The sequence below is a fragment of the Methanoregula sp. genome (genome assembly GCF_028712425.1).
In the GTDB taxonomy this organism is placed as follows: domain Archaea; phylum Halobacteriota; class Methanomicrobia; order Methanomicrobiales; family Methanospirillaceae; genus Methanoregula.
This window is the reverse complement of sequence record NZ_JAQTQD010000005.1, coordinates 1-56,054: the sequence shown is the minus strand read 5'-3', so window position 1 is coordinate 56,054 and position 56,054 is coordinate 1. Positions and strand designations below refer to the sequence as shown.

Below are 56,054 nucleotides of genomic sequence, written 5' to 3'. Positions count from 1 at the left end.
GTTCTGATGAATTCGAGACCTTCATGAGAAGGTCGAGAAAGAGAAGAGCTGCAGGCTCTTCGAACTAGTCGAAAGTCGAAGAACGCTGAAGCGTTCTTCTCCACCTCGGGGTCTGATGACCCCTCGGAACTCGAAACATCCTGAAGGATGTTTCTCGACCTCAAGGCCCTGATGGGCCTCTCGGTTTTCGAAGATTTGCTCTGCAAATCTTCTCGTCTTCCTGGTTCTGATGAATTCGAGACCTTCATGAGAAGGTCGAGAAAGAGAAGAGCTGCAGGCTCTTCGAACTAGTCGAAAGTCGAAGAACGCTGAAGCGTTCTTCTCCACCTCGGGGTCTGATGACCCCTCGGTATCACAAACTCTTTTTCCCCCGCGCTCCGACATTGGTATCACAGGAGAGGCGGTTGTTCTGCTATGAAGAAGGAGATCGTTGTCGGGGTGACGGGGGCGAGCGGGGCTGTCTATGCCCGGCGCCTGCTTGAGGTGCTCTGCAGGGAGGCGCAGGTACATGTCATTGTCTCGGATGTTGCAGCGAAGATTGCGGCCCATGAAGGCGTGTCACTTGAGGGATTCCCTGCAACCTACCATGCAAATGGCAAGCTCTTCGCTTCCATCGCAAGCGGCTCGCATAAGTACGACGGGATGGTGATAATCCCCTGCAGCTCCAAGACGCTCTCTGCCGTAGCCAACGGGTACACGGACAACCTGATCACCCGCACTGCCGATGTCTGCCTCAAGGAAGGACGGAAGTGCATCCTCGTCACCCGCGAGATGCCGCTCTCGAAGATCCATCTGAAGAATATGCTGGCTGCCGAGGAAGCAGGCGCTACCATCATGCCGGCAAGCCCGGGATTTTACCAGCGGCCAAAGACCATCGATGATCTTGTGGACATGGTTGTTGCCCGGGTGCTCGACCACCTTGATATCGAGCATACGCTGGGCGGGCGCTGGGAGGGATACGATGCGTAGTTTCATTGAGAAGATGCGGAAGGCCGGGCTCGTTACAGATGTAAAGGAAGCCGTCTCGCCGGATATGGAAGCACCGAAGATGGCAGCGAAAACGGACAAGCTCCTCTTCTTCCACAATCTCGGCGGTCACAAGGCGGTGATGAACCTGACGGCAAACCGTGCCTCGCTCGCTCTTGCGCTCGGGATCGACGAGAGAGCGATGGTGAAGACCCTTGCGGATGCGCAGTTCAACGGGAAGGTTGTTGAAGATGGGACGCTTACGATGCCGAAGCCGGACCTCACGAAGCTCCCCATCATGCACCACTTCCCGAAAGACGCCGGGAAGTACCTCACCTCCGCCATCGTCTTCTCGCGCTGGGAGGGTGTCGAAAACGGGTCGATCCACCGGATGCAGGTGCTCGATGACCACCGCGTTGTTGCGCGGCTCGTCGAGGGCCGGCATACGCACGTGATGGTGAAGAAAGCCATTGCAAAGGGTGAAAAACTGCCCGTCGCGATCACGATCGGGACGCACCCGGCAGTCACGTTTGCTTCCTGCACGAGGGTGCCGACCGGAAAGGAACTCCCGTATGCCGCGGAGCTGATGGGCGGCACGCTGAAGGTGAAGAAATGCAGCAATGGCGTGCTCGTCCCCGACGCGGAGATCGTGCTCGAAGGATTCATCACGGCCGAGCTCACCGATGAAGGACCGTTCGTCGATATCACCGGGACATACGACCCGATCCGCCGCCAGCACATCATCGAGATCACCGGCATGCACACAAAACCCGACTTCATCTACCACGGCATCCTGCCCGGGGGCGATGAGCATAAGATGCTGATGGGAGCGCCGTACGAGCCGAAGATCTACAAGGCAGTCGCGGGTGTCACTGAAGTGAAGGATGTTCTCCTCACAAAAGGAGGCTGCGGGTACCTCCACGCGGTGATCCAGATCCGGAAGAGCACGCAGGGAGACGGGAAGAATGCAATCATGGCGGCGTTTGCTGCCCACACCTCCCTCAAGCATGTCGTGGTCGTTGACGAGGACATTGATCCCGCAAATCCGCATGAGGTCGAGTACGCCATTGCGACCCGGGTAAGCGGGGACCGGGACATCATGATAATCCAGGGGGTCCGCGGATCGTCACTTGATCCCTGTCAGCTTGAAGACGGGACGAACGTGAAGGTTGGCGTGGACGCGACCATGGTGCTGGGGCGCGAGGACGAGTTCCGCCGCGCAACGTGGTGAGTCCATGCAGCTCGACCGTGACGACGAACGGATCCTTGCCGGTGAGCAGGGCGAAACGAAACAGAAGATGCTCGAGCTCATTGTTGCGCTTGGCAAGGTTTTCGGAGCTGAGCGGCTCGTCCCGATCAGGAGTGCGCAGGTGAGCGGGGCCTCCTACAAGACCATCGGCGAGTACGGCCTCCAGTGGCTGGCCTCGCTTGATGCAAAGGCGGTTGTCCCGGCCGTGCTGAACCCGATTGGCATGCCCCGGGGACGCTGGGAGGAGATGGGTGTGGACCCGGTTTTTGCACAAAAGCAGCAGGCGGTTGTTGCAGCCTACGAGCGGCTCGGCATCGCCCTTGAGTGCACCTGCACGCCCTACTATCTCCGCGAGACCTCGTTTGGGGACCACCTTGCCTGGTCGGAGTCCTCCGCGGTCAGCTATGCAAACTCCGTGATCGGTGCCCGGACCAACCGCGAGGGCGGTCCTGGCGCCCTTGCCGCAGCCATCGTGGGAAAGACCCCGTGCTACGGGCTCCATCTTGAAGAAAAGCGGAAGCCGCAGATCATTGTCCGGGTCGAGGCCGATACCCGCAACTGGGACATAGCCCATTACGGGGCCCTCGGGTATCATGCGGGAAAACTCGTAGGCAACCGGATCCCGTTCTTCTCGGGGCTTGAGTCCGCGACTCCCGAACGGCTCAAGGGGCTCGGGGCGGCAACGGCGGCGACCGGTGCCGTTGCCCTGTACCATGTCGAGGGCGTGACTCCTGAGGCAGCAAAGGGACTTTTCGACCTTTCCGGTCTGGAGGTTATCAACGTCGAGACAGGAGAGGTCGAGCGGTTGTTCAAAGAGATCCCGGTGGACGCGGTTGCCGTGGGCTGCCCGCACTGTTCGCCGCTGGAGCTTGAGGAGATTGCCGGCCTCCTGAGGGGAAAGGTCGTCACCATGCCGTTCTATGTCTTTGCGTCGCAGGGCGTGATTGACCGGAATCAGAAGACCGTGGACCAGATCGAGAAGAGCGGTGCGCGGGTCTTTGCCGACACCTGCATGGTGGTCTCGCCTGTCATGGAACAGTACGAGGCGATCATGGTGAACTCAGGGAAAGCGCTTGCATACGTGCCGGACATGTGCGCCGCGGTTGCCCGGATCGGCACGATCGCCGAGTGCGTTAACGTGGCAACAGAGTGATCCCCCCTTTGGGGAGATCACGGCCACAGATGCTTTTGAATAGTCTCTTACCGTATGGCCAGCAGGATCTTCCGGATCTCTTCCACGGCTTCGGGCGAAGGATTCTTTCCCGGCCGCACTCCGTCACCATAGGAGAGGATCTTCCTGACCGATTCCATGCTCAGGTTCATGAACGGGATTTTGTCCCATACCTTCTGGTCGATCTTGTTCCACGTGCACTGGAGCAGATGAGAGAGGAGCATAATGTCTGCTTCCGAGAGCGACTTCCAATCCGCACCGATCCCCTGCTGCATCAGTTTCATCGAACTCTCGACCGTCTTTCCGCGGTGGACATGGTACAGGCGCCTTCCCAGTTCTGCCTGGGTAACCTCCGGCATACTCTTACCTCCAGCCCCGTTCCGGGGATGATGAGTGAATCCCGCTATGCGCTCATAAATGTTGCGGAGGAGATGCCGGGACAGCAACGTCCGCACTACCAGGTTTGGCCGGGTGGTTCCCGGCAAGGGAAAATGCTATAATCCCGGACAGGATAATTTCCCTGTAAGTGAATTATGCCCTCTACCAGTGAAGAAGAGCTGGGCAGGAGACGGTTCCAGCTCCAGAAAGAACAGGCGATCGAGGCCGCGATCGAGAAGATACGCCGCGCCCCGGATGCCGAATGGGCCTCTTTTTCCGGCACGGACTATACCCGGCTCCGGGAGATCCTTGCCGAGATCTGGATCGGCGTTGACCGCGAGAAGTGGCAGCAATACGCGTTCTCCACCCTCACAAAGGCGGATATCCGCGAACTCCTGACGCTTGGTGGGACTGCACCGGGCCGCGCCATCCCCCGCGCAACCATTGAGGCGATGGATTCGGTCATCTCCCACGCGAAACCTGCAGGAAAGAATGCGTGATACGTCGTGGAAGTCCCGGGATGCCCCCCGGACTTCCCATGAAAACACACAATAACCTTAATATATCCGGGCCCTGTAGGTTCTATCATTGGGAGGTATCGACATGGTTGGTTGGGAAGTCCCTATCGGTGCTGCCATCGCATTCTCCTTTGGTGCGATTGGTACAGGTTGGGCGCAGTCACGCATCGGGGCAGCCGGCGCCGGTGCGATTGCCGAGAAGCCGGAGACCGCCGGAACTATCATCATCTTAGAGGCAATCCCCGAGACGCTGGTCATTCTCGGGTTCGTTGTCGCTTCCATGATCATCCTGATGGTGAAGTGACCTGCACAGACGAATCGACTCCGGTGCGGGATGCCCCGTGAGCAGTGCGTTCCCAAAAAAATTCTTCTCACCCCTTTCCCGGGCCGGGAACCCCGGGAAAGACAGAACTGGCACCTCACCCTGCCGGAGCAGGCATGAGAGGATGGTGATGCCGTGGCCTATGATAATCTTTTGAAATCCGTGGAGGAAAGTGCAGAAGCAAGAGAGCGGGAGCTCCTGCAAAAGGCAGAACAGCAGGCGGAAGCGATCCGCGCTGAGGCAAGGAAACGGGCCGACGAGATCCAGCAGGCCACGATCCGCGATGCAGAACGGTCTGTGGCCATCGAGCGCAACAAGCAGCTCTACCTGGCAAAGGGAGAGATCAAGGAAAAATCCCTCCGGGGCCGGGAGAAGATCTTCCTCTCCGCTTTTAGAGAGGCAGAAAGACGGTTGTCCGGGCTCCGGCAGGACAAACAGTACCCTGCCATCTTCGAACGACTCGCACGGGAGACGGTGAGCGCAATAGGACAAAATCCGTTTGTCCTCCATGTTGACAAGCGTGACCTGGAGCTCTGCCGGGCAACCCTTGCCGCCATGGGTGTCCGCTGCGAGGTCATCCCCGACATCGAGTGCGCCGGCGGCCTTGTTGCAGCATCACCGGACAGCCTTGTCACCATCGCAAACACGGTCGAATCGCGCCTCGAGCGCATCCGTGAGCACAAGCGGCTTTCGATCTACACCATCCTCTCCGGAGGCTGAGATGGACTGGGGGTACATTAATGCCCGGATCCGGGGGATGAAGAGCAGGCTCCTCGACCACCGGACGCTTGACAACCTTATCCTGCAGCCGGACATGGACTCGCTGATAGCCGAGCTCGAGAAGACCGCGTACCGCGAGGACCTCATCGAGGCAAAAGGAAAGTACACGGGAGTCACTGCTGTTGAATATGCCCTCCGGAACAACTTTGTCCGGACGTTCCGGAAGGTCCTGGACTTCTCGAAGGAGAAAGAGGCGCGGCTCTATATCAGCATCTTCCTTCACCGCTGGGATGTGCAGAACATCAAGACGATCCTCCGCGGAAAGAACATCCACGTGACAAACGAGGAGATTGTGGACTGTCTTGTTCCCGTTGGCGAACTGGACGAGGCAACCCTGACCGAGCTGGTCCGGCAACCGGACGTAAAAGCGGTGATTGATCTCCTTGCAACATGGGACATCCGCTGGGCCCGGCCGCTCACAACGGCATTTCCGGAGTTTGCAAAGAGCGGGGATCTCGGGATGCTGGAGTGTGCTCTTGACCGGTTCTACTACAACGACGCGCTCCAGGCAGTCTCTGCAAAAGGGGCAGACAACGCGAAGATCCGCCAGGTGCTCTCGCTTGAGGTTGATGTGGTGAATATCAAGACAATCCTCCGGATGGTGAGGGACCGGATCGCACCCGAAGATGCACAGAAATTCCTGCTCGAAGGAGGACAGGCATTGGATGAGAAGATGATCGCCCGGGTCCTTGTCCTCCCCACGATCGCGGAGGCTGCGGCTATGCTCTCCACAACCTGGTACCCCACGTTACATCCCACGCGCTACCGGTTCCTGGCAACGATCCCGGAGGATGTGCTCCGGGCCCAGAAGATCTCCGTTATCGAGAAGCAGCTGGAGCGGCACCTGGTCCGGGAGGGTGTCGACTCATTCCTTGGCGACCCGCTGAGCGTGGCGTCTCTCATCGGGTATTTCTGGGCCAAGTACAACGAGATAACGAATATCCGGATCATCTCGCGCTGCAAGACGGCCGACTTCCCGGTTGAGAACTTACGGGAGGAGCTGGTCTATGTTTAAGCTGGTCATCGTGACGGACAGCGACCGGGCATCGGGGTTCCGGCTCGCGGGAGCGGAGGTATACGAGGCGGATGACATGGAGGAGGCCCGGGCCGCAATCCCTCCCCTCCTCCACAAGGACGACATCGGGATCGTTGCAGTAAATGAGGAGTACATGCTCGGGCTGGACGAGAAGCTGATGGACCGGATCGAGAAGATGCACCGCCCGCTCATCATCCCGATCCCGTCGAAGAAGAAGGAAGTTGACCGGCGGACGTATATCGAGCGGCTCCTAAGAAAAGCAATCGGGTACAACATCGTGCTGAAAAGGTGATGATATGAAATCGGGGACAATTTCACGGATCTCGGGCCCGGTGATCGTGGCAAAGGGCATGAAGGGGTCCAAGATGTACGACGTGGTGAAGGTCGGGGCCGAGGCCCTCCGCGGCGAGATCATCCGGCTCGAAGGGGACGAAGCAGTCATCCAGGTATACGAGGACACGACCGGCCTCACGCTGGGCGAGGCCGTAGAGAACACAGAAACCCCGCTCTCGGTGGAGCTGGGCCCGGGCCTTCTCTCCTCCATCTACGACGGCGTCCAGCGCCCGCTGCCGGTCTTGAAAGAGATGAGCGGCGACTTCATCGGCCGCGGCATCACGGCACCGGGCCTTGACCGGAAGAAGAAGTGGGAGTTCTCCCCCTCCGTGAAAAAAGGCGACAAGCTCGGGCCCGGGGACATAATCGGCACGGTAAAAGAGTTCCAGTTCGAGCACCACATCCTCGTTCCCCCGAAAGTCGCAGGCACCGTCACGGAGATCCGGTCCGGATCGTTCACGGTCGAAGAAATTGTCTGCGTCCTCGACAATGCAACAAAGCTCAGCATGATGCACACCTGGCCGGTCCGGATCCCCCGGCCCCACACAAAGAAGCTCGACCCCCTCCTGCCCCTCATCACCGGGCAGAGGGTCTTCGATTGCATGTTCCCCGTCACAAAGGGCGGGACAGCCATGATCCCGGGCGGTTTTGGCACGGGCAAGACAGTCTCGGAACAGACGCTTGCGAAATGGTCGGACACACAGGTCGTTGTCTACATTGGCTGCGGTGAGCGGGGCAACGAGATGACAGATGTGCTCGAGGAGTTCCCCGAACTCGTTGACCCCCGTACCAAGCTCCCGCTCATCGAGAGGACGATCCTGATCGCCAACACCTCCAACATGCCGGTGGCCGCCCGCGAGGCCTCGATCTACACGGGCATCACCATTGCGGAATACTTCCGGGACATGGGGTATGACGTGGCGCTGCTGGCCGATTCGACCTCGCGCTGGGGCGAGGCGCTCCGCGAGGTCTCGGGCCGGCTCGAAGAGATGCCGGGCGAGGAGGGCTATCCTGCTTACCTCGCCACCCGGCTCTCGGCTTTCTACGAGCGGGCGGGCCGGGTCATCTGCCTCGGGAGCAGGGAAGGGACAGAGCGGACCGGTTCGGTCACGGTCGTTGGAGCAGTCTCACCGCCCGGCGGAGACTTCTCGGAGCCGATCACGCAGAACACGCTCCGTGTTGTCGGCACGTTCTGGGCACTTGACACGAATCTTGCCTACCGCCGGCACTTCCCGTCGGTGAACTGGATCAAGAGCTACAGCCTCTACCTTGACTGCATCGCGGAATGGTACGACAAGAGCATTGCCCATGACTGGCGGGAGATCCGGGAGAAGGCAATGTACCTGCTCCAGAAAGAGGTCGAGTTGCAGGAGATCGTCCAGCTCGTTGGCCCGGATGCCCTGCCCGACAGCGAGAAGGCGATTCTTGAAGTAACGCGGATGATCCGCGAAGACTTTCTCCAGCAGAGCGCGTACAGCGACACCGACTCGTTCTGTCCCGTGGAGAAACAGTACATGATGCTGAAGGTGATCATGACCTATTACGAGCAGGTGAACCTGGCAATGAACCGGGGCGTGAGCCTGCGGCAGGTGCAGGCGCTCCCGCTCCGGGCAACCATCGGGAGGATGAAGGAGGCGGCCGATGCGGAAGCGGTCCGGAAGATGATCGATGAAGTGACTGCTGCGGTAACGCGGCTGGAGGTGGAGCGATGAAGGACTCTTCTCTCCTTACCAAGGAATACCGGACCATCGAGTACGTCTCGGGTCCGCTCATCTTCGTCTCCGGTGTCCTTGGTGCATCGTACGGGGAGATCGTGAAGATCACCTTAAAGGACGGCGAAGTCCGGACCGGCCAGGTCCTCGATATCTCCGAGGAGCATGCGGTTGTCCAGGTCTACGAGGGCACGCGAGGCATCGATCTCGTCGGGACAACGGCCCGGTTCATTGGCGAGCCGGCACGGATCACGGTCTCAAAGGACATGCTGGGCCGGATCTTCACGGGCGTGGGAACGCCCCGCGACGGCGGTCCGGAGATCATACCGGAGGCGGTGCTCGACATTGCCGGTGAGCCAATCAACCCGTCGGCCCGCGACAAGCCCGCGGATTTCATCCAGACCGGGATGTCGGCGATCGACGGCCTCAACACCCTTGTCCGCGGACAGAAGCTGCCGATCTTCTCCGGCTCCGGCCTTCCCGCGAGCAAGCTAGCCGCCCAGATCGCCCGGCAGGCAAAGGTCCGGGGCGAGGGCGAGGAGTTCGCGGTGGTCTTCGTTGCCATGGGGATCACGCACAAAGAAGCCTCGTTCTTCATGCAGGACTTCGAGCGGACCGGGGCGCTCGACCGCGTTGTCTTCTTCATGAACCTTGCCGACGACCCCACAGTCGAGCGGCTCGCGGCGCCGCGGTGCGGCCTCACGGTTGCAGAGCATCTTGCATTTGCCCACGACCTTCACGTGCTCGTGATCTTGACGGATATGATCAACTACTGCGAGGCGCTCCGCGAGATCTCGACGGCAAGGGAGGAAGTTCCAGGCCGGCGCGGGTACCCGGGATACATGTACACCGATCTTGCCTCCATCTACGAGCGGGCCGGGCGGCTGAAAGGGAAGAAGGGCTCGATCACGCAGATCCCGATCCTGACCATGCCGGACGACGACATCACCCACCCGGTGCCCGACCTCACGGGATACATCACGGAGGGGCAGATCGTGCTCTCGCGTGACATCTTCCGGCGCGGGGGAGACCCACCGGTCGATGCCCTGCCCTGCCTCTCGCGGCTCATGAACCTCGGGATCGGCCCTGGCAAGACCCGCGAGGATCACCGTGGCGTTGCCGACCAGCTCTATGCCTCCTACGCGTACGGCCGCGACCTGCGCCGGCTTGTGGCGATCGTGGGCGAGGAAGCGCTCACGGACCTGGACCGGAAATACCTGAAGTTCGCGGATGCCTTCGAGCGGCAGTTCATTACGCAGGGTGACGAGGACCGGGCCATCGAGACCACGTTCGGGATTGCATGGGATCTCTTCTCAACCCTGCCGGTGGATGAACTGAAACGGATCAAGCGCGAGCACATCGCGAAATACCACCCGGCCGCACAGGAAACGGCTGCGCAGCAGGAGAAGAGCGAAGGGAGCTGAGCGGGGATGGAGCAGGTCAAGCCCACGCGGATGGAGCTGATGAAGAAGAAGGCGCAGATCAAGCTTGCCGAGCAGGGCCGCGACCTGTTGCGGGAGAAGATGGACGCGCTCATCCAGGAGTTCTTCAAGATCCTCTCCAGCGTATCGGACTCCCGCGACGAGCTTGACCAGATCTCCCGGGCTGCCGATCTTGCGCTGATGATCGCGGCCGCAACCGATGACCCGGTGACCCTGCGATCCGCATCGTTTGCCACCCGGCGTTCCATCACGGTCGGCATCAGCGGCAAGAACATCATGGGCGTCCCTGTCCCGGTCATCGAGAAGAAACGCGTATCCAAGAGTATGCTGGAGCGGGGCTACGGGATCATCGCGACCAGTGCACGGATCGATGAGACGGCCGAGCGGTACGAAGTGGAGCTCGACCTTCTCATCAAGCTGGCCGAGACCGAGACCGCGATGCGCCGGCTCGGGGCGGAGATCCAGATGAACCGCCGGCGCGTCAACGCGCTCGAACAGATCCTGATCCCGGAGCTGAGGAGCCAGGCCAAGTATATCAAGAACGCAATTGAGGAGCGGGAGCGGGAGGATTTGTTCCGGCTCAAGAAGGTGAAGAGCCTCTTAGAGAAGAAGAAAAAGAAGGTGAGGGAGAAGAAACAACAGGAGGCAGTATCACCGGGATAATCCAACAATGAGCGGATCATCCCTTCCCGGCCATACCAGGAATGTTCAGGTCGTGCCCTCAACCAAACCTATCCATCCACCGTCGTAGGATGCCCCTCCGGGAAAGGGGGTGTAGGACTAAGTACCCCAAAAAGCAGGACTAATTCAGGAAAAAGCAGGACTAAGTCCCTCATTTTTCCCATTTTTCCGTCGTAAAAAATGAGACGCAAATAGCGCTAATACAGACGCGAAAGGCGGGTCCGGACGGGCTGCAGGTAGTCCGGCAGGGAAAAGCAGGAGTTCCGGATCGAGTCCCGGAACCGGGATTTCCACTCACTCCCCCTTCTTCTCCCCCTCCCCCGCCGGCCGGGAAAACGGCTGGTACGGCACCCCCCCTCCTTCGTAGAACTTGCTGAAGAATTCCACGAGATGGAGACGCATCGAGTGGATGGACGGCGAGAACATCGCAAGCACGACGTTGAGGGCATGCAGCAGGAGGGCAACGATGATGCCGATGATCGCGATCTCGAACGCCCCGCCAAGCCGGTTGGCAACCATCGCAAGGATCACCGATGCCATACCGATCGCCATGAGACGGGCGTATGAGAGGATGTTTCCCACCGTGCTCATCACCTCGATGGTGCCGAATATCCCCGCCCCCAGCAGGATGAGCGGCAGGGCAACGATGACAAGGGCGATGCCCGGGTACATCGCAACCTCCGGCAGGAAACCCGCGAGGGTAGTGACCAGGACGATCAGCGCCACGATCATCAGAAACATGCCGCACTTCTCGTACAGGTGCTTTTTCTTCTTCGTGATGACCGCGTTCCGGATGCCGATGACAAGGCCGAGGAGGACATGGATGACGCCAAGCAGGATCGCGAGCACGAGCATCGGGATCATCGCGTCCACCCGGTTCCAGGTGATGTCAAGGAAGTGGACCGGGTGGAACCAGCCCATGTGCTCACCAAAATCCCCGAAGAACTCGCCGAAGAGGTAACCAAAGAAGATCGCCGGGATGGATGAGATGATCAGGATGTCGGCAAGGCTCCGGGCAAATGCCATGGCCTGGAACTTGTGCCGGATCACGAACGCGAAGGCGAGGATGACAAGCCCGTACCCGATATCCGCGACCATGATCCCAAAGAAGAGCGGGAAGAAGATCGCAAGGATGGGGGAGGGGTCGAGCTCGCGGTACCGCGGCGGCGTGACAAGCTGCATGATGAATTCGAAGGGCTTTACCCAGAAGGGATTGTCATAAAAGACCGGGGCACTCTCCATGTCCTTCTCGCTTGTCGGAAGATCGCAGAGGACGACCCGGCCGCTGAACCGGGTTTTCAGCTCCGCTTGAGTCTTCTTCAGGTGTTTTTTGGGGATCCAGCCCATGATCACAAACGTATACTCGGACTGTCCGAAGTTCCGGTACGCCCCGAGTTCGCAGTGGATGTTCTCAAGATACGTTCTCAGGACAACAAGCTCCTGGTACCATCTTGCCGAGAAGGCACGGAGTTTCTGGTCGATCCGGGCAATTTCGTCCAGGACCCGGAGCCGGCTGTCCTCAAGAAGGGCATACATCTCGTAGAATGGCCGGCCGGCATATTCCCTGGGCAGGCGGACCTCGTTCACGTTCACGGAGTAGATGAAGGAATGGATCTCTTCGGAAAATCTCTTGGGAAAGACCATGATGGCCGCAAGGGTCTCTGCATCGACCGTTGTTGAGGTCATCTCGAAGCGGTCACCGGTGATCGCGAGGAGTTCCTTCTTGATCAGGTCAAGGATTTCCTTATGCTCCTGCTGGATAAGGAGGATCGTTACTTCGAAGCCTTCGAGCACCGGGAGTTCCTTCTCGACCGGCTGGATGATGTCGAGGACTTTCTCGTACCGGTTCAGGTTCGTGACCGAGAGCACAAGTTCGCTCTTCTTTGCCGAAAGCTCCCGTGTTGTCGTCTCAAGGGTGCTGATGATCCCGTGGCTCCGGGCAAGGATCTCTTTGTGGGTCATTGACGAAAGGGAAGCTCTCAGCGCTTCCTGGGCGGTCTCGTCATCTGCAGCAACCGGGAGGGTCGAGAGGATCGCGCTGATGGTAGCAAGGACCGAGGATATTTCTGTCGTTTCCCCCTGCCGCACGCTGTCAAGGCGGATCTCCTCTTTTGGAACAAGTTCGGTGACTTTCTCAAGGTGGACCGTTCCTGCCTGGTACAGGAAATCCACTACCTGTCCCAGGTCCTCCCGGGGACCGACCACCTGGATCCGTTTCATCGCCTGGAGCATACGGTCCAACCGTCCTTTTGCCCCTCAGTGTTCCCCGGTCACGTACCTGACAATCGCATCGGCAGCAGCGGGGACGTTTTTCTCCGCCCGGGCGATTGCCGCGGCGGTATCCAGCTCTGCTGCCCTCTTCAGCTCCGTGATCTCCGTCTCGGTCCTCCCCCGCTCCGTCCAGTAGACCTTTTCCGCGGAAGTCTTTGCCATGCTCTCAGCCGTGCAGACAAGATCATCGGCCTCGCTCTGTGCGGCAGCGATCATCGCATCGGCTTTTTCTCTCGCCCCCTCGATCCGGGAACCAAGTTCCTGTTCCTTGTCCCGGATCTGCTGCAGGAGCGTCCGTTCGGTATCCGTATCCTCTCCCCCCCTCATAGTCCGTGCTTCCGTTTCAGGACCGAGGTCACCCCGCACGAGGGTTTTTCTGCAGGACGCTTCTCGCTCTCGTCCTGCTCCCCGGCCCGTAAAAGTCCCTTCGCCTTCAGTGCTGCATCCTCGATCCGCTTGCGGCAGCGCCCGACTGCCGCGTCCTGCAGTGCACCGATTGTTTTCATGAGGTCCTGTGCCACACCAGCACCTCCTTCGAAGCTGATCAATTGCCTATACCGTGCCATGGGGATATAAACCTTGTTGCACCACCCCTGCAGATCCCCGCGTTTCTGTAACGAAGGGGAATCCATTAACCTTCCGGGCCCGGATGTATAATCAGCAGTAGCGGACTGTTCCTGCCGTCCGGTTCTGGAGAGAGAATATGGACATGCTGGCAAACCTCGGGCTCCTCGTTATCTTCGCGCTGGTGCTCATCCTCCCGTTTCGCGTGAGTTGTGTTGAGCGGAACCTCGAACTCTTCCTCTTTGCCTGTGGTGTCGCTGCCCTGACGCTTTCCGGGTTCATCGCCATTCCCGGGGAGCATACCGGCTGGAGCATCGCGATTGTTGAGGAAGCGCTCTTCTCCTCGCTGAATATCGTAAACATCGGGGGAATACCCATCGGCATCGTCCAGATCGTCCTCATCGTCGGCCTCCTGATCTACCTCTTCCACCGCAGGATGCAGGAAGCGATTGTCGGAATGGTCGACTGTGTCCCGCTGAAATGGATTGTCTTTCTCCTTATCGTTGTGCTCGGCCTGGTCTCAAGCATCATCTCTGCGATCCTTGCGGCAATCATCCTTGTCGAGATTGTCAACGCCCTGCCACTTGTGCGGAAGGCCAAGGTTGAGGTGACCGTTGTCTCCTGCTTCTCCATCGGCCTTGGCGCCGGCCTTACCCCGCTTGGAGAACCGCTGTCCACGATTGTTGTCTCCAAGCTCTCGGGGCCCCCGTATTATGCCGGGTTCCTGTTTCTCTTCGACCGGCTGGCAATCTTCATCATCCCGGCCGTCATTGCACTGGGGATTGTCGGGGTTGTTCTCTTCTCCCGGAGCCATAACGCGGGTGAGAAACTCGAGTGTATCGTCAGGCGCGAATCGCTCTTTGAGATCTTCCTCCGGGCCGGCAAGGTCTGGCTCTTTATCATGGCGCTGGTCTTCCTGGGAGAGGGATTCAAGCCGCTGATCCTCCAGTATATCATCAACATCCCGTCTGCCGGCCTGTACTGGATCAATATCGTCTCCGCTGTCCTTGACAACGCTACCCTTGCCGCAGCAGAGATCAGCCCAGCGCTCTCCTCCCAGCAGATCACGAGCGCCCTGATGGGCCTGCTGATCGCGGGGGGAATGCTCATTCCCGGCAATATCCCCAACATCATATCGGCCTGCAAGCTGGGGATCACCAGCAGCGAATGGGCGAGGGTTGGCGTCCCTCTCGGCCTTGTGCTGATGGCAGTCTTCTTTGTCATTCTCTTTGTCCCTGCCTGGCTGGGCGTTGTGTGATCCGATCGGATGAAAAAGGCATCCTGCGGAAATCTTCCTGCGGGATTCTTTCATCCTTTTGGCACGCGGCCTGCCGGAAAGCGTAACAACCAATAGCACGGACTGCGCAGATCAATGATACCTATGAGCGATGTGGGCAGGGCCGAGGCGGTGGCGGAGAAAGTTGAACGGGAGATCGCGAGGCTGTCCGATCCTTCCCTGGATGTCCGTCATGCTGCTGTTACGGCCCTGCAAGAGATCGGGGAGCCTGCGGTTGTCCCGCTGCTCAAAGAACTCGGCGAGGCAGGAGACAATGACCGGCGCTGGTACGCAGCGGTTGCCCTTTCCCGGATCGGCGCTCCAGCTATCGCGCCGCTCATTGAAGCCATGAAGGCCAACCCGGCGCAGGCATTCCGGCGCTATGCTGCGGCGACACTGGGGGGGATGGGGGAGCCTGCCGTTATCCCGCTCATCGATGCCATGGCCTCCGATGAGGCGGAGCTCCGCGGATTCCTCTCGCAGGCACTCTGCCGGATTGGCGGGCCGGCCATCGAACCCCTGCGGCAGCGGCTGCATGATGCTGACGAGATCGTCCGGTCCTGCGCCACGCTCACGCTCTGGAAACTGGGCGAGGCTGGTGTGCCAGCCATTGTTGAAGACGCCAGAAAAGAAGACTAAAAGAAGACGAAATGGATAGTGCCCCGGAACACCCGGGGCATGGCCATGGATCTATTCTGCCGGGGTTTCGTTGGCATCTGACGGCGGCACACCCTGTCTCTTTTTCCCTGAGTCCAGCCGTTCGGACAGCTGCCCCATGAGCGAGAGCACCGCGGGCATGATGAAGATTGCGCCCGTAAGGGAGAACCCGACTGCGATCAGGGTCGAGATGCCGAAGTTGCTGATGATGGGGAAGGTGGCAAGGCAGAGTGCCGAGAACCCGAAGAAGGTTGCAAGGCCCGAGACCGTAATGGCGCTGCCGATCTTCTGGACGCTCTCCTGGATTGCGGCAATCGGGTTGTGCAGCCGCTCCTCCTCTTCGGCATAGCGCTCCATCACCAGGATGGTGTACTCGGCGGCGACACCGATGGTCATGGACCCGAGCGTTGCCGTCAGCGGAGTGTAGGTAAGGCCGATGAGGTACATCATCACTGCGTTCCAGCCGACAACGAAGATGATCGGGATGATCGGGGAGACCGCGTGGAGGTGGCGGTATACCAGGATCAGGAACGCAAAGACGAAGATGAAACCGAGCAGGGTCATCCGGTCCTTAGACTCCGACATTGATCCGAGCAGGCTGGTGTAGAGTTCGAAACTCCCGGCCGGTTCGACTGTGATCCCGACGGGTGGTTCGAGGAACTTGATCTCCTTTTCCATCTGCTCTTTGAGATCGTTCATCTGGATCATTTCCATGTCGGTGGTGCTGAACCGGATGATCCCGTTCATGGGGCTGCTGAGGTATGCCTCTTTCGTGCTCTCCGGGATCTTCGCAAGGACGGTGTCGAGTTCTGCCTGGGTTTTGGGCATCGCGCCGCCATTGTACTGGAGGATATAGGTGACAATGCTGGTCGCGCCTGTCAGCACGTTGTGATGGGCCAGTTCATAGTCCTGGAACTCCTTGATCCATCTCACCGTATCGAGATCAGTCACCCGCGATCCCTGGACCATTAAGTCTGCGGTGCTGGTTGCCCCGATGATGCGGGTGACCTTGTCGATGTTGATCTTGGCCGGCATGTCCGAGGGGACAAACGAGTTCTCATCGGAACTGACCGGAATGGTCGGGTCGATCTGGAAGCCGATGAGTGCTATGAGGCCTGCAAGGAGCAGGACCGGGACCGGGTTCTTTGCAATCTTCACTGAGGTACTGGTCAGGAAATCCGCGTACGAGAAGCCGTTCTTCTTTTTGTTCTGCTCCTTTCCGATGACCGTGTCACAGGCTTCAGTCCCGACCGCGTAGCACTGCCCGGTCTGCGGCTTGGGCTTGTAGTTTAAGAGAAGCCCGAGCGTGGGCATGCCGATGCAGGAGAACCAGTAACAGGTGTTGATACCGATGATGGCAACCAGCCCGAACGAGCGGATCATTGGGACGGTTGAGATGAACATGGCCAAGAACCCCATGGAGGTGGCCAGCATCGCGTACAACACGGCAGGGCCGGTACGGGTTACGGTCATGAAGACCGCCTTGTCAAGCGATCCCTTCCTCGCCTCTTCATCGAACCGGGCATGGAACTGGATGGCGTAATCGATCCCAAGACCGATCAGGACCGGGAATGCCCCGATCACGGCCATGTTCAGGTTGATTCCGGCAAGTCCCATGAGCCCCAGCGATGTGATAAGGCCGAGTCCTACGAGAAGCACCGGCATGAAGCGGTGGCGGACGTAGGCAAAGAGGATGCCCATGGTGATGACCATGAGGATCATCGCCCCGCCAATGAGGATACCCATGTTGCTCGATAAGCCCTCACCCATCTGCTGGGAAAATGCCGGGGAGCCGGACATCTCCACGGTCACACCGGGCGGAATGGGGGATGTGTCGATGACGGACTCGATATTGTTCAGTACCGACTTCTGCACATTCTCGGACAGGCCGGGCGTGAGCTTGATCTGGATGAGTGTTAAGACATTGGAGGGATAAAGCGTGGAGCGCAGGTCTTCGGGAAGGGCGTTGATTAAAAGCAGGGTTTCCTCCTTGGAGGAGGGGAGCATGCCACCATTGTACGCCTTCAGGTAATCGGTGATGCTATTGACACTCTCAATATTCTGCTGCTGTTTTATGTCCTTTTCCAGGTCATCGATATACGTCAAAATATCCGGGCTGAGTGGATCGCCCGCCTCGATGATGAGGATGATCGAATCCGATTTGTACTCCTGATTGTATTTTGCCTGGAGGGCGCCTTCGGGAGTGCCCTTGTCCACGTAGGTATCCCACCCGGTCTGCATGGTGAGCAGGGTCATGCCATAAAGACCCATACAGAAGACTGCAACAAGCAGGCAGGCCACGAGTTTTGGCCTCCTGATAATTGCATGTGCGATGCTCTCAAATATTTCTTTGATCATACCCGGCCCTCACTAGTGTTGCAGGAGTGTGTCTGTTGGGGGTGGAGCAGCTGCTCCTGTGTAAACGTCATGTGCCCTCACTGCGGTTTTGTCTTCCGCAGGTATGCCATATACCCGATGCCGGCTGCAAGAACCACAAGGATGAGCCCCGCAACCAGGATTGTGGTCGGAATTCCAGCGATGGTACCGGCCTTTGCCGGGAGCACCTGGACGGTCACTGGCACGGTGTCGGATTCCAGGCTGTTGCCAAGAGCATCACGGAACCGGAGTTTGCTGTCAAAGTTGTATGTTCCCGGCTGCATCTCCCTGCTGACGGCAATATCGTAGAGGGCAGTCGCGGTTTCCCCGGGGGGGATGTCGCCAAGGTACGCGACCGTACCTTCAGCTGTGACCCCCCCGTGCGGGGTTATCCGTGACTGGGTCTCATGCACCGTGGTGTTGCCGTTGTTCCGGTAGGTGATCGCTATGGCATCATGTGAACCGGCTGAAACAGAAGGAACGGGGGATGTTACGGAGAAACTGATCTTGGAGCTGACCGGGATTCCCACGGACTCGCTCCGGGAGGTGACGATCTCGCCCTCCCGGTTGGTATAGGTGACCGAGACATCGACCGGGTAAATCTGGTCAGCAGCGTCCTTGGAAGCAGAAATCTTGAACCGGGAGGAGATGATACCACCACTCGGGAAGTCCCCGACAAACGCGGTGCTGTCGGTCGGGATGATTGCACTCGACCCGCTCTGCGTGAGCTTCACGCTCGCTTTTGTGCCGCTCTCGGGGCCGTCGTTCCTGATCTTCAGGACAACATACCCGGAGGTGCCGGCACTGAGCGTGTCAGGGATAGCTTCGACCACAGTGATCTTCACCTCAGGTTTGATTCTGATAGTGACAGGGATGGTCGTACTGGTCTTCGTGTAGGAGTACTCGTAGACATCAGCGACCTCCTGCTTCCTGATATCGGGGGCCTGGTAACTTATGGTCACCGGCAGCTGGTACTCGCCGATGGTTGCGTTCGTGGAGATCTTGGCGGAAAAGCTGACCGTACTGCCTGCCCCTCCCGCGGGAATGTCACCGACAAACTGCGGGTCGCTCTTGATGATGATGGCATCGGTCCCGGAGGAGAGCCCGACCGTTGAAAATTTCGCTGTTGTCGGGAGGTCCTCGTAGTCGATCGTGCCCTGGTTGAGCTGTTTTAAGGTACTGACACCGGTGTTCCTGATGAGGATGGTGATGGTGGCATCCTCTCCCGGGAAGAACTCATTAGTGCCTGTCACGCTGGCAGAGAGATCCGGGCTGCCTGAAACGTACTTTGTTGCTGCGGAGGCCGGGACAATGACCGCGGCTGTGCAGACAAGGAGGGCGATTGCGACAAGGGCAGCATTGCCACAAGTCCTGGAAAAACGGGAATAGGCCATGTTCTTCCCCGTTACTGGAGTTTCTTCCTGCGGTAGTAATAGAACCCGGCAGCTGCGATGACGATGAGGACCAGCAGGGCCAGGAGTACCGGGTTGCCGGTGAGGGATGATACGAGGCTCTTTGCGGGCACCACTTCAACATTGAGTTTGATGGGGTCCGAGACAACCTGGTTGTCAAGGGCATCGCGGTAGCGGACCTCAGCATCGATACCGTACGACTTCACGGTTGCAGCACCATCTGCGGTAACAAGGAACGAGGCCTCTTTCGTCTCTCCGGGAGCAAGGTCTCCTAAGAATGCCGAGTCATCGTTGCTGCTGAAGGGATCGACCATGCTGATCCGGCCGACTGCCTGGTGGGCGGTTGCCCCGCCGGTGTTCTTGAATTGTGCCGTGATCACTTTCTTCTGGCCTGCTGCAATGGTCTGCGGTTCGGAGATGATGGCAAACTTGATCTTTCCGCCTACCGGGATTCCGATGGCCTCGATGTCGGAAGTGACCGTATCCCCGTCAGTGTTCTCGTATTTCACGTACACATCGAGGGGGTAGGTCTGCTCCTCAGCACCGGAGTCAACCGATGTCCGGAAGATGGCACTTGCCGTCCCCCCGGCAGGGAAATCTCCGATATATGCGCTACCCTCGGTAGGGATGACCGGGCTGCCATCGTTTTGGGCAATACAGAGAATGGCTTTCTTCCCATCCTCGTGGCCGATGTTCTTCACAGAAAGGGTCACGTAGCCCTCGGTCCCTGCGTTGAGGCCGCTTACCTGTACGGACTCTACATCGAGTCGCACGTCCGACTTGATCTTCACGGGGATGGTGAGGGTCTCGTTCATGGATTTGTACCGGTATTCGATCGTGTCGAAACCATACTGGTCGGCATTATAGAGATAGGTATACTGCAGGGATACCGGTAGCTGGTACGTTCCGGCCGCTGCATCGGTGGGAACTTTTACAGTGAATGTCGCTGTTGCAGTGCTGCTTGCTGGAAGGTCGCCGGTCAGCTGCGGGTCAGACTTCACGATGAGAGGAGAGTCTCCTGCACCAAGGCTGACAGTCAGGAATTTTGCTGTATTCGGGAGGTCGTCGCGGTTCACGATATTCGACCGGACGAACTTGAACTGGTTTGTCCCGGTATTCTGGATCACGATCCCGAGCTGGACCTCTTTTCCGGGCATGAGCTCGTTGTTCCCGGAGATGGCCGCAGAGAGTATCGGGCTGCCTGCAAGGTATTGTGTGCCATCCTCTGCACTCACCGGGGCGATGGCAAAAAATGTCACGGCAATGCCGGCCAGGAGCAGGAGGGACACGAAGTTGTGGCTCCCGATGTCCTGGTACAACGGTTTTCCGGTCGTCCTTGTGGAACCGGCTGTCAGGGAATTTTTTGTTGTCATAAGAATTTCTCGCTGTTTTCCAGATGTCTCACTAAAGTTGAATTCCATCGCATTAAAACATTTCCCCTATGGGTTATACATATGAATAGTTAACTCCGGAACTCCAGCCGGACAAACAAGATGGGCACATGACGGTCTCAGCGGAGGAGGTCCTGGAGCGCATCGATACGCTGGCGCAGGGCATTCTCCCGTTCGGCAAAATCGGTGATGTCTGCAATCGTGATGTAGGTGCTGGTCACGGAACCTCTCCGGGCAGCGGTGACCTTACCGTGGATAAACCGCGGGATCCCGTCTTTCCTCCGGATCCAGATCCTGAACTCGCCGGGGACCCCGGAATCCGGCTGGACGCTTTTCACAATCTCTTCTATCTTTGTCTTCTCGGAAAGCGGGATGAGGCCAGCATCGGCCATTCCCCCGGATACATCTTCCACGACGATTGTCCCGTGGAGTCCCATGGTCATCATCTCCTTGTCTGAATAGCCGGAGATCTTGTTGATGCGGTGATTTGTGTACACCACCTTGTCGTTCTCGACAATGATGAGGCCGTCCTGGATATTCTCTGCCATCATCCGGAACCGCTGCTCGCTCTCGCAGACTTTTGCCTCCTGGTTTTTCAGTTCCGTTATGTCGGTGAAGATGACAAAATTGTAGAGGATGGTCCCGTGCCGGACAGCGTTGATGCGGACATAGACAAACCGCTTCTCGCCATCTTTCCTTATGACCCACATCTTGAGATCGCTTGGAGTTTCAGGATGCGATTCAATATCCCGGATTCGCCAGGTCACTTCGTCACGGCACTCCTGCGGGATTATGGAGAGCGTGTTCATCGCCCAGAGCTCCTTGAAGGAATATCCTGTTATCTCGGCAATGCGATGATTCGCGTACATGGTCTTCCCGTTCTCAAGGATGATGAGCCCGTCCCGGATATTTTCCGCCATCATCCGGAACCGCTCTTCGCTTTCCCGGATCTCCCGCTCGGCAAGGATACGTTCCGTTACATCCTCGAGGATCAGGGTGATCCCTTTTCCCCCGTCATCAAACACCGTGGGAATGCATTTCTGGTGGAAAATCCGCTCCCCTTTGCCTTTCACGAGGAAGGTGACCGTTGTCTCCGCCTCTTTTCTCTCCTTTGAGACGCTCTCCAGCAGCTCGTGGACATCCACTTCGGGGGACTGGAGGAACGAGATGTTCTTTCCGACGGCTTCTTCCCGGGAGAGGTGGAGCAGGGCAAGGAAATTGGTATTGATATCGATGATCCGGAACTCGTTGTCCAGCACCATGATGAGTTCTTTTGAGTAGCTCAGCATAGCGGAGAGCGGGACGCGCTGGGAGAGCGTGTACACCTTTGCCATCCCGTAGGTCCTCATATCGACCTGCCCTGAGATGAGCAGGATATCCAGGTAACGCCCAATGGTATTCTTGTTCTTTTTGAGCGCCCTGGAGATATCGGTGACACTCATGCCATTCGGGTTCTTCTTCAAAAGCTGCCGTATTGCGCCTAGTTCCTGCTGGTAATCCTGCATCATGGTTGTAAACATGCCTGAAGGTGTTGTAGGTACTCTATTGCCCTCCAAAATTTATAAGTGTTATGAATCACCAGAATGTATAATCAATTACTGGATAATTTAAATATAAACAACGTTAAAACTACTGTGTAGTGTCGCAGCATATGCTGCTGCAACCCTATATCAGAAGGATTTAAAAAGATCTGAATAAGGAGTAATCTGTATGGTGTCTGTTGACATTATTTCCCGTGGATTGGAAAATGTAGTGGCAGTTCTTCCTGCCATCATTGGTGCAGTGATTGTTCTTCTTCTTGGCTGGATTGTCGGACGTGTGCTGGGCAAGGCGGTCCGGATCATCATCGACAAGGCCATGGCCGCAGTCTCCTCCGCCCCCTTGATCGGCGAATCGGATGTAGGAAAGACCGTAGCAACATCGCATGTGTCGCTGGGCTACCTGGGCGACATCACCATGCGCTGTGTCGTGTACCTTATCGCGATCCTTGCGGCAGTCGACATCCTCAACCTTGACTACATCAGCAAGTTCATGGCACAGGTCATCGAGTATATCCCGCATGTAGTTGCATTCGTGATCATCCTTGTCATAGGAATCATCCTTGTCGATTTCTTCATCGACTTCTTCAGGAAATACTCGCAGACCTCGAAGATCGAAATGGTCACACCCGTCCTCGTCCTGCTCCGGCTCTTCCTGTACTTCGTTGTAGTTATGCTGGCCCTCTCGCAGCTAATGCTCGATCTCACGATCATCTACACGATCATTACACCCATCTTCTGGGGTATCGGGATCGGCCTTGGTGCTTCGATTGCCATTGTGGTCTGGTTCGGCATGAAGAACCGCAGCGAACAGTTCATGGAAAAGGTACTGGAATCTATCTCCAAGTGAGGAATCCACAACTCAGGTATTCCCACGAAAGGGTTGGGGTTTTACTCCCCTCTCTTTATTCCCCTCCCTTTTTTCCTATGCCCCCCACAGGACGTATCCCCGTACCGGTCCCTGCCGGATGACATCTGGTGCTTTTATTCTCATCTGGTAACATTCATCATGGCAGACCACGCAATACTTTTCAGAAACCATGATCCCCGGAAGGGTGTTCTCCCGTGACAGGAGGCCGGCGTATCTCTCACGGGCAGGGGTCCGCACCCGGATATGAACTCATGGAGATCCAATCATGAAAAAGAACTATACGTATCTCATTCTCCTTCTTGTCGCAGCATGCCTGGTTCTGCCCGTGATGGCTGACGATGGAAACGTCACGAATACCACGGTTCCCACGACCAGTGAAACAACCATTGTCACCACTGAGACCACCGTTCCTCCCACAACTACCGTGCAAACGACGGCGACCACCGAAGTACCGACAACCACCACCGCGGCCCCGACAACGACAGCTACGACCATCCCGGCAACAACCGTGACAACGGTCGTTCCCACCGCCACCCCGACAACCGGGGGCGTGTTCGTGGCCTCATCGCCGCCCGGCGCCGCGATCCTCATTGACGGGGTATATCATGGCACCACCCCGGGAACGGTAACCAGCCTTGCCCCGGGAAACCACCTGATCCGCCTCTCCCTGAGCGGGTATATCGATTATGAAGGAACCATCTATGTCATCGCCGGCCAGGAGACCACCGAGTACGGGACACTTCATCCCATGAGCACCGGCTCCCCGCAGATTATTGTCGCCACGCCATCGGCGCCTCCCGCCACTGCTGCCCCGGTAATAACGGCCACGCCGGTTGCCACAGAACCCGCATCTGAGAGCCCGCTGGAGAACCCGACGGTGATTGCAGCCCTGATTGGTATCGTCACCGCATCGATCGGCGCCGGTGCTTCCATTTTCACGCACAAGGCGAAGACAGAAGCGGTTAAAAAGGAAGACGAGCCAAAGAAAGAATAACCGTGCTTGCGTTTCGCAGCGCATGATATCACCCTCCCTTTTTCCTGTTTTGACTCCCTCTTTTCCCTGCCGGCCATTGTAAGAAATCCCTGTGGTCCAGGGTTCCACAGCCCCCTCCTTAATCAGCACTCATAAATCCCCTCACGGCCCATCCGTAGATATGCTCAAGCTCTCGCCCGTGATGGAGGCCTACGAGAAGTCCCTGCTGGACGGGCTCCATCAGCAGATTGCGATAGCAAAAGAGGCACGGTTACGGGGCCTCGACCCCAGCACCGATGTCGAGATCCCGATTGCAAGTGATCTCGCTGACCGGGTGGAGGTCCTGACCGGGGTCAAAGGCGTTGCGGCCCGGATCCGCGAGCTCGAGGCAACAATGTCCCGCGAGGAAGCGGCCCTCCGTATCGGTGACGATTTCGTTGCCCGGAGGTTTGGGGAGAAGGACATCATGGAGGTGCTCGACCACTCCATCCGCGTTGCCATGGCGCTCCTGACAGAAGGCGTCGTATCCGCCCCCACGGAAGGGATAGCCAAGGTCTCGCTCGGGAAGAATGACGACGGGACCCAGTACCTGATGATCTTCTATGCCGGCCCGATCCGGAGTGCCGGTGGTACGGCGCAGGCCATGTCGGTGCTGGTCGGCGACTACGTGCGCCAGAAACTGGGGATCAACCGGTATATTGCCCGGCAGGAGGAGGTGGAGCGCTACGTGGAGGAGATCCGGCAGTACAACTCGATCATGAACCTCCAGTACCTCCCGAGCGAAGCCGAGATCCGGCTCATCATCGAGAACTGCCCGGTCTGCATTGACGGTGAAGCAACCGAGCAGGAAGAGGTCTCGGGCCACCGGAACCTGGAGCGGGTGGAGACGAACGTTGTGCGGGGGGGCATGGCGCTCGTCATCGGTGAAGGGATTGCCGGGAAGGCCCGGAAGCTCAAAGGCCGGGTCGAGAAGATGAAGATGGAGGGCTGGGACTGGCTCGACAAGCTGATCGCCGGTGCGGCCAAGAGCGGGGATGGCGGCAAGAGCACGGGGATCAAGCCGCTCGACAAGTACCTCCGGGATCTCATCGGCGGCCGGCCGGTATTCTCCTACCCGATGCGCAAAGGGGGATTCCGGCTCCGGTACGGGAGGTCACGGAACACCGGGTTTGCCGCTGCCGGGATGCACCCGGCCACGCTCTATATCCTCGGCGAGTTCCTTGCCACGGGCACCCAGATGAAGACCGAGCGACCCGGCAAGGCCTGCGGGGTGGTGCCGGTGGATACACTTGAGGGTCCGACGGTTCGGCTCCGGGAGGGCAGCGTGCTCCGGATCGACGATGAAGCAACCGCAAAACGGCTTGGCCCGGGGATCGAGAAGATCCTCGATGTCGGTGAGATCCTCATCTCGTTCGGGGAATTTTTGGAGAACAACCATCCGCTGGTTCCCGCAGGGTATTGCGAGGAATGGTGGCTGCTTGACGCGGGGGATGGGGTGAAGCCCCCAAAGGATGAGGCAGAAGCCCTGGAGTATGCACAGAATGGGGGGTATCTCCACCCGGCGTGGACATGGTTCTGGGACGACATCACCACAGACCAGATCCGGGCAGTGGCTGAGTATGTATCCGCAAAAGGATCGATTCACGAGGACGGCCTCCATCTTCCCACCGATCCTGCCATCAAGGCTGCTCTCGAAGAGATCCTCCTCTCCCATGATCTCCGCGAGGATACTATCGTCATCCGCACGTACCGTACGTTCCTTGCCGGCCTCGGATTGGATGGCAGCCTGAAGAAGCGCGATACCTGGCAGACTCTCCCCGAAGGAGCAGCCCCTCTCGATATGGTGATGCACCTCTCCGGCCTGAAGATGCGGTCCCGCTCCGGTACCCGGATCGGTGGCCGCATGGGCCGGCCGGGGAAATCGAAACCCCGGAAGATGAACCCGCCGCCCCATGTCCTCTTCCCGCTCGGGGACTCAGGCGGGGCCCGGCGCTCGTTCCAGTCCGCCTCCACGCACACTGCAGAGGTCGACGCAGACAACGTTGACCTCGACTTCCAGAAGGAAGGCGGGATCATCGAGATCGAAGTAGGGCGGCGCCGGTGCAGCCAGTGCGGCGAGATAACCTACATGAACCGGTGCGACAAGTGCGGGGGGCACACGATCGCCCTCTTCACCTGCTCAAAGTGCGGCCACGAGCTCACGCAGGACCGGTGCCCGAGCTGCGATGCCCCCGCCATGTGCAGCCAGCGGATCAGCCTGAACGTGAAGGCAGAGTACGCAAAGGCGATGGAGCGGATGGGCCTTAGGACCGACAGCATCGCACTCGTCAAGGGGGTCAAGGGAGTCATCTCAAGGGAGAAGACAGTGGAGGCAATGGAGAAGGGGATTCTCCGGGCGCAGCAGAACGTCTTTGTCTTCAAGGATGGCACGACACGGTTCGATATGATCGACCTGCCCCTCACCCACATCCGCCCGGACGAGGTCCGCGTCCCTGTGGAGAAGATGCGTTCGCTCGGGTACACGAAAGACACGCACGGCTACGATCTCCAGAATGGATCGCAGGTGGTCGAGCTTCACCCGCAGGATATCCTTGTCTCCGACTCCTGCGCCGAATGGCTGGTCAGCGTGACAAAGTTCATGGATGAACTGCTCGTCAAATGCTATGGCCTTGAACCGTTCTACAAGGTCAGCAAACCCGATGACCTCATCGGGCATCTCGTCATCGGTCTTGCCCCGCACACGAGCGCCGGCGTCCTTGCAAGGATCGTCGGGTTCACAAGGGCCAACGTGGGATATGCCCACCCGTTCTTCCATGCCGCAAAACGCCGGAACTGCTTCTGGGGCGAGACGGAGATCGAGGTCAACGACGGCAGCAGGTGGGAGAAGCTCCCGATCCGGAAGTTCGTGCTGGAGAACTTCGACCTCACCCGGCCCGGCCTTGACCGGCTCGGCACGTATTATTCGGACCCGGCCCGGCCGTTCTGGACCCGTGCCGTGGACACCTCCGGCCAGATACACCTCCGGAAGGTGACCTCGGTCTCGGTCCACCGTTCACCGGCGGCGCTGATCCGGTTCACCACCTCCCGCGGAAAGGAGCTGGTCGTCACCCCCGACCACGCGATGCTTGTCTGGGACACCGGCTATCTTCGCAAGCTCAGGGCAATGGAGCTCAAGCCCGGTGATTCGGTGCCGGTTTTTGAAGGCAGTTGCGTCATCTCCGATACCATCAAGCTCGCGGAACAGGTCCCGGCTCCTGAAGAGCGGGTCTACTGCCTGACGGTTGCCGACGACCACACGCTGGTGGCAAATGGCATCTTCACCGGCCAGTGCGATGGCGATGAGGACTGCATCATGCTCCTTCTCGACGGCCTGATCAACTTCTCCCGCTCGTTCCTGCCGCAGAACCGCGGGGGTTCCATGGACGCTCCCCTGGTGCTGACCAGCCGTATCGACCCGGCTGAGATCGACAAGGAGGCGCTCAATGTCGATGTCTGCGAGCGGTACCCGATCGAGGTCTACACGAGTGCCCTCACGTACGCGGAGCCAAAAACCATCGTCAAGCTCATCGACCGCGTCGAGAACCGGCTCGGCACGCCGGCCCAGCTCGAAGGGTTCCAGTTCACCCACGACACCTCGGATATTTCGGCCGGCCCCATCGAATCCATGTATACCCAGATGAAGACGATGACCGACAAGCTCGGCGCTGAACTCGAACTCGCGGAGAAGATCCGGGCCGTGGATGCCGACGATGTGGCGGAGCGGGTCTTAAACACGCATTTCATCCGCGACCTGATGGGAAACCTCTCTGCCTTCTCCAAGCAGAAGTTCCGGTGCACGAAATGTAACACGAGCTACCGCCGCATGCCGCTTGCCGGCAAGTGCACGAAGTTCAAGGGCAAGGGCATCTGCAATGGCAATATCATCCCCACCGTTCACGAGGGCTCTGTGAAGAAGTACCTTGAGATGTCCCGCGAAATCTGCCGGAAATACCATATTTCAGAGTACACCAAGCAGCGGGTGGAAGTGATCGACCTCGCGATCGAGTCTACGTTCGGTGAGGAGAAACAGCAGCAGCTTGGGTTGGCGGACTTCATGTAGACTGCCGTTCCCGCAAGGGAAGGGCAGGCTGGAGAAGAACCCGAAGGATTCTTCGACTAGCGGAGGGTCATCGGACCCGACGTTCAAGAGGATCCTGCAGGGCTCATCGAGTTGTCGAGGGTCGAAGACCCGAAGTTGGAGAATCGAACAAGTCATCAGACTTGTGAGATGAGAAGAACGTAGTTCTTCGAGGAACCTGAAGGATTCTTCGACCAAGTTGAGGATTGAACAGCCAATGGTTCTCCTCCTCCTCGACCATCTTACGAAGGTCTCGTATTCATCAAATACGAAGCCCCCTCAACCTTCCGGATCCAATCCCCTCTCATAAATCGTCGTGATCCCCGCCATAATGAGGGAGAAGAGCACGAGATCGTAGATCCCGTGCGCAATGGCGCTCGTTGAGGTGTTGGTGTACTGCCGGAGCACACCGAAGCAGAGCCCGATAAGGAAGACTTCGATCACACCGTCCCACGCGTACTGGTACGCATGCAGGGATGCAAAGACAAGGGCTGCAAGGAGGATACCGAACCGGGGCTGGATCACGCCGCGGACCGAGAGTTCTTCCCCGAATCCTGCGGCAACCGATGCCACGAGTGCCGCAAGTGGCGTGAAGGAAGCGATGAACAGGTTGTTCACCAATACCTCGTCTGTCACCGTGATACCACAGGCAACGAAGAGCTGCACCAGGAGATCATCGATAACGGTAAAGGCTCCAACGAGCAGGATGCCAGCTGCTACCCCGAGGGCAACCTGCCGGGCGGAAGGCCGGACCAGGCCAAGACGTGAGAGCGTTGCCGGAAGGTCTTTTCTGACCCAGAGCCCGACAAAGAAGAACGAGGCAATGGTTGTCCAGATGAGGGTGAAGATGTCGAGCTTGACGCTGGAACCGGGCTCCTCGCTCCCGATACCAAGGGCTTCCTGCAGCCCGGCATCCAGGAACGGAGCATTGCCGTTGACAGCCAGCGGGACCAATGGAAGAACGATGAGCGCGATAACACAGACAAGACCGATGGTGTGGGCAAACGAATCCGGGTTGAACGGCAGGACGCGGGACAGGTGCCCCCGGAACCGGTGGGAGAAGCCGAGGAGACTGGCAAAGACCGCCCCGAGCGAGACGAGGAGTACAATGCCCATCGATTCCGGAGGCTGCGTCTCAAGATACGCGTCGAGGGCGGCTTCGTCACCGGTGAGACTGATCACCGGTGCAAGAGTGATCATAAGGGTCATGGCCCAGATACAGAAGAGGATACCAAGGAGCCAGAGGACCGCGGTATACCGGGCCCAGCGGGACGTCTCCCCTGTATAGGCGAGGAAGGCGAGGATGACAAAGGGTGCTACCATCCCGCCGGCAAGCACGAACTCCCCAAGGTCCCCGCCGAGGACCTCAGAACCTGAAAGCGCCAGCACGATGAGGAAGAACACGATTACCGGGACTGCGATGAGGAGATCGCGGTAACGGCCCTGCCACAAGCGCTCAATCATGCTCATCTAATGAGAATATTCAGGTAATTAAGGATGTGGGAACCGGGAATTCCTGACGGGATTTTGTGTCCTGTGAAAGCCTTTTACTCTCCTCTCCCCCATACTATTCTGCGCGAGAATATCTAAGTGGCCAACAGAGGCAGACTCAAGATCTGTTCCCGAAGGGGTTCGCAGGTTCAACTCCTGCTTCTCGCATAGACTTCTTATTTTCAATATTTTTACATTATATTCCATTAAGTAAATTATTGAAAATGCTGTAAAATGAAGAATTATCCTTTGCATCGAAAAAGAGATAGCCCAAAGTAAAAAGAATCCGGGTTGTCCTTTGATGAATCTCGAAGCTCTCCATTTTCATACCACAATAAATAATTTGGAGATGTTATTAACACAGGGCTGGATTGTTTTGCTGATACGCTTGCATTAAAAATTATATGACCCAAGGACTGATTTTTCTCTCTAGTTTTACTATTACTAAATTCGAATACCCATACATATTTTGGAAATTCTGCTACTGAAAAAATTTGGGTAATTTCTTCTGGATATTTTAATTTATTAGAAAACCAGAATTTGATACGTTGCGAGCGCATTAAGAATGGTCTGATTTTTAATTCATCAATTGGTGAAAGTGAATCGAGATGTTTATCAATTTTTAAAAAATTTGGTAAAATTTTTTCTTCAAATATTTTTTTAATAAACGTATAATGGACTGTGTTTTCAGGAAGTAAGACCAACGCCTCCAATAAATGTTTATTAATAAATTCTTGAGGTATCACGATGAATGGTGCTAGATCGACATCATGAACGATGAAATCTGGATGTTCGCCATTTTTATTTAATGTATGGCCAACAGCAACGATAGCATGATATTTTTCCTTGTCCTTTTCTGTGGGTGAACACTCTTCAGATTTTTTCCATTTAGAATAAGTGGGTAGTAGTAATAAACTCTCAAAATCAAAAACTAAATACACAGGAATTTCTGATTCAATATAGGCGTATAATGTATCAGAATCCATCAAACTCATGTTTTTAGAATCTGTATGGATATGAGCGAAAAGTTTCGATAATTTGCAATCCCCTTTACATTCTGATTTCGTTTGTATTTTTTTTTCAATTTCTTGGTACTCATCTCTTTGAGGTATACCGTAATGATAATAGTATTCAAAATTCATTTTTTTAATAACGGCTTCAAAATCTCGTATACCATTTTTCGAGAGAGAGTTTTTAGGTAAATTCAATGCAATGTCTGAAAGTGAATAATATTGCAGCCCTAATTCATTTGCCAATGTAGTCAAGATAATCCATAGACTTGAGGGTGCACACGCGCCTAATTTTATATCGGGCATTGTGTAAGGTACTGTGGAAATTGTAGGATTTTCAAAATCATCAGACTTGTATGCTTTTTTACATGTAACAAAAAAACCGTTTTTTTCAGGAATTGGAAGAAATGCATCACAAATTGTTGCGGATGTTGGTCTGAAATCAAAATGTCCAAAATGTATATGTTCGTTGTATGTAGTTTTTTGTGATCGAATTTCTACATAATATCTGGAAGCCAATTTTTTTATATCGCTATTTGATAAATACTCATCAGGAAACTTATATCGCTCAAAAATGCTTTTCTCTTTCTCCCATTCTCGACAGTTTATTGATTTAACAACTAAGGTGGTTTTTAAGTTATCATCATATGCGATAGAACTTATTCTATCAATAAGAAGTTCAATATCATGAGAATTGGTATCGATGACATTAGATTCCGGAGTCATCTTAATCAAGGGGAAGAGAATAAGGAACAACCCGATTTTGCCATTCCTTCATGTCTTCAAATAATTTGCCATTATCTGAATTGATTTGTTCGAAAAAGGCAATTTTATCGATTTGATCACTGATAAAAGAATGGGAGGTTTTTTCGATTTTAAGATCAAGCCAGACGCAATTCATTTCAATGTCGTCTGGCATGTAATCCATTTTAATCTCTACAATGCAATACGTTTCTTTTTGGGAAAATCTTCTTCAATCTTACGCTCAAGCTCTTTCGCTTCCTTTTTACTGCGGATCATGCTAACATGTGATGCCTTGATTGGAAGAAGTGTAGCTTTTGATGCTTGTGTCATATTTATCCGTTATCTACGTTTAATCGATTAAAATACTAATATGTTGTGGTCTTACTCTATTATTTCTGCTACGTGTTAATGGTTATTGTTGAGTTATAGTTATTCGATATCATGGTCGAACATTTCGTTGGAATGTCATCAAAGGTAAAATTCAACACTTGATTGCAATCTGTTATATTGCATGCCTGTATGGTTGGATTCTGCGGACTAGATAATTGAAACAGCAGGATCAACAATAGTTCTGCAAACAATGTGCCAATTAATATGAGGTACTGTTTGTCATATCGCTCGAGTTTTGAATCTAAATCTTTAGAGAATAACCAGCCTTTAATCACGACTAAGCTTGTCATTACAAAAACCGGATAGGAAATTAAAAAATTACTTTCAATTAAATTATTTTTTGAGAGTAACATCGACACAATGAACAATGAAATTACAATCGCCGAAATTATTCCAAGCCATTTTCCAGCAACGATCCAATTGGAGATACTCTGATTAATTGCCTGTCTGTGGTATATTACTAATGTTTTGTCGTTACTCTCACTTTTGATGGAAAAATAAGAATTTTGGCCGCTTTCATCTTGCATGAACTTATCTTTCTTTGATAATTTCTCGACTTCCCCTCTGATTGGATTGCCGTCATTATCGAGAATATATGGGTAGTCGACAAATTGAAAATTATCTGATGATTTGATTGCAATATAGAGATTTATCTCTTCTTTTAAATCAAACACTAATCGACTGTATGGTGCGTTTTCGAACTGGGGAGCATCATCGTTATATCCCGAAGGTGAAACGTATTTTATGATAAGCGTTCGCCGTTCGTTTGGTTTTAATTCTCGATCATGTGGCAATTTGATATCGATTAAATATTGTGAAAAATCACCAGAACCTGCTTCCCGAGATTTGGAAAATTCTAGAATTTCATTGTTGGTGTCGAATATCCTTAAATATGGTTTATATTCGCCCAAATCGAATTTTATTGTGCTAATGGGACTTTTCGATTCATTAGAAAATGTAATTTCATGAGTGACTTTCAATGCCATTAATGTTTCGAATTCGAAAAAATAACGGAGCCTTTCAATTTTTGTCTCCGCCAATTCATCGCTCATGAATAAATCTCCTATTTGTAATTAACTACTAATTTGTGAATATAATAATATTTAAACAATTTTGTATTGTTCTGTTAAATAGAAAAATCTTTTTTTACATATGAAATTCTCATACCATTAGGATGGAGCTGGGACAATTCCTGCATGCATTAATCCGAGGCGGTAGTCCCCACTTTGGTTCTGCCCCGGATCCAGTGCCAGAGAACCGCTCCACTAAGAGGTGGTGTAGATACATCCTATGGCATGAGTGGGGTGGAGCGGGGATCTTCCCTAATAGTTTGAAATGGTGGGGGCCTCTTATTAATTGGGTTAGGTTACCCTCTCTTGTTACAGAATGTTCCCAACGAAATCGCTGCAAAAATTTCAAACGCGATCGTTTTTTTCCAATTTTACCCTGCCCGACCCCCCTTTTCAGGTATGCAAAAAACACCATAATTTCGTGTGGAATCTCCGAAGGAAAAATCCCCTAAAAACCTTCCACAGGAAGCCAGGGGGGGTCGGGCAGGGGAGGAATTTCATTCCGGATTTTTTTTCGCGCGAAAAAATTTTCAAACCGGAAATTGTTTGAAAAAACTGAGCCGGATCTGGTTGTTCCTGCGCAATCAATCCGGCAAAAAAATCCGGTCAAAAAAGAAGTGTCTTATTGTGCGGTGTCTTTTGCATTGAGCCGGGCGGCGATGATGAAATCGTTGAGGGTGAGCCCGCCGGCAGGATACGTATACAGGGAGACATCAACGTACCGGGACTCCCGCATGCAGATATCCGGGAAATGTCCCTCTTCTGTGGCAAGGGCTGCGATCTCGCCAAAGAATGCAATGCAGGCCGATGCATCAGTCAGGGTAAAAGTCCTGGAGATATGGCCGTTTTTTAAGCTCCAGCCCGGCACCTGCGCAAGGTATTCGAGGGTATCCTTTCTCGTGAGGGGCGGGGATCCGGCTTTATAAGTTGTGCACTTCTGGTGTGCGAGTTCCATGGTTATCACTTCTGTGTGCCGGCAAAAAAAGTTTCTCCAAGGGAGCCGGTACGCCGGGCTCCCACGGTACGGGTTTTTTCGGTTATGCGATGGCAGGAGCTGGCTGTGTTTTTCCTGCCTGCACCTGCATGACCACCATGACGATGAGGGAGATCGGGAGGGCGATCACGATCGGGTCAACCGCTGTCCACGGAGCGCCAAGGAGGGTGACTTTCCCGAAGAGTGCCTGGCAGAGGCCCAGAGGTTTTGCCTCTGCCGCGTGGACGAACGCAGTCCAGACAAACCAGACGACAGCACCGGTAACCATGCTCCACAGCGCTGCTTTTGTCGATGGCGCCTTTGCATAGACGCCTACGGCGAAAGCCGGCAGGAAGGCGCAGGCGCAGAGCCCCATGAACATGACGGTAGCCCGGGCAATGATGCTGATGGGCATGAGCAGGGCGAGGATCGTTGAGAGGACCATCATGATGACGATTCCTGCCTGGTGCGCCTTCAACGACAGGGCGCACTCCCTTCCGCGGCCCCAGAGATCGCAGATCAGGGCCGTGCCCATGGCATGGTACAGGGCAGAGAGCGTGGACATCGCAGCCGAGAGGAGCGTCAGCATGAAGATGACGACAAAGATCTCGGGCATGGCCTGGTTGATGAAGAGCGGCATGATGGCATCAACATTCCCGCCTGCAGCGTCAATAGCAATCTTCCCCGAGGTCTGGTAGAAGTACACGTTGGAGAGCGCTCCGACCGTGAAGGCGACACCGGTCATCATCAGAATGAACGGCCCGCCCACGAGGATTGCCCGGTTCAGGGACTTGTTGTCCTTTGCCGTCATGAACCGGACAACGAGCTGCGGCTGGGCGAGCACCCCGATACCCACACCGAGGACGAGGGTGGTGATGACCGTGAACCAGATCGGTGAGCCGAGTTCCGGCATGGTTGTCCAGCCGGTCATGCCCTGGCCTGCAAGTGCCGTGGGGACAAGATCAGCCATATTCGTGAGGGCAGTTGCCCCGGCGGTCCATCCCCCAACGACAACCAGCGTGAGGGCGAGCAGCACGGTCATGCCGATCAGCATGATGGTACCCTGGAAAGCATCGGTGTACATGACCGCGATGAGGCCCCCGAAGACCACGTAGACGGCCGTGATAACGGCAAAGAGGATCAGCGAGGTCGTGTAATCGATCCCGAGCGTTGGCTCAATGAACCGTGCTCCGCCGATGAGGATAGCAGCAGTATACAGGGGCATCGAGATAACTATGATGAAACCGGCAATGTACTGGAGGACCGGGGACTTGTAGATCTTGCACATCAGGTCCGGGAAGGTGACAGCCGAGAGGCGGTGGCCGATCTCCCGCGTCTTCTTGCCGAAGAGGACGAAGGCGAGAAGGATGCCGACCCCGATGTTGAGGACCGTCAGCCAGATCAGGCTCATCCCGAGGTTTGCTGCCTGTCCCCCGAACCCGATGATGGCGGACGTGGAGATGAACGTTGCACCGTACGAAAGGGCAATGATCACCGGGTGGCTGCACCGTCCGGCAACCAGGTAGTCCTCGGTACTTTTTGTCTTCCTGTACCCGAGATAACCGATGACGAGGGTGGCTGCAAGGTAGAGGAGCACCAGCGCCGTCATCGTCAGGGTATTAACTGCCATTACCGCCGTCCCCCTCGTTCCAGTACAGCCAGCCGTACACGATACACGCCAGGGCTAAGCCGATGGACAGCCCATAGCCGAGCACTATCTGTAAATCAGGAATTCCAAAGAGCATAGAAAAACCTCTGGTAAACTCTTCATAGCGACAATACACGGGGACCAAACAGAACGACGGTCCCCTATCTAAAGAAGAATGCGTAGCACGGGCTTAATAGAGAAACAGTGGAACAAGCCCTTTGCGACCTCATTGTTTACCGGATCTTAATCTGAAGACCACTCTATATAACGGTTTTCAATTATACGCTGGTGCACATCCCTGTACAATGCTATGTTGTAGCACGGAATCCCATGCCCGCGCAAAAGACCATATCGGTAGCGGCACAATCCTCATTCAGGTACAACCGTGACATCCGTCTTCTCCACCCTGCACGAGTCCCTCCGGCAGGTGCTCACCCAGCGGCTTGGCTGGTTTGAACTCCGCGAGGTGCAGGAGCGGGCCTGTGTCGCCATCTCGGAAGGGAACGACACGCTGGTGATCGCGCCTACGGCCGGGGGAAAGTCCGAGGCCGCCCTGATCCCGGTGATGGACGCGGTTCTGAAAAATGGGCTGCCCGGGGTGGCCTGCCTGTATATCGCACCCACAAAAGCGCTGATCAATGACCAGGAAGAACGGTTCTCGGCATTCTGCCTGCCGGCATCGCTGTCGGTGATGAAATGGCATGGCGATGTCAAAAAAGGGGGGCGGTCATGGAAAGGGGAGCCGCCCCATTTCCTGATGATCACCCCCGAGTCGCTCGAGGTCCTCCTGCAGGAGCGAACGCTCTCCCAGGACCTCCGGGAGGTGCGTTTTGTCATCATCGACGAGCTCCACGCATTCGTGGAGACCGACCGCGGCATCCATCTCAGGGTGCTGCTGGACCGGCTGGACGTGCTTACCGGGCACAAGATCCAGCGGATCGGCCTCTCTGCCACCGCCGGGAACCCTCATGAGATCCTCTCGTGGCTCTCCGATGGGAGGCAGGGCCGGAAACTGGTTGAGGTTGCCCCGGCACCCAGAGAGAAGCACTTTTCGTTCATCATCGAGCCGGACGAGGACCGGCGGACGAGTGCGCTGGCGGGGGTCGTTACCGGGAGAAAGGCGCTGGTCTTTGTCAACAGCCGGAGCGGTGCCGAGCACCTCGTGAAAGCCCTCTCCGGGCGGGTGCTTAACCTTCACATCCACCACTCGTCACTCTCGCCGGAGATGCGGAGAAAGGCCGAGGATGCGTTCCTGTCGGAGGGAGGGGCCTGCATCATCTGCACGAGCACGCTCGAACTCGGGATCGATATCGGCGACCTTGATGTTGTGGTGCAGGTGGGCCCGCCGGATACGGTATCGTCCTTTCTCCAGCGGATGGGCCGGAGCGGGAGGCGGGGACGACCGGCGTTCGTTGTCTTTGTGCTGGAAACCCCCTGCCAGCTGCTCTGCAGCTGTGCCATCATCGAATGTGCCATCGACCGCAGGGTCGAGGACCTGCAACCGCCGGAGCAGCCCTGGAATGTCCTCCTCCAGCAGCTCTTCCTCACCCTCCGGAGCGGGAGGGCAGGCAGGGGTACCCTTATGAAAATGCTCCTTTCCCGGCCGGTATTTTCCGGGATCCGGAAAGCGGAGCTGGAACGGCTTCTCCGGTATCTCATCGATGAGGGGTACATAACAACCGATGGCGAGATGCTGATGCCCGGCACCGAAGCGGAGCGGGTGCTGGGGAGATCGAACTGGAAAGACCTGTACTCGGTCATTCCCGGCGGCGGGGAGTACCGGGCCATGACGCCGGACGGCGAATCCGTGGGGAAGCTCGATGCCCGGTTTGTCAGCAGCCACAGCGACGGCGACGTGACGCTGGGCGGGAAGACCTGGTCGATGGTGAAGTGCGACGAGGGCCACAACATCGTGGTTGTTGTCCCGTCCGGTGCCGGCGGGGCCCGCACCTTCTGGAAAGGGAGTGGCGAAGCCGGGTTCTCCGGCCTCATCTGCGAGCGGGCGGGGGCTATCCGGAAGGAAGGAACAACCCGGCTGCCGCTTGGGGATCCCGAACGCGAAGTTCTCCAAAAAGCCCTGCAGGCAATACCGGAAGGGGTGGGCGGGAGCGGTCTCTTTGTGAGAGAAAGGAAGCGGGCCGGAAGAAAGATCGTGGAGGTGTACTCCTTCCATGGCAGCAGGTTCAACCGCGTGCTTGCGCCCCTCCTTGCCCACACCCTCGGGGGAAAGGCCCGGGTCAGTTCCGGCGATTTCCGTCTCCGCGTGTCGGGTGCAGGGAAACAGGATAGCATCCCCCGGGTGATTGCAGCACTGGAGGCAGTCCGGGCACTGAGTCCGGAAGAGATTGCGGAGATCCTTCCGGCACCCCAACGGGAGGCATGGAAATTCGCCGGGCTCCTTTCTGAACCTCTCTTCCGGAAGGCAGTACTCCCCGATTATTACCATATTACGGAGTTCAAACAAAGGCTTGCGGGGATGACGGTCACTGCGCTTCCCCCCGTAGCTCTGGAGCCTGGCACGGCAGAGTAACCCTCCCCCTCCTGAAGGAGGACGGATCCCTTTTTGTGATACCCCGGAAATAGGATCATATGCAGAAATGGTTCGCACTTATCGCCCTTGTTGCAGTTCTGATGCTGGTTTCCGGGTGCGTCCAGGAAACTTCCCCTGAACCATCTTCAACCCCGGTTCCGGCAACAACCGTCAAGCAGGTAACCACTCAGAAAACCCCCCTGCCTGTTGTAACCACCATCCCCCCCACACCAACGCTCACTCCCTCAACATTCGATGTCTATATCTATGACACAGGCTTCTCCCCAAAAGAGATCACAGTCAAAGTGGGATCGCAGGTGCGATGGGTTAATGTGGACGAGGGTCCCCACCGTGTCAGTTTTGTCACGGGTGGTTTTTCCGAGCACCTGCTGGGACCAAGTGGATCCATGAGCCAGATGTTTATCCGCCCAGGCATTTATGATTACAGATGTAAAATCTCGCCTACTATGCAGGGAAGGGTAACGGTATTGGAATAAAACGATCACAGGGCAGTCCTGCGGTCCTTAATCTCTCCTTTTTGCACAAAACAATGGTATAACGGAAATAGCGGAAAGAACCGTTTTTCCGGTATGACTTCAATACACCGTCAGCAAAAGACGATATAAAAAAACCCGTCCGGGCTAAAAGAGACTTAGAGCCCGACAAGGCGGAGGATGGTACCAACGAGGATACCGAACATGGAGGTTGACGCCGAGAGCATCCCGAGCAGGATATACCCGACGATGGCCCCGATCTTCAGGGGCATATAGGTGCGGTTCAGGTTCAGCCTGCGGACGGCGCGGAATGACTTTGCGTCAGCGGATATGGGAGGTTTGTTCTGTTTGATCCGGAGCATTCCTGTTCACCTGTTCCCGGCCGCGGCCCGGTTCCCTGTGGGTCGCAGCCTGTACTGATCATATAATATGAAGATGCGATATTTATTGGTTGTGAATGAACGATAACAGGAAAAATCAATTATATGGATTTTTAGGGAAAAATCCATCCAGTATGGGAATATTTTTCAACTTTTTCGGGAGAAGAGGTCCACATCACTGCACCACTCTATGAACGGAAACGGAAAAGCAGGATCGGGACACGTGGTTGACGCCGAGGGGGAGAGTTGAACTCCCGAGGCGCGAAGCGCCAGTAGCTTTCGAGGCTACCGCCTTTCCGGGCTAGACTACCTCGGCACCCGGTTCTCTATTTTTTCTTGCCAATCACTCTAATAGTTATCTGATAAAAAAGGGAAGCTGGGTTTTTACCGTTACATCCCGGGAGCGGCACCGGCCTTGCCACCCTGCTGGGTGATCATCATGTCATCGACGCGGATGAGCATGATGGCAGTCTCGGATGCGCTCTGGATGGACTGGCGCTTGGAACGGAGCGGCTCGATAACGCCCTCGGCCAGCATGTCAACGACCTTGCCCTGGTACACGTTCAGGCCGGCGTTCTTCTTGCCCTTTGCATGGGCATTCTTGAGTTCCACGATCTTGTCGATGGGATTGAAGCCGGAGTTCTCGGCAAGTGCCCGCGGGATGGACTCGTAAGCGGTTGCGTAGCCCTCGATGGCGAGCTGAACACGGCCACCAACGGTCTGGGCATAGTCGCGGATCTTCATGAGCAGCTCGGTCTCGACCGCTGCACCGCCAACAACATAGGTCCCGTCTTCCATGGCATCCATGACAACGCGGGTCCCGTCAACAACCGCCCGCTCGAGCTCGTCCAAAAGGTAGTCGCTCGTCCCCCGGAGGAGGATGGTGATGGTCTTGGGGTTCTTGCAGCCGGAGATCCTCGTGACATTTCCTTCCGTGTCTTCCTCGACAAGGTCGGCAGTCCCGAGGTCCTTTGCTGTCAGTGCATCAGGCTTTGCAATAATGTTTGCATTGAGTGCCCGGGCAGCATACTTCATGTCCTTCTCGGGAACATCCTCGATAGCAAAGACTCCTGCCTTTGCCAGGTAGAACTGCGCAATATCGGAGATGCCTTTCTGGCAGAGGAGAACGTTTGCGCCGCTGTCAATGACGAGGTCGGCAAGTTTCTTTAATGCCCCGCGCTCCTGCTCGGAGAATGCGTTCACCTGCTCGGCGGTGGAGATCTTGATCTTAGCCTTGACCTGGGTCTTGGTGATCTCAAGCGGGGATGCGATCAGAGCGACTTTGGCTTTCGGGATCTTCTTTGGCATCCCGTCGTTGACACGGACCTTGTCGATCACAACGCCGCGGATCAGCTCTGCATCGTCCATTGCCTGGCCCTTCTGCTTCTTGATCATGACATCATCTTCGTCAACAACGATCTTCCCGTTCGCCTTCTCGGCAACGGCCATGACCGCATCGACGATGATGCCGTCCAGCTTGTCCTTGATCTGCTCAACCGACTTGCCGGTGATTGCCGTGTCGGTGATCTTCAGGAGGGTCTTCCGGTCGGTTGCATCGACCTTGTAGGAGAGGCCGGTTGTTATCTCAATGGCCTTCTCCATGCCCATGCGGTATCCCTGGGCAATAACAGTCGGGTGGATACCCTGTTCGAGCATGATCTCGGCCTGTTCCATCAGCGCGCCGACAAGGATGATTGCGGTGGTGGTCCCGTCGCCGACTTCATCGTCCTGCGTGTTGGCGACCTCGATGACCATCTTTGCGCCGGGGTGCTGAACGGCGATCTCGCTTAAGATCGTTGCACCGTCATTCGTAATGACGATGTCACCCGTGGAGTCAACAAGCATCTTGTCCATGCCCCGGGGGCCAAGCGTCGACTTCACGGCGCCGGCAATTGCCTTTGCGGCCGCAATATTCGAGCGCTGGGCTTCTTTCCCGGTATTACGCTCCACATTTTCTTTTAAAATGATAATAGGCTGTCCAGATAGCATAATGGATCCTCCGATGTTGTAAAAGGTGGAATTGAACTTCTATATAAATTATATGGTGTAATCCCGGAAAAGGAATGGACTACACCGGAGATACCTTGAAGAGCGAATAGACCGGCACGCCATCGATATCCCTGATGCCGCGCTTGTCAAAGATGACCCAGATGGCAACAGGGGTCGCATTGTGCTTCTTGAGGTACCGGACAACTTCTTTCATGGTATTGCCGGAAGTGATGACATCGTCTACGATGATGCAGCGTTGGCCGGTGACGGGTGCGAAGTTCCCGCTGATCGAACCCGTGGGCTTCTCGCTCTGGCTCTGTTTAGCCGGGTGATAGATTGCGAGTTGCGTGGCTTCCTGGACCGCAATCAGGGTAGCAAGCGGGATACCCGAGAGGGCAATACCCACGATGACATCTGCCACCGGAGATCCGGCAGTCTCCTTCTGGGACTGGTAATACCGGTTCAGGAGCATCAGGGCAGTCTCTTCGAGCATGGGGGCATGGCTGGAGACCGCGGTCCAGTCGATATGGACATCTTTTGGGGCGGACGTTCCCTTGGCCTGCGTGAGGAGCCATGTCACCGTTTCCATGGAAAGGGAGAGTTCATCTGCAATCTGACCCGGGCTGTGCCCTTCCGAAAGGAGCACTTTCGCCTTCCCAATCAGATCGTCTAACGAAGACATGCACAAAAGCTCTTCTGGCAGCTATTTAAGTTTTCTTTTAATCGCTGCGCCGCAGACCGGGCAATCGCCGTCGTGGCTGTAATACCGGCCGCAGCCTGTGCACCGGTACTTCCAGCGGACCTGTCGGGCTTTTCTCTGCAGGATGGGGCGTGTCTCAACGCCGAGCACCCCGGCAACGTTCTGGATGGCAAAATCATCGGTGTACAGCACGGCGCCGAGCTCCTTTGCAAGCGCGAGGAGATCCCGGTCGGTGCCGGAGATCACGCTGCTGTCCCGGGTTTTCTCCGCTGCACGGTCCACTGCACGAAGACTATCTCCGGCAGGAGAGAGAACGGTAAGTCCCTTTGCACACAGTTTCTCAAAGTTCCCCTTTGCCCGGATATCGATGAGTTCATCGCAGACGGATGGTGTTGTGAAAAGTTCACCTTCTAACGGGATCTCAGAAAAGAAAACGCTCGCATCAAGGACGGCCTTCATAGGGCAGGGATCCGCCAGAACAGGAAGGGGATCATAGACGCTGGCATGGCTCAGGGCGTTCGTACCGCCGCTGCAATGGTGTTAGCGGCAGAAACCCTGCTGCAGCCGCGCTCGATCGTGTCGCTGCTGATGACATCCCGGACGCCTGCCGAGATAAGCCGCGCATAGGCGCCGCCGGTCAAAACCCCGTGGACGCAGGCGGCATAGACATCGGTTGCGCCCTGCTGGTAGAGCATGCCGGCTGCCGTTACGATGGTGCCGCCGGTCGAGATGATATCATCGACAATGACGACCGGGCGGGAGGCAGCGCAGAGGTTCTTGGGAGCCATCCGTACCTCCATTCCGGAGAGCCGCGTCTTGTCCAGGTGATCGTACTCCCACCCGCCGGTTGCCGCAACCTGCCCGGCAAACGCAAGGGCCCCGTCATCAGGCGCCAGGATGAGGGGATTTTTGAGGCCAAGCGTCCCGACATACGCCCCGACCTCCGCTGCAACGGATATGTTTTTTGCCGGGACAGTAAAGTGCTCCAGGACTGCCGGGTCGTGGATGTTGACCGTGATGACCTCTGTAACGCCCCGGCTGAGTGCCTTTGCCACGGCACGTGCCGAGAGGGGTTCTCCCTTTTTGAACTGTTTGTCCTGGCGCGCATAGGCCATGTAGGGGAGGACGAGACGGGTACTCGAAGGTTCGCAGGCATCAGCAAGGAGCATCAGCTGGACCAGCGCATCGTTGTCCACAACACTTGCAACAATCAGCGTCTCGTCATCAAGATCGCCGGCAACAAGATACTGCTCACCGTCGGGAAACCGGGAAAACGCGACACTTGCAACCGGCACTTTCAGCACTTGTGCAACGCGGGCACCGAGCACCTGCGACCGTTCTGTACAAATCACTCTCATGGTATCGTTCCCCGCCCCGGTGCCTGCCCGGCGCTTATCAACCAAGTACTTGGAAGATAAACCCTATTGTAGTTTTCCGATTGGCGGCACCGGCTGGTGGAAGGAACAGAAGAAACCGGGGGATGAACCGGGTTTATGGCGCTGGCAGGGTGGAAAAAATGCGACCGCGAAATCCCACGCCTCCCTGCCGTGCTATCAGCTGAAAGTACTTAAACTTGCATGAGACAATGTATATGAAAATCCATCCGCAGAGGGCATCATCGTCATGGAAAGTGCACCAGAACAACCACTCCCAAAAGATCAGTTTGAAGAGCCGGCAAAACCGGAAACTGCGGCTCCCGAAGTCTCCCCATCCCCGGCAACCGCGCCAGGGGCAACCCCTGAGGGCGGAGTTGCGACATCATCGCAGATTGAAGTCCCTGCATCGTTAATCGACCAGGTAATCGGCCAGGAGCGGGCAGTCGAGGTCATCCGGAAAGCGGCGATCCAGCGCCGGCACGTGATGATGATCGGCAGCCCCGGGACGGGTAAGTCCATGCTTGCAAAAGCGATGGCCGAACTTTTGCCCAAGGAGGAGCTCCAGGACATCCTCGTGTACCCGAACTCCGATGACTCCAACAACCCGGTCATCCGGACCGTTGCCGGGGGAAGGGGCAAGCAGATCGTGGGCGCCCACAAGGCCGAGGCCAAGAAGAAGTCCCAGTTCCGGCAGACCCTCATGATGCTCCTCATGCTCGGTATAGCGGGATATGCTATCATTACCATGCAGCTCCTGATGGGGCTGATCGCGGGCGCATTTGTCTTCATGGCCCTTCGGTACTCGACACCCAGGGAAGAAGCGATGGTGCCCAAGCTTCTTGTCTCGAACGATACCAAGAACATCGCCCCCTTCATTGACGGCACGGGCTCTCATGCCGGCGCCCTGCTGGGGGATGTCCGGCACGACCCCTTCCAGAGCGGCGGCCTTGAGACCCCGGCCCATGACCGGGTCGAGGCCGGGGCCATCCACCGTTCGAACGGCGGCGTCCTCTTTATCGACGAGATCAACACCCTGGACCCCCACTCCCAGCAGAACCTGCTCACGGCCCTGCAGGAAGGGGAGTTCCCGATCACCGGGCAGAGCGAGCGGTCGAGCGGGGCGATGGTGCGCACAGAACCGGTCCCCTGCAGGTTCGTGATGATTGCGGCAGGCAATATCGATGCCATCCAGGGAATGCACCCGGCACTCCGGTCACGTATCCGGGGATACGGGTACGAAGTCTATATGGCCGAGAGCATGGAGGACACTCCTGAGAACCGGCAGAAATATGTCCGGTTCATTGCCCAGGAGGTCAAAAACGACGGGAAGATCCCGCACTTCGACCAGAGCGGCATCGACGAGATCATACGGGAAGCCCGCCGGCGCTCGAACCGTAAGGGCCACCTGACCTTAAAGCTCCGCGACATGGGCGGCCTGATCCGGGTTGCCGGTGATATCGCCCGGCAGGAGAATGCCCCAATAACGACAGCAGCGCATGTCATCACGGCAAAGAAGACCGCCCGGTCCATCGAGGACCAGGTCTCGGACGAGATCACCCGCCACCTGCGCGAATACGAGATGACAGTGGTGGAAGGCACCCGGGTCGGCCGCGTGAACGGGCTTGCCGTCACCGGCAGCGATGCCGGATCCGTTCTTCCCATCATGGCAGAGGTTACTCCGGCAATAGGAAAGGAAGGTGGTGAAGTAATTGCCACCGGGATGCTCAAGGAGATTGCCCAGGAATCGATCAAGAACGTCAGTGCGCTCCTGAAAAAATTCACCGGCAAGGATGTCAAGAACATCGATATCCACATCCAGTTCATCGGCACCTACATGGGTGTGGAGGGTGACTCGGCTTCGGTGAGTGTTGCGACCGCTGTTGTCAGCGCCATCGAAGGTATCCCGGTGCGCCAGGACCTTGCGATGACCGGTTCGCTTTCGGTGCGGGGCGATGTACTCCCAATCGGTGGTGTCACCTACAAGATCGAAGCAGCAGCGAAGGCAGGGATCAAGACGGTCCTCATTCCCCGGATGAATGTTGGCGATGTGTTGATCGAGGAACGGTACAAACCGCTCGTTACAATTATCCCTGTCGATACGATCGATGATGTTCTCAAATACGCTCTCGTCCCGGAGAACTCGGAGAGTTTCCTCACCAAGCTCAAGAAGATGGCGATGCGGTCCACAGCAATGATCGCAGAAGCGCCGGAGATCAACCCGACAACGGCCTGAATGCGATGGACGGCATCTCCTACTACGACCTGAGGCACGTGACCGGCGAGGTCACACACATCGATATCGATAACGGTGTGGTCGAGTCTGCCGGAACCTCTTTTTTCAACAAGGCGATCCTTCGCGTCCTTGTCCGGTCCGGGTGGGGCGTGCTCCAGATCGACAATTTCACCACCTGCACCGGAAGGAAATTCGATGAGCTGCTGGAACGGGCGGCCCGCCTTGCCGTGATAACGGAGGAGCAGGTCGTCCTCGGGGATGTGCAGCGCCGCCAGCTGCCCGTCCCGCCCCTGAAGGAAGATCCGCGGGAGATCGGTCTTGAAGAGAAATCCGCGCTCCTTGCAGAGATCGAGAGGAGTGCCACGCTCCCGCTTATTGTCAACCGGCGGGCAAACTATATCGAGAAGTTCGAAGAGGTCCGCTTCTCCGACAGTTCCGGCAACGAGTTCACGTACGGGATGGGGCGGTCGGGATTCAATGTTCTCGCCGTGGCATCGCGGAATGGCAATGTCCAGATGGGATACGAACGGGAGCATTCCATCCACGGGTTCAATCTCCGGCACCAGCAGGACGTGGGCAGGAAAGCGGCACAAACAGCAGTCTCCCTGCTGGACGCAGTGGCTGCGAAAGGCGGAAAGATGCGGGCAGTGCTCGATCCCGAACTGGCCGGGGTTTTTGCCCATGAAGCCGTGGGCCACGCGAGCGAGGGCGACCTGATCCAGGAGGGGAGTTCGGTTCTGAAAGGGAGGACCGGGGAACGGATCGGGAACGAAACCCTCACGATTGTCGACGACCCAAGTCTCTGCGAGTTCGGGTTCGATCCCGTTGATGCAGAGGGGGTAGCCGTTTCACGGACCGAGATCATCCGGTGCGGGGTGGTCAACGCCTTCCTTCATAACCGCGAATCTCTGGTGGCGGTCGGGAACGGGATTGCCGGCCATGCCCGTGCCATGCCGGGAGAGCCCCCGCTGGTGCGGATGAGCAACACGTTCATCGAGAACGGCGACTCCACAAAAGAGGAGATCTTTGCTGAATGCAAAAACGGGATCTTCCTTGCCGGGTCCCGCGGGGGGCAGGTCGATCCGGGCAGGGGCGTTTTCCAGTTCAACGCGGAGTACGGCTACCTTGTCGAGAACGGCGAGTGCACGAAGATGGTCCGCGATGTCTCCCTCACGGGCGAGATCCTCTCGACCCTGCACCAGATCGTGCTGTGCGGGAATGACCGGAAGATGAGCCCCGGGTATTGCGGGAAGGGCGGCCAGAGCGTCCCCGTGAGCGACGGGGCTCCCCATGTTCTCTTAGTGGATGCGGTGGTGGGTGGCAGTGGAATGGATTGACCAGCTGATCCGGGAAGCGGAGAAAAGTGTTGACGAAGTCGAGGTCTTTTACGTTGAGGGCACCAGCATATCAGCCGATCTCCGTAAGAAGAAGGTGAGCCACGCAACCACCTCGCAGGACTGTGGCCTCGGCATCCGCACGATACGGAAGGGACGGATCGGATCGTCCAGCACGAGCGATCCCGGCCGCTGGCGCGAGTGCCTGAACGCGGCAATTGCAAGCGGGAACCTTGCCACGCCGCAGGAATGGAAAGGGCTTCCCGGGCCGGAACCGCTCGACCAGACGCCCCTCTCGTTCGATCGTTCGCTGGAAGTCGGCCCCGTGACTGCCGGAAAACTTCTGGAGGCAATGCTGGAGGGTGCTGAAGAGCACCCGGCCGAAGTGACCTCGGGATCAGCGGGAGTCTCATCCCTTGAAGTGACCCTTGCGAGCAGTCATGGCATTCGGTACACCAGCCGCCACACCTCGGTCTCCCTCTCGCTTGAAGCCATCCATGGGCAGTCCACGGGATACGAGTTCGATCACTCGTGGGCACTGGACCGCGTGGACCCGACAACTGTCGGGGAACGGGCAACGTTCTTTGCCTGCGAATCCGCAAAAGGGAAGGACATACCGACCGGTGACTACGATATCCTCCTCTCCCCCCTTGCCTACGCGGAACTCCTTGGCACGGTCTTTGTCCCCGCCCTGAGCGGCCGCAATGTCCACGCCAAACGCTCGCGGCTCGCGGACTGTCTCGGGCAGAAAGTTACCGATCCGTTGATCTCGATGTACGATGACCCGCTCCTCCCCGGCGCGGACGGAAGCTCCTGCTGGGACGCGGAAGGGATGCCGACAAAACGGACCGACTTCATCCGCGATGGCGTCCTCTGCGCTTTCGCCTACGACCTGAAGACCGCATACCGGTACGGAAAGCAGAGCACGGCAAACGCGGTACGGGGCGGGTATGGGGGATCCCCGTCCATCGGCCACCACAACTTCGTCGTGGATGGGAAACGGGATACCGTTGATGACGAACGCGTGATCTTCGTGCACAATGTTGTCGGGGCCCACACGGCAAACCCGATGAGCGGCGAGTTCTCGGTCGAGCTCTCCAATGCGTTCTTCCGTGAAGGAGGGGAGTTCCAGGAACCGATCCGGAGCGCCATGCTCTCGGGGAATGTCTTTGATCTCCAGCACCAGATTACCGGGCTGAGCCGGGAATCAAGGGCAATCGGGTCCCTGATCCTTCCGTCCGTAAGGATAAAGAAACAGCATATCATTGGTAAATGAGGAAAGGGTTTTTTGTATGACCAATATCCTCGTTGCCATCATCCTTGTTATCGCCATCATCGCCATTGTCTGGTTCCTGGTGAAGCAGCTCTCGGTCCTTGTCGTAAATGCCATCTGCGGCCTTGTCGGCCTCTTCCTGATCAACTTCCTCCACGTGATGCAGTGGATGGGAAAGCCTGACCTCGGTTACGATGCCGCACCCCTCCTCATCTGCGCCATCGGCGGGATCCCCGGTGTCCTGATCCTGATGCTGCTGGGGATTCTTGGGATCACGATCTGAAAAAAAAATCCGGACAATTTTTTTTATCGAAAGTGTCTCCCAAAGGAATCCGGAAAAAATCCGGAAAAATTTTCCATAATAAAAAAAATTTTTTCTGCGGTACTGGACAACGTCTTGGCCGGAACCGAATCCTGAAAAAAATCCCCAATTGGATCTCTGGCAGAATTCGACAGGGAGATCTCCTGTTGCCAGGATTGTTGTCCCGGAACCTGCAGGTCCTGGTAAATTACGCCCCCTATCGGGATGCGGAAATCCGGGCCTTCTACGGGCTCCGTTTGGCCTGATTTCCGGACCCAGAGGGAATAATACCGGAAAATGAGGGAATAATTTTGGTGAAAGACCTGCTTTTACGCCGGATGGGGGAGGTAAATTTTTGCCACATTCTCAGGGCTGAAAAGAGGGGGACGCAGGTTTTTGTATGTCACAGGGGCGATCCACTGCCCGGACGACTTCTATGATGGTTTCCTGGCCAGCAGGGATTTTACGTCGTAGAATCTATGTCTGGGGAGCCAGTTTCCAGTCGAAGAATCCCGAAGGAGTCGGTCGAAGACCTACTGTCTTCGAAGAACTACGTTCTTCTCATCTCACAAGTCTGATGACTTGTTCGATTCTCCTGCTTCAGGTCTGGCGACCCTCAGCATTCTCCAGCTCCTGGTTCTGATGAATCCGAGACCTTCAAAAAAAGGTCGAGGAGGAGAAGAGCCATTGACTCTTCGACCAATCGGAATTCGAAGATTTACCCGATGGAAAATCTTCTCTACCTCCTGGTTCTGATGAACCAGTCGGTTAGAATACATTCGCTTCCGAGTACACCAGCACTTGGTCCTGCTGGAGCTCGTACGGCTTGATCTCGCGGGAGTGTTGTGACATCCGCATCTTCACCACTTCAAGGGCAAGGTGGACCGCGGAGAGATCGGATGGCCGCAAGTAGCGAAGGAGGATGACGGTATCGGAAAGGTACTCGATGAGGCCATGGCGGCTGGAGAAGACATTGTCCCGGTGTGTCTCCGATGTAAGCATGATGGTACAGTTCTTGTCGCGGAGCCCCTCGATGAACCGGAACATCTCCTGCCGGCGCTCGGAATCCGTGGTGAAGAGGTCCTCGAACAGGGAGATTGGGTCGATGACGACTCTTGTTGCCTTCACCTCCTCGATCAGCTTGGGCAGCTCGTTCTTGATCCGGTTATTGGCACGGTCGAAGTCCGTTGGATCGAGCTTGATCACGTACAGCGCCTTGTTCAGGTACGGCTTGACATCCCACCCTTTCTGCTCCATGTAGGTGAGGATACGCGCTTCCCGCTCCTCAAGGCTGATGTAAATAATGTTCTCTTTTTTCTTGAGCCCCTCCCAGACAAACTCCAGCGAGAAGGTCGTCTTTCCCGTACCGTAGGTGCCGATGATCGAACAGATGCTGTTTTTGATCAGCCCCCCGCCCAGCATATCGTCCAGGCCCGGGATCCCGATCTTGACTCGTTCGTTGTTCATATGACCACCCGGATATTGCTGACCTCAAACCCGCCAGCCTCCGATATCCTGACCGCAAACTTCACCAGGTCTTTTTCTTCCAGGTGGGGCATGACGCCGCGGAACTTCTCGAAGTACATAATCCGCTGCCGCCGGGCGCCGGTCGATTCCTCCCACTTGAAGAGGAGCACGGCATCTGCGATATCGGCAAGCTCCCGCTCCTGCGCAGACTCCAAAATCCCCCTGCTCAGCAGCAGGTATACCGTTGTGCCACGCTGCTTTGCTACCCGCTGCAGGCCTCTTAAGAAACCGGCAAGATTGGTCCAGCAATGCGGTACCGTGGACTGGGTCGCGATATCGGTGATGGAGTCAAGGATGATAAGGCCGCCGGGAGTGGCGTTGTTGACGGCATTTGCCAGCTGGACAAGGAGGCTGTCCTGATTCGCCCGCTTCTGCAGCCGGTTTATGACCGTGCTCTGGCTGTACCATTCATTCGGGACAACGCTGTTGTCGAAATAGAGCTCCGAGAGGTCGTCAAATTTAATGGCGTCAACCAGTCCCTCAAGTCCCGTGATATGGAACGAGTTCAGGATCTCCTGGCGCACGTCGTCCTTGATCCGGGTGAACGTGATGTACCGTATCTCCTGCGGGATAGCAAGGTTCTCCGGCAGGCTCCCCTTCATGAGACCGAGGATGTTGACAATCGAGCTGTAGGTGAACTCGTAACTCCCCGCACCGAGGTCCCCGAGAAGGAGGATGACCGATCCCGGCGGGACGCCCCCTTCAAGTACGGGGTCGAGCGAAGCGATACCGGTAGGCATTTTCTTGCGCTGAGAATCCTGCATTTTTGCCTCTCAATTGACGATCAATCGGAACGTTGCAAGAGAAAGTGTCATGGACTGGCACATAAAGATATCTGCCGGCAGGAGGGAGCGGGGCCGATCCGGGAAAAATGGAGAAAGGAACGATGAAACGCGCCGGCATTATTGCCCGGATATTCCCGCACAGACACACCCTTATATAATTTGATCTCACGAACTATACATCGGAACACCAGTATCTTCAGGAGGGAGAGAGCGGACCATGGGACTGGGAGATCTCATCAAATCCCGCAAACGAGTCGAGACCGGAACACAGCCCGGATCACCGGCCGATGGGCATGCTGCGGACGGGAGTGGAGCCGGGCAGCATGCCCCTGCGGCTGGCGGGGATGCTGCTGCAGCCGGATCGCCAGGGAAAAAACCCGGCCTCTCGATCCGCCGGCTCCTCTCGCTCGAAAAGGGCAGTGACAAGGCACCGGTAGAGGAATATGATTTCGAGCGGGACGGGCCACTCGTAGAAGCGAGCGTGCCGGAGACCTACGTGGCAGTTGACCAGTACTGGGTCGAGCAGGGCTGCTCGCTCGTTGTCATCGGCCTCAACAAGCGGACGAACCAGAACGAGTACCTCCTCTTCGAGCCAACACTCTCTGATTTCGAATACGAACTGCTCGAACGCCTTCATGAAGATCTCCGCGACGTGCTGATCCTCACATCGGATGAGATCCGGAGAGACAGAAAACACCTCCTCTTGGAGAAGATGAACGCGCTGGTCGAGGATTACGGCCTTGTTCTGGAACCTCACACCCGGTTCAAGATCCAGTACTTCCTGATCCGGAACTACATCGGGTGGTCGCGGCTCGACCCGCTGATGAAGGACCCGCAGCTGGAGGATATCTCCTGCGACGGCATCAGGATCCCCATCTTCCTCTACCACCGGAGGTACCGGAACATCAGGACCAATATCACCTTCGAACCGGACATCCTCAACTCCCTTGCCATCACGCTTGCGCAGCGGTCCGGCAAGCATATCTCAACCGGTGCCCCGATGATCGATGCCACCCTTCCCGACGGGTCCCGTCTCCAGCTGACATTCGGGACGGAAGTGACGACACGGGGCACATCGTTTACTATCCGTAAGTTCCGGGAAGAGCCGTTCTCCCCCATCGAACTGCTGGAGAACAAGACATTCAATCCCGAATCGCTCGTCTACTTCTGGCTCGCCATCGAGAACAACAAGAGCCTCATCTTCATCGGGGGAACGGCATCCGGGAAGACCACCTCCTTGAACGCGGTCTCGCTCTTTATCCCTCCGGTGGCAAAGGTGGTCAGCATCGAGGACACCCGCGAGATCACGCTCTACCACGACAACTGGATCGCAAGCGTCACCCGGGAAGCCCTGACCGAGGGCGGGAATGCCATCAGCATGTTCGACCTTTTGCGGGCTGCAATGCGGCAGCGGCCGGAGTACATCCTCGTCGGGGAAGTCCGCGGCCACGAAGCCCAGACGCTCTTCCAGGCCATGAACACCGGCCACACAACGTTTTCGACCATGCACGGCGGCAGTGTCGATGCTGCCATCCACCGGCTGGAGAGCGAACCCTTAAACGTGCCCCGCAACATGATGCAGGCCTTAAACATCGTCAGCGTCCAGGGGCTCATCTACCACGGTACCGAACGTGTCCGCCGTGCCCAGGAGATTGTCGAGATCGCGGGGATCGACCCCTCCACCGGCAACCTCCGCGTCAACAATGTTTTCGTCTACGATCCCGTCCATGATGCCATCAGCTACACCGGGAGATCGCAGATATACATGGACATTGCCGAGAGGCGTGGCTGGACCCGCGAGCAGCTGGAGAGCGAGATCAACCTCAGGAAATCGATCCTTGCGGCGATGATGAAACAGGGCATCCGGGATTACATCTCCGTTGCCTCGCTCTTCCATGCATACCATATCAACAAGAACAAAGTCCTGGACAATATCGAAGACCTCCGCAAGGTAATCGGATGATTCTCCGGAAGTACATTCACCAGTGGATCAAGCGCGATCCGGTCCGGTTCACGAGTCTCCATGCAGACATGATCTCCGCCCGGATCGGTATGACGCCAGAACAGTACGTCTGGCGTGCGGTGAAAGTCTCCCTTCTTGCCGGGTTCGCCTTTGCCGCACTCGGGTTTATTGCCAGCCTCTCCTTTACCCTGCCGTCCCTGGAAGGACGCATCGGCATCACCAATGTCTTCGGGCTGCAGCTGCCGGCCCTCTTCAGCGGCCAGCTGCCTGCTGTCGTCATCGCTGTCACTGTTCTTGTCCTTTCGTTTGGAATCGGCATGTATCTCGGGTACGCTCTCCTGATGAGGTTACCCGGCATCGAGAAGACGAACCGGGCGATCAAGATCAACCTGACCCTCCACAATGCGGTTGCGTATATGTACGCCATGCGAAAAGGTGGGGCCCAGCTGATGCCTATCTTCCAGTCCCTCTCGGAGCGTGCGGATATCTACGGCGAGGTTGCCCTGGAGTTCCGCCAGATTGTGAGGGACGCGGATTTCTTCGGGTACGATGTCGTCACGGCGATCCGGCATCTTTCAGAGACAACGCCATCGGAGAAACTCAAGCTCTTCTTAGAGGACCTCCTCTCTGTCATCGATGGCGGCGGGGACATGGGGGAGTTCCTCTCCATGAGAGTACGGATGTACCAGGAGGAGGCACGCTTTGAACAGAAGCAGTTCTTAAATGTCCTCTCGCTTGTTGCCGAAGGCTATGTTACGCTCTTTGTTGCCGGCCCGCTCTTCCTCATCATCATCATGGTGGTCATGGGGATGACCGGGGGCACCGCGGTCCTCCAGCTCTCGCTCGTCACGTATGCGATCCTGCCTATCGGGTCCCTGATATTCATCGTCCTCATCGACCTGATCTCCATTAAGGCCGAGAAGACGGAACGGTACACCACTATAAAATGGCTGCATGCCTACCCGGACATCACCATTGTCAAAAAGGACGACGAGGCACACCAGTTCGAGCAGCTGAAGAAGTACGACCGCATCCGCACCATTGCCGACCATATCCGTCACCCCCTTGAGAGCTTCATCACCAATGTCGACCACACGCTCTACATAACCGTCCCGATTGCTGTCCTGTACATCACCTCGGTGCTTCTGCGGGTTCCCCTGTACCGGGATATCGATGTTTATCTCGGTGTCATCGATGATCATATCGTCCTCGCCCTGCTCATCATCCTCATCCCGTATGCCATCTTTTACGAGATCTGGTCGAGAAAAGTCCTCGGCATCCAGTCCCTTGTCCCCGACTTCCTCGAGCGGCTGTCCGGTATCAACCAGGTCGGCCTCACCATTGCCCAGGCTATCGCGATCATGGTGAACACCAATCTCGGGCTCCTCAGCTACGAGATCCGGCGGATCAAGCGGGACATGGACTGGGGGGCGAACTTCACCGAGGCGCTCGTGCGTTTCGAGCAGCGGGTCAGCACGCCGGCAATCGCCCGCACCGTGACGCTGATAACGAAGGCAAGCGAGATGAGCGGCCAGATCAGCGAAGTCCTCTCCATAGCATCGAGCGATGCGAAGATGAGCGAGGCCTTGAAAAAAGAGCGGCTCACGGAGATGTTCATCTACACCGCAATCGTGTACCTGTCATTCTTTGTCTTCCTCTTTGTCGTTGCCGTCCTCACCATGCAGTTCCTTCCCATCCTTGCCGACATCGATACGCAGGGGCTCTCGTCCGCAGGCTCCATCGGGAGCTTCGGGTCCATCCCGCTGGCAACATTTGTCCGTATCCTGTATCATGCCTGCCTCATGCAGGCGCTCTTCTCCGGCCTGATCGCCGGGCAGATGGGGGAGTCGTCCGTTGCAGCGGGAGTCAAGCACTCCTGCATTCTCCTGATCATCGCGCTCGTGACTTTCAATGTCATCCTCGTTTAGGGTTTCCCCGGTAACGTGACGGGCATGTCGGGAATGCCGGATGTGCCGGTGGCGGAAAAAGATAGCCTTAAGTCTTTGCATGGAGATGTCGTAGTGAGGTGAACGAACGTGTGTACTGTTGGCGGAGGCCCCACCGGGGACCTGAATTTCGATGAGCGGGTCAAGGGGAAGAGGTACCGCTGCAATGAGTGCGGCGAGAAGTTCGAGAGTATCAGCAAGAAGCCCGTCTGTGCAAGCTGCCAGTCCGAGGACGTAACGGAACTCTGATACCATGATCGTGCCGCTCAGGGATGAGTTCCTGCTCATCTCCGGCACCCGCTCTTTTCTGCTGGTGGCAAGGGCCGGCTCCCTTTTTGCCCTTCGTATCGAGGCCCCGGACATGGAGTACAGCCAGACGGTTGAACCAGGAGATCTCATTGCTGTCTCTGCCCCGGAGGGAGGGTCTCACGAACCGGCGTTCATGCTTGCCGAGTTTGTCAGGACGTACCGGATGCCGTTGATCGTCCTGCCAAAGGACCACCCGGGCTCGAAACGGTTCTCGTACCTGGTGTCAGTCGGGCCGCTCATCACCACGAGCTGCTCTATCCGGCGGGGGACCCACCCGGAGCAGCACCTGGTCTGCTCCAGCGATGAGCTTGCCGGGATTACCCTCAAAGCCCACTCTGAGGGCATCGAGGTCCTGGACCTGCCCGAAAGTGCCACGCACCGGTATGTCAATTACCGGATATTAACCGGTTAGTCGCAAACCGTTAACATCGCCGGCGTATCGTTCCCCCGGATTATCCGGCAACCGGCAAAATAAAAATCCCCAGCGATTGTTTCCGATAACAACACAATTAAACGCCATTTTCGTCCTCTCCAGTAAAATAGCAATACATATATGGCTTTTTTTACCTATTATTGTACTTGCCGTGAGAGGAGGGTTGGATGAAAACTGAGGTCCTAAACGACATCAAAAAAGCGGAAAATGACTACCTGTCCACAATCAGCAAGGCCCAGGAAGAGAAGAAACAGCGACATTCCCAGGCCGAGCTTGAGGCGGACAATCTGGTAACCAAAGCGCAGAGCAATGCAGAACAGTACAAAAAGCTGAAACTGGAAGAAGCACGGCACCAGGCGGCACTTAAGCACGCTGAAATCATCAAAAGCGGCAACCAGCGCGCAGCGGCACTGAAAGCAAAAGGGGAACAGAACCTCTCAAAGGCAGTGCAGCTGCTGGTTTTGCGGTTTAAGGAGCAGCTGCATGTTAAAGCCTAAGCAGATGAGCCGGCTCCTCATCGCCGCATCACGGGACCAGATGAGTCCCGTTATCGCGGAGCTCTACCGCCACCACCTGTTCCATATCGAGGAATATGTCGAAGGCGGCAAAGCAGGCTATGAGGGCTTTAAGATCGGCACACCACTTTCAGGCTCCAGCGAAGTGTCCGTTGATCTGCTCAGGATCCGGGCTGTTGAAAATGCCGTCTCCATCAATGCGGACGACATGGATCCCGTGAAGTCCGGCACGAAGGCCGAACTGAAGGCACAAATCGAACGGGAACTGCCGGTCCTCGCAAACGAGGTCGAGGAACTGACAGGCCAGCGCGGGAAACTTGAGAACAAGGTCAAGGAGTTCGAGCAGAAGATTGCCGAGATCGCCCCGTTTGCTGACATCCCGGCCGATCTTTCCTTGTACCGCGGGTACCGGGATTTCACCGTCTACGCAGGGTACGTGGCAAAAGAAGTCGTGCTCTCCGTCCCGAATGAGATGCAGTTTGTCAGGGGGAAGGAGAAGAACTTCGTTGTCATAGTTGCCCCGTCAGCGCAGAAGGGCGAAGTCGAGCGTGCCCTGCAGGAAGCAGCATTCCAGTCAGTCCAGGTCCCAAGATCGAAAGAGCACAC

General features: G+C 56.5%; 52 protein-coding genes, 1 tRNA gene and 1 pseudogene. 28 read left to right on the top strand and 26 right to left on the bottom strand.

Going from position 1 to position 56,054, the window contains the following annotated elements:
- On the bottom strand, positions 1–248 hold a 248-nt coding region (locus tag PHF39_RS03895), incomplete at its 3' end, for a hypothetical protein (protein ID WP_300220379.1).
- 166 nt (positions 249–414) lie between these two features.
- Here PHF39_RS03895 and PHF39_RS03890 point away from each other — a divergent pair.
- Genes PHF39_RS03890 through PHF39_RS03880 form a run of 3 tightly spaced genes read left to right on the top strand, consistent with a single transcriptional unit; the run spans position 415 to position 3,368 of the window.
- On the top strand, positions 415–969 hold the full coding sequence (locus PHF39_RS03890) for a flavin prenyltransferase UbiX (protein WP_300220377.1): 555 nt from the start codon (positions 415–417) through the stop codon (positions 967–969).
- Positions 962–2,197 carry a UbiD family decarboxylase gene (locus tag PHF39_RS03885; RefSeq protein ID WP_300220375.1) on the top strand — a complete coding sequence of 412 codons (1,236 nt, stop codon included), beginning with the start codon at positions 962–964 and terminating at the stop codon, positions 2,195–2,197. Before PHF39_RS03890 ends, PHF39_RS03885 begins: the two co-directional genes overlap by 8 nt.
- A 4-nt stretch (positions 2,198–2,201) precedes the next feature.
- Entirely contained in the window at positions 2,202–3,368 is a 1,167-nt protein-coding gene (locus tag PHF39_RS03880) for an aconitase X catalytic domain-containing protein (RefSeq protein ID WP_300220373.1), read from the top strand.
- 47 nt (positions 3,369–3,415) lie between these two features.
- On the opposite strand, the gene PHF39_RS03875 is transcribed toward PHF39_RS03880, so the two are convergent.
- Entirely contained in the window at positions 3,416–3,745 is a 330-nt protein-coding gene (locus tag PHF39_RS03875; protein WP_300220371.1) for a hypothetical protein, read from the bottom strand.
- Positions 3,746–3,919: 174 nt separating this feature from the next.
- On the opposite strand from PHF39_RS03875, the gene PHF39_RS03870 reads away from it, so the two are divergent.
- The 8 genes from PHF39_RS03870 to PHF39_RS03835 all read left to right on the top strand — a co-directional run bounded on the left by PHF39_RS03870 (position 3,920) and on the right by PHF39_RS03835 (position 10,570).
- On the top strand, positions 3,920–4,264 hold the full coding sequence (locus PHF39_RS03870; protein WP_300220369.1) for a hypothetical protein: 345 nt from the start codon (positions 3,920–3,922) through the stop codon (positions 4,262–4,264).
- Positions 4,265–4,367: 103 nt separating this feature from the next.
- Positions 4,368–4,586 carry an ATP synthase subunit C gene (locus PHF39_RS03865; protein ID WP_015284299.1) on the top strand — a complete coding sequence of 73 codons (219 nt, stop codon included), beginning with the start codon at positions 4,368–4,370 and terminating at the stop codon, positions 4,584–4,586.
- A gap of 180 nt (positions 4,587–4,766) precedes the next feature.
- Complete coding sequence (locus PHF39_RS03860) at positions 4,767–5,324, top strand: V-type ATP synthase subunit E family protein (RefSeq protein ID WP_300220366.1); 558 nt, start codon at positions 4,767–4,769, stop codon at positions 5,322–5,324.
- Position 5,325: 1 nt separating this feature from the next.
- On the top strand, positions 5,326–6,399 hold the full coding sequence (locus PHF39_RS03855) for a V-type ATPase subunit (RefSeq protein ID WP_300220364.1): 1,074 nt from the start codon (positions 5,326–5,328) through the stop codon (positions 6,397–6,399).
- Positions 6,392–6,712 carry a V-type ATP synthase subunit F gene (locus PHF39_RS03850; RefSeq protein ID WP_300220363.1) on the top strand — a complete coding sequence of 107 codons (321 nt, stop codon included), beginning with the start codon at positions 6,392–6,394 and terminating at the stop codon, positions 6,710–6,712. Before PHF39_RS03855 ends, PHF39_RS03850 begins: the two co-directional genes overlap by 8 nt.
- A 4-nt stretch (positions 6,713–6,716) precedes the next feature.
- Positions 6,717–8,465, top strand: coding sequence for a V-type ATP synthase subunit A (locus PHF39_RS03845; protein ID WP_300220361.1), 1,749 nt, complete (start codon positions 6,717–6,719; stop codon positions 8,463–8,465).
- Positions 8,462–9,889, top strand: a complete 1,428-nt coding sequence (locus PHF39_RS03840; protein WP_300220359.1) for a V-type ATP synthase subunit B — start codon at positions 8,462–8,464, stop codon at positions 9,887–9,889. The genes PHF39_RS03845 and PHF39_RS03840 overlap by 4 nt, the downstream gene beginning before the upstream one ends.
- Before the next feature lie 6 nt (positions 9,890–9,895).
- On the top strand, positions 9,896–10,570 hold the full coding sequence (locus PHF39_RS03835) for a V-type ATP synthase subunit D (RefSeq protein WP_300220357.1): 675 nt from the start codon (positions 9,896–9,898) through the stop codon (positions 10,568–10,570).
- A gap of 312 nt (positions 10,571–10,882) precedes the next feature.
- On the opposite strand, the gene PHF39_RS03830 is transcribed toward PHF39_RS03835, so the two are convergent.
- From PHF39_RS03830 to PHF39_RS03820, 3 genes are read right to left on the bottom strand one after another with little or no spacing between them, the layout of a single operon-like run.
- Positions 10,883–12,820 (bottom strand): V-type ATP synthase subunit I, encoded by a 1,938-nt coding sequence (locus tag PHF39_RS03830; RefSeq protein WP_300220355.1) that lies wholly within the window; start codon positions 12,818–12,820, stop codon positions 10,883–10,885.
- A 24-nt stretch (positions 12,821–12,844) separates the two neighbouring features.
- Positions 12,845–13,186, bottom strand: a complete 342-nt coding sequence (locus PHF39_RS03825) for a V-type ATPase subunit subunit G family protein (RefSeq protein WP_300220353.1) — start codon at positions 13,184–13,186, stop codon at positions 12,845–12,847.
- Complete coding sequence (locus tag PHF39_RS03820) at positions 13,183–13,425, bottom strand: hypothetical protein (RefSeq protein WP_300220351.1); 243 nt, start codon at positions 13,423–13,425, stop codon at positions 13,183–13,185. Before PHF39_RS03820 ends, PHF39_RS03825 begins: the two co-directional genes overlap by 4 nt.
- A gap of 137 nt (positions 13,426–13,562) precedes the next feature.
- Here PHF39_RS03820 and PHF39_RS03815 point away from each other — a divergent pair, with 137 nt between their 5' ends.
- Both PHF39_RS03815 and PHF39_RS03810 read left to right on the top strand, forming a co-directional pair.
- Entirely contained in the window at positions 13,563–14,681 is a 1,119-nt protein-coding gene (locus tag PHF39_RS03815) for a DUF1646 family protein (RefSeq protein ID WP_300220349.1), read from the top strand.
- 123 nt (positions 14,682–14,804) lie between these two features.
- Positions 14,805–15,338, top strand: a complete 534-nt coding sequence (locus PHF39_RS03810) for a HEAT repeat domain-containing protein (protein WP_300220347.1) — start codon at positions 14,805–14,807, stop codon at positions 15,336–15,338.
- 51 nt (positions 15,339–15,389) lie between these two features.
- Here PHF39_RS03810 and PHF39_RS03805 read toward each other — a convergent pair whose 3' ends face one another.
- The 4 genes from PHF39_RS03805 to PHF39_RS03790 all read right to left on the bottom strand — a co-directional run bounded on the left by PHF39_RS03805 (position 15,390) and on the right by PHF39_RS03790 (position 22,043).
- On the bottom strand, positions 15,390–17,714 hold the full coding sequence (locus PHF39_RS03805) for a hydrophobe/amphiphile efflux-3 (HAE3) family transporter (protein ID WP_300220345.1): 2,325 nt from the start codon (positions 17,712–17,714) through the stop codon (positions 15,390–15,392).
- 77 nt (positions 17,715–17,791) lie between these two features.
- Entirely contained in the window at positions 17,792–19,126 is a 1,335-nt protein-coding gene (locus PHF39_RS03800; protein ID WP_300220343.1) for an S-layer protein, read from the bottom strand.
- Between the two features lie 11 nt (positions 19,127–19,137).
- Positions 19,138–20,517 (bottom strand): NEW3 domain-containing protein, encoded by a 1,380-nt coding sequence (locus tag PHF39_RS03795; protein ID WP_300220341.1) that lies wholly within the window; start codon positions 20,515–20,517, stop codon positions 19,138–19,140.
- A gap of 137 nt (positions 20,518–20,654) precedes the next feature.
- Entirely contained in the window at positions 20,655–22,043 is a 1,389-nt protein-coding gene (locus tag PHF39_RS03790) for a PAS domain S-box protein (RefSeq protein ID WP_300220339.1), read from the bottom strand.
- A gap of 202 nt (positions 22,044–22,245) precedes the next feature.
- Here PHF39_RS03790 and PHF39_RS03785 point away from each other — a divergent pair, with 202 nt between their 5' ends.
- Entirely contained in the window at positions 22,246–22,923 is a 678-nt protein-coding gene (locus PHF39_RS03785) for a hypothetical protein (RefSeq protein ID WP_300220337.1), read from the top strand.
- A 75-nt stretch (positions 22,924–22,998) separates the two neighbouring features.
- Here the strand turns inward: PHF39_RS03785 and PHF39_RS03780 are convergent, their stop codons facing one another.
- The gene (locus PHF39_RS03780; protein ID WP_300220335.1) at positions 22,999–23,181 is read right to left on the bottom strand and encodes a hypothetical protein; all 183 of its coding nucleotides are present in this window, start codon (positions 23,179–23,181) and stop codon (positions 22,999–23,001) included.
- Positions 23,182–23,209: 28 nt separating this feature from the next.
- On the opposite strand from PHF39_RS03780, the gene PHF39_RS03775 reads away from it, so the two are divergent.
- Together PHF39_RS03775 and PHF39_RS03770 are read left to right on the top strand one after the other, a co-directional pair.
- Positions 23,210–23,938 (top strand): PEGA domain-containing protein, encoded by a 729-nt coding sequence (locus PHF39_RS03775; protein WP_300220333.1) that lies wholly within the window; start codon positions 23,210–23,212, stop codon positions 23,936–23,938.
- A gap of 160 nt (positions 23,939–24,098) precedes the next feature.
- A complete protein-coding gene (locus tag PHF39_RS03770) occupies positions 24,099–28,016 on the top strand; it encodes a DNA-directed DNA polymerase II large subunit (protein ID WP_300220331.1) in 3,918 nt (1,305 codons plus the stop codon).
- A 297-nt stretch (positions 28,017–28,313) separates the two neighbouring features.
- Here PHF39_RS03770 and PHF39_RS03765 read toward each other — a convergent pair whose 3' ends face one another.
- From PHF39_RS03765 to PHF39_RS03730, 8 genes are all read right to left on the bottom strand, one after another.
- On the bottom strand, positions 28,314–29,498 hold the full coding sequence (locus PHF39_RS03765) for a CPBP family intramembrane glutamic endopeptidase (RefSeq protein WP_300220329.1): 1,185 nt from the start codon (positions 29,496–29,498) through the stop codon (positions 28,314–28,316).
- 269 nt (positions 29,499–29,767) lie between these two features.
- A complete protein-coding gene (locus tag PHF39_RS03760) occupies positions 29,768–31,261 on the bottom strand; it encodes a hypothetical protein (RefSeq protein WP_300220327.1) in 1,494 nt (497 codons plus the stop codon).
- A 1-nt stretch (position 31,262) separates the two neighbouring features.
- Complete coding sequence (locus PHF39_RS03755) at positions 31,263–31,454, bottom strand: hypothetical protein (RefSeq protein ID WP_300220325.1); 192 nt, start codon at positions 31,452–31,454, stop codon at positions 31,263–31,265.
- Positions 31,455–31,471: 17 nt separating this feature from the next.
- Complete coding sequence (locus PHF39_RS03750; RefSeq protein WP_300220323.1) at positions 31,472–31,609, bottom strand: hypothetical protein; 138 nt, start codon at positions 31,607–31,609, stop codon at positions 31,472–31,474.
- A 68-nt stretch (positions 31,610–31,677) separates the two neighbouring features.
- The gene (locus PHF39_RS03745; protein ID WP_300220321.1) at positions 31,678–32,721 is read right to left on the bottom strand and encodes a hypothetical protein; all 1,044 of its coding nucleotides are present in this window, start codon (positions 32,719–32,721) and stop codon (positions 31,678–31,680) included.
- A 640-nt stretch (positions 32,722–33,361) separates the two neighbouring features.
- A complete protein-coding gene (locus PHF39_RS03740) occupies positions 33,362–33,694 on the bottom strand; it encodes a 4a-hydroxytetrahydrobiopterin dehydratase (protein WP_300220319.1) in 333 nt (110 codons plus the stop codon).
- Between the two features lie 82 nt (positions 33,695–33,776).
- A complete protein-coding gene (locus PHF39_RS03735) occupies positions 33,777–35,342 on the bottom strand; it encodes a sodium:solute symporter family protein (RefSeq protein ID WP_300220317.1) in 1,566 nt (521 codons plus the stop codon).
- Positions 35,332–35,457, bottom strand: a complete 126-nt coding sequence (locus tag PHF39_RS03730) for a symporter small accessory protein (protein ID WP_300220315.1) — start codon at positions 35,455–35,457, stop codon at positions 35,332–35,334. Before PHF39_RS03730 ends, PHF39_RS03735 begins: the two co-directional genes overlap by 11 nt.
- Positions 35,458–35,745: 288 nt before the next feature.
- Between PHF39_RS03730 and PHF39_RS03725 the strand changes: the two genes are divergently transcribed.
- Both PHF39_RS03725 and PHF39_RS03720 read left to right on the top strand, forming a co-directional pair.
- Complete coding sequence (locus PHF39_RS03725) at positions 35,746–37,890, top strand: DEAD/DEAH box helicase (protein WP_300220313.1); 2,145 nt, start codon at positions 35,746–35,748, stop codon at positions 37,888–37,890.
- A 59-nt stretch (positions 37,891–37,949) separates the two neighbouring features.
- Positions 37,950–38,387, top strand: a complete 438-nt coding sequence (locus tag PHF39_RS03720; protein WP_300220311.1) for a cupredoxin domain-containing protein — start codon at positions 37,950–37,952, stop codon at positions 38,385–38,387.
- Positions 38,388–38,542: 155 nt separating this feature from the next.
- On the opposite strand, the gene PHF39_RS03715 is transcribed toward PHF39_RS03720, so the two are convergent.
- From PHF39_RS03715 to PHF39_RS03690, 6 genes are all read right to left on the bottom strand, one after another.
- On the bottom strand, positions 38,543–38,746 hold the full coding sequence (locus PHF39_RS03715) for a hypothetical protein (RefSeq protein WP_300220309.1): 204 nt from the start codon (positions 38,744–38,746) through the stop codon (positions 38,543–38,545).
- Positions 38,747–38,995: 249 nt separating this feature from the next.
- Positions 38,996–39,080, bottom strand: a tRNA-Ser gene (locus PHF39_RS03710).
- 74 nt (positions 39,081–39,154) lie between these two features.
- Positions 39,155–40,753 (bottom strand): thermosome subunit alpha, encoded by a 1,599-nt coding sequence (gene thsA / locus PHF39_RS03705; protein WP_300220307.1) that lies wholly within the window; start codon positions 40,751–40,753, stop codon positions 39,155–39,157.
- A 79-nt stretch (positions 40,754–40,832) separates the two neighbouring features.
- The gene (locus PHF39_RS03700) at positions 40,833–41,435 is read right to left on the bottom strand and encodes an orotate phosphoribosyltransferase-like protein (RefSeq protein WP_300220305.1); all 603 of its coding nucleotides are present in this window, start codon (positions 41,433–41,435) and stop codon (positions 40,833–40,835) included.
- A gap of 21 nt (positions 41,436–41,456) precedes the next feature.
- Positions 41,457–41,912: a nucleotide-binding protein gene (locus PHF39_RS03695; protein ID WP_300220303.1), complete on the bottom strand. Its 456-nt coding sequence runs from the start codon at positions 41,910–41,912 to the stop codon at positions 41,457–41,459.
- A gap of 50 nt (positions 41,913–41,962) precedes the next feature.
- Positions 41,963–42,811 carry a ribose-phosphate diphosphokinase gene (locus PHF39_RS03690; RefSeq protein ID WP_300220301.1) on the bottom strand — a complete coding sequence of 283 codons (849 nt, stop codon included), beginning with the start codon at positions 42,809–42,811 and terminating at the stop codon, positions 41,963–41,965.
- A 265-nt stretch (positions 42,812–43,076) separates the two neighbouring features.
- Between PHF39_RS03690 and lonB the strand changes: the two genes are divergently transcribed.
- From lonB to PHF39_RS03670, 4 genes are read left to right on the top strand one after another with little or no spacing between them, the layout of a single operon-like run.
- The gene (gene lonB, locus PHF39_RS03685; RefSeq protein ID WP_300220299.1) at positions 43,077–45,062 is read left to right on the top strand and encodes an ATP-dependent protease LonB; all 1,986 of its coding nucleotides are present in this window, start codon (positions 43,077–43,079) and stop codon (positions 45,060–45,062) included.
- A 5-nt stretch (positions 45,063–45,067) separates the two neighbouring features.
- Positions 45,068–46,399 (top strand): TldD/PmbA family protein, encoded by a 1,332-nt coding sequence (locus PHF39_RS03680; RefSeq protein ID WP_300220297.1) that lies wholly within the window; start codon positions 45,068–45,070, stop codon positions 46,397–46,399.
- Positions 46,380–47,672: a TldD/PmbA family protein gene (locus PHF39_RS03675; RefSeq protein WP_366144166.1), complete on the top strand. Its 1,293-nt coding sequence runs from the start codon at positions 46,380–46,382 to the stop codon at positions 47,670–47,672. Before PHF39_RS03680 ends, PHF39_RS03675 begins: the two co-directional genes overlap by 20 nt.
- Before the next feature lie 16 nt (positions 47,673–47,688).
- Positions 47,689–47,952, top strand: coding sequence for a pro-sigmaK processing inhibitor BofA family protein (locus tag PHF39_RS03670; RefSeq protein WP_300220293.1), 264 nt, complete (start codon positions 47,689–47,691; stop codon positions 47,950–47,952).
- 786 nt (positions 47,953–48,738) lie between these two features.
- Here the strand turns inward: PHF39_RS03670 and PHF39_RS03665 are convergent.
- Both PHF39_RS03665 and PHF39_RS03660 read right to left on the bottom strand, forming a co-directional pair.
- Positions 48,739–49,437 (bottom strand): KaiC domain-containing protein, encoded by a 699-nt coding sequence (locus PHF39_RS03665; protein ID WP_300220291.1) that lies wholly within the window; start codon positions 49,435–49,437, stop codon positions 48,739–48,741.
- Positions 49,434–50,261 carry a hypothetical protein gene (locus PHF39_RS03660; protein ID WP_300220289.1) on the bottom strand — a complete coding sequence of 276 codons (828 nt, stop codon included), beginning with the start codon at positions 50,259–50,261 and terminating at the stop codon, positions 49,434–49,436. Before PHF39_RS03660 ends, PHF39_RS03665 begins: the two co-directional genes overlap by 4 nt.
- Positions 50,262–50,499: 238 nt before the next feature.
- Between PHF39_RS03660 and PHF39_RS03655 the strand changes: the two genes are divergently transcribed.
- From PHF39_RS03655 to PHF39_RS03630, 6 genes and pseudogenes are all read left to right on the top strand, one after another.
- Positions 50,500–52,245 carry a type II/IV secretion system ATPase subunit gene (locus tag PHF39_RS03655; protein WP_300220287.1) on the top strand — a complete coding sequence of 582 codons (1,746 nt, stop codon included), beginning with the start codon at positions 50,500–50,502 and terminating at the stop codon, positions 52,243–52,245.
- Positions 52,242–54,173: a type II secretion system F family protein gene (locus PHF39_RS03650; protein ID WP_300220285.1), complete on the top strand. Its 1,932-nt coding sequence runs from the start codon at positions 52,242–52,244 to the stop codon at positions 54,171–54,173. The genes PHF39_RS03655 and PHF39_RS03650 overlap by 4 nt, the downstream gene beginning before the upstream one ends.
- Before the next feature lie 108 nt (positions 54,174–54,281).
- Positions 54,282–54,440: a hypothetical protein gene (locus PHF39_RS03645; protein ID WP_300220283.1), complete on the top strand. Its 159-nt coding sequence runs from the start codon at positions 54,282–54,284 to the stop codon at positions 54,438–54,440.
- Positions 54,441–54,444: 4 nt separating this feature from the next.
- Positions 54,445–54,912: an alpha/beta hydrolase gene (locus PHF39_RS03640; protein ID WP_300220281.1), complete on the top strand. Its 468-nt coding sequence runs from the start codon at positions 54,445–54,447 to the stop codon at positions 54,910–54,912.
- A gap of 188 nt (positions 54,913–55,100) precedes the next feature.
- Entirely contained in the window at positions 55,101–55,430 is a 330-nt protein-coding gene (locus PHF39_RS03635; RefSeq protein WP_300220279.1) for an ATPase, read from the top strand.
- Positions 55,417–56,054: pseudogene (locus tag PHF39_RS03630) on the top strand (V-type ATP synthase subunit I); the annotation flags it as partial. The gene PHF39_RS03635 and the pseudogene PHF39_RS03630, both read left to right, overlap by 14 nt.

Excerpts from the sequence above, each read along its gene's own strand:
- PHF39_RS03775 (WP_300220333.1), top strand. The coding sequence starts at position 23,210 with ATGAAAAAGAACTATACGTATCTCATTCTCCTTCTTGTCGCAGCATGC.
- PHF39_RS03890 (WP_300220377.1), top strand. The coding sequence starts at position 415 with ATGAAGAAGGAGATCGTTGTCGGGGTGACGGGGGCGAGCGGGGCTGTC.
- PHF39_RS03790 (WP_300220339.1), bottom strand. The coding sequence starts at position 22,043 with ATGATGCAGGATTACCAGCAGGAACTAGGCGCAATACGGCAGCTTTTG.
- PHF39_RS03765 (WP_300220329.1), bottom strand. The coding sequence starts at position 29,498 with ATGATTGAGCGCTTGTGGCAGGGCCGTTACCGCGATCTCCTCATCGCA.
- PHF39_RS03735 (WP_300220317.1), bottom strand. The coding sequence starts at position 35,342 with ATGGCAGTTAATACCCTGACGATGACGGCGCTGGTGCTCCTCTACCTT.
- PHF39_RS03880 (WP_300220373.1), top strand. The coding sequence starts at position 2,202 with ATGCAGCTCGACCGTGACGACGAACGGATCCTTGCCGGTGAGCAGGGC.
- PHF39_RS03830 (WP_300220355.1), bottom strand. The coding sequence starts at position 12,820 with ATGCTCCAGGCGATGAAACGGATCCAGGTGGTCGGTCCCCGGGAGGAC.
- PHF39_RS03805 (WP_300220345.1), bottom strand. The coding sequence starts at position 17,714 with ATGATCAAAGAAATATTTGAGAGCATCGCACATGCAATTATCAGGAGG.
- PHF39_RS03670 (WP_300220293.1), top strand. The coding sequence starts at position 47,689 with ATGACCAATATCCTCGTTGCCATCATCCTTGTTATCGCCATCATCGCC.
- PHF39_RS03755 (WP_300220325.1), bottom strand. The coding sequence starts at position 31,454 with ATGCCAGACGACATTGAAATGAATTGCGTCTGGCTTGATCTTAAAATC.
- PHF39_RS03795 (WP_300220341.1), bottom strand. The coding sequence starts at position 20,517 with ATGACAACAAAAAATTCCCTGACAGCCGGTTCCACAAGGACGACCGGA.
- PHF39_RS03785 (WP_300220337.1), top strand. The coding sequence starts at position 22,246 with ATGGTGTCTGTTGACATTATTTCCCGTGGATTGGAAAATGTAGTGGCA.
- PHF39_RS03635 (WP_300220279.1), top strand. The coding sequence starts at position 55,101 with ATGAAAACTGAGGTCCTAAACGACATCAAAAAAGCGGAAAATGACTAC.
- PHF39_RS03640 (WP_300220281.1), top strand. The coding sequence starts at position 54,445 with ATGATCGTGCCGCTCAGGGATGAGTTCCTGCTCATCTCCGGCACCCGC.
- PHF39_RS03660 (WP_300220289.1), bottom strand. The coding sequence starts at position 50,261 with ATGCAGGATTCTCAGCGCAAGAAAATGCCTACCGGTATCGCTTCGCTC.
- PHF39_RS03820 (WP_300220351.1), bottom strand. The coding sequence starts at position 13,425 with ATGGCACGGTATAGGCAATTGATCAGCTTCGAAGGAGGTGCTGGTGTG.
- PHF39_RS03885 (WP_300220375.1), top strand. The coding sequence starts at position 962 with ATGCGTAGTTTCATTGAGAAGATGCGGAAGGCCGGGCTCGTTACAGAT.
- PHF39_RS03850 (WP_300220363.1), top strand. The coding sequence starts at position 6,392 with ATGTTTAAGCTGGTCATCGTGACGGACAGCGACCGGGCATCGGGGTTC.
- PHF39_RS03865 (WP_015284299.1), top strand. The coding sequence starts at position 4,368 with ATGGTTGGTTGGGAAGTCCCTATCGGTGCTGCCATCGCATTCTCCTTT.
- PHF39_RS03760 (WP_300220327.1), bottom strand. The coding sequence starts at position 31,261 with ATGACTCCGGAATCTAATGTCATCGATACCAATTCTCATGATATTGAA.
- PHF39_RS03825 (WP_300220353.1), bottom strand. The coding sequence starts at position 13,186 with ATGAGGGGGGGAGAGGATACGGATACCGAACGGACGCTCCTGCAGCAG.
- PHF39_RS03875 (WP_300220371.1), bottom strand. The coding sequence starts at position 3,745 with ATGCCGGAGGTTACCCAGGCAGAACTGGGAAGGCGCCTGTACCATGTC.
- PHF39_RS03665 (WP_300220291.1), bottom strand. The coding sequence starts at position 49,437 with ATGAACAACGAACGAGTCAAGATCGGGATCCCGGGCCTGGACGATATG.
- PHF39_RS03815 (WP_300220349.1), top strand. The coding sequence starts at position 13,563 with ATGGACATGCTGGCAAACCTCGGGCTCCTCGTTATCTTCGCGCTGGTG.
- PHF39_RS03835 (WP_300220357.1), top strand. The coding sequence starts at position 9,896 with ATGGAGCAGGTCAAGCCCACGCGGATGGAGCTGATGAAGAAGAAGGCG.
- PHF39_RS03690 (WP_300220301.1), bottom strand. The coding sequence starts at position 42,811 with ATGAGAGTGATTTGTACAGAACGGTCGCAGGTGCTCGGTGCCCGCGTT.
- PHF39_RS03715 (WP_300220309.1), bottom strand. The coding sequence starts at position 38,746 with ATGCTCCGGATCAAACAGAACAAACCTCCCATATCCGCTGACGCAAAG.
- PHF39_RS03730 (WP_300220315.1), bottom strand. The coding sequence starts at position 35,457 with ATGCTCTTTGGAATTCCTGATTTACAGATAGTGCTCGGCTATGGGCTG.
- PHF39_RS03840 (WP_300220359.1), top strand. The coding sequence starts at position 8,462 with ATGAAGGACTCTTCTCTCCTTACCAAGGAATACCGGACCATCGAGTAC.
- PHF39_RS03700 (WP_300220305.1), bottom strand. The coding sequence starts at position 41,435 with ATGTCTTCGTTAGACGATCTGATTGGGAAGGCGAAAGTGCTCCTTTCG.
- PHF39_RS03695 (WP_300220303.1), bottom strand. The coding sequence starts at position 41,912 with ATGAAGGCCGTCCTTGATGCGAGCGTTTTCTTTTCTGAGATCCCGTTA.
- PHF39_RS03720 (WP_300220311.1), top strand. The coding sequence starts at position 37,950 with ATGCAGAAATGGTTCGCACTTATCGCCCTTGTTGCAGTTCTGATGCTG.
- thsA (WP_300220307.1), bottom strand. The coding sequence starts at position 40,753 with ATGCTATCTGGACAGCCTATTATCATTTTAAAAGAAAATGTGGAGCGT.
- PHF39_RS03770 (WP_300220331.1), top strand. The coding sequence starts at position 24,099 with ATGCTCAAGCTCTCGCCCGTGATGGAGGCCTACGAGAAGTCCCTGCTG.
- PHF39_RS03750 (WP_300220323.1), bottom strand. The coding sequence starts at position 31,609 with ATGACACAAGCATCAAAAGCTACACTTCTTCCAATCAAGGCATCACAT.
- PHF39_RS03800 (WP_300220343.1), bottom strand. The coding sequence starts at position 19,126 with ATGGCCTATTCCCGTTTTTCCAGGACTTGTGGCAATGCTGCCCTTGTC.
- lonB (WP_300220299.1), top strand. The coding sequence starts at position 43,077 with ATGGAAAGTGCACCAGAACAACCACTCCCAAAAGATCAGTTTGAAGAG.
- PHF39_RS03650 (WP_300220285.1), top strand. The coding sequence starts at position 52,242 with ATGATTCTCCGGAAGTACATTCACCAGTGGATCAAGCGCGATCCGGTC.
- PHF39_RS03855 (WP_300220364.1), top strand. The coding sequence starts at position 5,326 with ATGGACTGGGGGTACATTAATGCCCGGATCCGGGGGATGAAGAGCAGG.
- PHF39_RS03810 (WP_300220347.1), top strand. The coding sequence starts at position 14,805 with ATGAGCGATGTGGGCAGGGCCGAGGCGGTGGCGGAGAAAGTTGAACGG.
- PHF39_RS03870 (WP_300220369.1), top strand. The coding sequence starts at position 3,920 with ATGCCCTCTACCAGTGAAGAAGAGCTGGGCAGGAGACGGTTCCAGCTC.
- PHF39_RS03740 (WP_300220319.1), bottom strand. The coding sequence starts at position 33,694 with ATGGAACTCGCACACCAGAAGTGCACAACTTATAAAGCCGGATCCCCG.
- PHF39_RS03655 (WP_300220287.1), top strand. The coding sequence starts at position 50,500 with ATGGGACTGGGAGATCTCATCAAATCCCGCAAACGAGTCGAGACCGGA.
- PHF39_RS03680 (WP_300220297.1), top strand. The coding sequence starts at position 45,068 with ATGGACGGCATCTCCTACTACGACCTGAGGCACGTGACCGGCGAGGTC.
- PHF39_RS03745 (WP_300220321.1), bottom strand. The coding sequence starts at position 32,721 with ATGAGCGATGAATTGGCGGAGACAAAAATTGAAAGGCTCCGTTATTTT.
- PHF39_RS03845 (WP_300220361.1), top strand. The coding sequence starts at position 6,717 with ATGAAATCGGGGACAATTTCACGGATCTCGGGCCCGGTGATCGTGGCA.